Below are 57,671 nucleotides of genomic sequence, written 5' to 3'. Positions count from 1 at the left end.
TGATATCTCTAAAGTTAGAATACGCACTACAAAACCACTTATGGTAGATTCTTACAGAGAAAACAGAATAACAGGAAGTATTATACTTGTAGATGATACTACAAATGAAACTGTTGCCGCTGGTATGATCGTTTAATATGATTTTTTCTAAAACCTTAAGAGATGATAGGTGCTTTCTTTCTGATTGAAATAGCCAAAGTACAATTGGTTATTATGGAAAAACACATCTTCGCCACTTATATACTTTAACTTAGATTTATATTCCTCTATTTGATCAAAAATGTTTGACTGTAATTTTCCTTTTACATGATTAAACTTTGAATCTAGAATAGAATTAAAATAAGTTGATTTGGTTGTCGAATAACTATTATAACTTAGATATGTAGTATTGTAACCAGTAAAGGTTCCATTAACGCTGTTAACAGGAGTCATCATTCCAGATGGAGGCATAACTTGAAAACCTCCTAACGTTAAATAATAATACCCTTTATTTTTAGTAACACTAATTCCTATATTTCCACCATTAATTTTTCTAAGATACTTTTTAGTTAGTTCCATTTCTCTATTGGTTAAAAAGGGTAGAGCTGTTTGGCCTTCTTGTATTATTGGTGAGTTTTTGAATGTAATAGGTCGATCTCTGTAGATATTAAATTCTTTAATAATATTATAATCAAAGTCTTTTATTTGAAATTTTAAAGTTTCTTTTGATGAAGCCATTTGATAGATATGATCTTGATATATAAAAGAATTATAATTTTTAAATTCAGTAGTTTTAGATTTTGGATAGGGATACGTTTTGTAATCTAGAGTTAAATTTTCTAGGTCCATAGTATAGAGTTGAGTTTCTTTCTCGTTGACATCGAATGTAAGTATTATAGATTGGTCCTTTTGATACAGCTTATTTTTATTAGAAGTTTGCTCTATTGAATTTTCAACTCTTGAATCAATTTTGGTAATATTAGGGCTCTCTTTTCCTGCCAAAATAAAAACGCCCATTTGAACCTTAGAACTCATTAAATTAGTGTCATTTTCTATTTCATCCAGATGAAAAGACTTTAATAAATCAAAGCCAAGGTTGTTATTGTAGACGCTAATGTTGAGTGTTAAGCCATTATTAGTTGATAACAGATATAATTTATTATTATAATTAACAACATCTAAAAGAAGATCGTCTTTTAAATCAATATTAATTTCATTTGAAACTCCACTTGAACTATCGAAATCTAAGCTTAAAACTGCAAATTTATTTTTGTTTTCATTGGTATATAAAACCTGATAAATACCATCATTTAAACTATAACCTAGCGCCTTATCGTATTTAGATTTTATATTCTCTGTTTTTAGTTCAGATTTTAAACTAAAATCTGAACTAAATAAATAGGCATAGATATCTTTACGTTCAATTATTACAACCGCTAATTCATTATTATTTACATTAGAAATGGTGTATGAATCTTTTTTAACGCGTTTTGAAACCTCTCCATTTTTAAACGAAAGCGCTTCTTGTTGTGCAAATAGATTATTAGAGATAATAAATAAAAGTAGTGCTAAAGTATATTTCATAAAGATATTACTAATCAAAAATAAATAATCTATATAAACCTGTTTTGTGGTTAAAAGAGCCCCAAACATAGTCATCTTTATAGCGAAATACAGATTGTGCACCTAAGTGTCCAAAGTCTTTTGTGAATGCGTTTATTTTATCGAAACCATTTTCAGTAATTAAGTTGGAGTTGTGGTTGAAGTTTTCATCAAATAAACATCGAATTTGTACAGATTTTGTTTGCTCATAACGACTAAAAGCAGCAAATAAAGCACCGCCAGCCATTCCTCCGAGAACTAAACCAATGGCAGTCAATGTGTCAGAAGTAGGTTTAGTAGAGCCTATTGTAACTATATAATTATTAAAATCTTTATACACTGAAACACCCAAATATTGGTTAGATATTTTTCTTAAATATTGAGAAGTATTATTAAGCACGCGACCAGGATTTTCACTGTCGCCTACTTTTTGAATCATTTTTGTATTCTTAAAATCTATTTTTTCATGCTTATCAACTTTGTAACTTTTAACCATCTCCATTTCTGGATAACTATAAACCGAAAACTGAAGTTTATCGTTTGTAGCATACACATTAAAATAATGATTGTCGAAAATAAAAGAATTAATTCCAGATTTGAGTTCTCCCTTAATAAAGCCTACATTTTCTATAGCATTAAATGTTAATGTTCCGTCTAAAACATTAATGTCTACTATATAAGTGCGCTTTCCAAAGAAGTTATTTGTTAATAATATTTTATCATCTTTATAGAACACTTTAGTTTGAGCAGTTACACTTTCTAATGCTAACGGTTCTCCAACTTCAATCTTCTTGATTTTAGAACCATAAGAAAAAATTAGACTATTAAAATTGACAACTAAATCGGTGTCTGATTTTATTAGGCCTTCCGCTAATAGAATTTCTTTTTTATCAATTTTCGCGTTATTATCTAAAGTATAAAGGTTTAGTTGCGAGGTCCTATAAATAGAGGTTAGAATATAAAATTTATCCTTATCTACAAAACTTTCTATAAATTGTTCCTTTTTAAAATCGATATCTAAATTGTCTACTAAATTAAAAGTCTTTGTTTTAAAATCTACTTTTAGGTAGCTAAATTTTAATCCAGAATTACGTTTAAAATAAAGTAGGTAATTATCGTTTTTTATAGAATGACCAATAATGTTACAGCTTTTTTTAGGAATACCGTCGACAACTACTTTTGAAATTAATTTCTGATTTTCGTTATACAAATAACCTGTTATTTGCTTTTTTTCTCTTAAAAAGAAAGCAATATTGCCAGTGCCTTTATCAACAACTGGCAAGGCGTCTTTGAGGTTAACATATTCATCTTGTAAACCTGTTTCAATTACTATCCAATTTCTTTGTGCTGAAATTGTTGATGTGATTAATAAGAAAAGAATAAACGAGAATAGTCTACTAAGCATTAGTTAATTTATTTGTAATCCATTCCCAACATCAGCAGCATCGGGATTTACAAACACCAGTTTCCCTTCTGCATTTTCGGTCATTAAAATCATGCCTTCACTTTCAACACCACGTAAAGCTCTTGGTGCTAAATTAACCAAAACGGTTACTTTTTTACCAACGACTTCTTCGGCTGTAAAACTTTCTGCAATTCCAGAAACGATGGTTCTAACGTCTATTCCGGTATCTACTTTTAATACTAAAAGCTTTTTGGCTTTCGGCATTTTTTCAGCTTCGATAATTGTCCCAACACGCATATCAAGTTTTGTGAAATCGTCGAAAGCAATGGTATCTTTTTGTGGTTCTATAACTTTATTTGCAGTTTCGTTAGCTTTTTTACTAGCTTCTAATTTTTCTATTTGCGCTTGTATTTCGCTGTCTTCAATTTTAGAGAATAACAATTCACCTTTTTCTATTTGGTGATTAGCAGGAAGTAATGTTTCTTTTGTTGAAATGTCGCTCCAAGAATTCTCTGTAGTGTTTAATATCTTTTTTAATTTAGTTGAAGTAAACGGTAAAAACGGTTCGCACAAAGTTGCTAATGCTGATGCAATTTGTAAGGCAACAAACATGATTGTTTTTGTACGCACTTCGTCTGTTTTTATTAATTTCCAAGGTTCTTCGTCTGCTAAATATTTATTTCCTAAACGCGCTAAATTCATTAATTCTTGAGATGCTTCTCTAAAACGGTAACGTTCTAAAGAGCTTTCAATAACACTAGGGAAAGCTTTTATGGTTGCTAGGGTTTCGTCGTCTACTGTAGAGAAATTGCTTGGAGCAGGAACAACACCTTCGTAATATTTATTGGTTAAAACAACCACACGATTAATAAAATTCCCAAAAATGGCAACCAATTCGTTATTGTTTCTTGCTTGAAAATCTTTCCAAGTAAAATCATTATCCTTAGTTTCTGGTGCATTTGCAGTTAATGCATAACGCAATACATCTTGTTTTTCTGGAAAATCTTGTAAATAGTCTGGCAACCAAACGGCCCAGTTTTTTGAGGTTGATAACTTACTGCCTTCTAAATTTAGAAACTCGTTTGCAGGTACATTATCCGGTAAAATATAAGAGCCTTCTGCTTTTAGCATGGCAGGAAAAATAATACAGTGAAACACAATATTATCTTTACCAATAAAATGAACTAATTTGGTATCTTCATCTTTCCAATACGGTTCCCAATCTTTACCTTCTTTTGCAGCCCATTCTTTGGTTGCAGAAATATAACCTATTGGCGCATCAAACCAAACGTATAATACTTTGCCTTCGCCTCCAGGAACGGGAACAGGAATTCCCCAATCAAGGTCACGTGTTACTGCTCTTGGTCTTAATCCATCATCTAACCAAGATTTACATTGCCCATAAACATTAGCTTTCCAATCTTTTTTATGACCTTCTAGTATCCATTCTTTTAAAAACGCTTCATGTTTATTTAATGGCAAAAACCAGTGTTTTGTTTCTTTTAAACTTGGCACATTTCCTGTGATTGCAGATTTAGGATTGATTAAATCTGTAGCATTATGACTCGTTCCACAATTTTCACATTGGTCGCCATAACTTTCTTCATTTCCACATTTTGGGCAAGTTCCAATAACAAATCTGTCTGCTAAAAACTGATTAGCTTCAGTGTCGTATAATTGTTCCGTTACTTCTTCAATAAATTCATTTTTATCATACAAATTCATGAAAAATTCTGATGCTGTATCATGGTGAATTTGAGCCGATGTACGCGAATAGTTATCGAAAGTAATTCCAAAGTCTTCAAAAGATTGCTTAATTATTGCATGATATCTATCTACAATTTCTTGAGGTGTAACACCTTCTTTTTTTGCTTTAAGAGTAATTGGCACACCATGCTCATCGCTTCCACAAATAAATGCAACATCATTTCCTGTTAGGCGCTTGTATCTCGCGTAAATATCTGCGGGCACATAAACACCAGCTAAATGACCAATATGTATGGGTCCATTAGTGTATGGTAAAGCGGCAGTAATTGTATATCTTTTAGACATTTTGTTTTCTTTTTGAAGCTGTAAAATTAACGATTTTAGATGAAGTAATAACAAGAAAAAGTGAGTCTATTAAATTGTAAACTTATGTTTATTGCTTTATAGAGTACAATTAGGATGTAAAAATGTGGTGTTTTTATATTTGTACTTCATTTTAACTTTGTAAAATATCGTGTACATTTACAATATGATTAAAAAAGTATGCATTATCACCTTGTTATTTTTCTTCGGAAGTATTAGTGCTTCAGCTCAAAATAGCACAACCATTAAAACACCTTCTAAATTGATACAACCACCTTATTTAAAAGCAGGCGATACTGTCGCTATAGTTGCACCATCTGGTGTCTTAAAAAACTGGAATGATGAAGTTGCACGTGCCAAAAAATTATTAGAAAGCTGGCAATTAAATGTTGTTATAGGTAAACATGTTTTTAGCAAAGACAACCATTTTGCTGGTACAGATGCAGAGCGCTGTGAAGATTTTCAAACGGCATTAGATAACCCAAATATTAAAGCGATTTGGAGCGCAAGAGGAGGTTATGGTACTGTTAGAATTTTAGATAAATTAGATTATTCTAAATTTTTAAAACAACCAAAATGGGTTATTGGTTATAGTGATATTACTGCGTTACATAACCAAATCCATACCAAAGGTGTAGAAAGTATTCATGCTATTATGTGTGTAAGTTTACCTGAAGATTTATCAGAAATTAAAGAAAGTATTGACACCTTTAAAGCTGCAATTTTTGGCAAGTCTATTCATTATACTTTAAAAGGCTCAAATTACAATAGAGCAGGCAAAACGTCTGGTCAATTAGTAGGTGGGAATTTAACAATATTACACACGATGTTAGGTTCTAACACAAGTATTGATGTTAGCGGAAAGATATTATTTATTGAAGAAATTGGCGAATATAAATACCATATTGACCGTATGTTGCAGAGTATGAAACGTGCAGGTTATTTCGATAATTGTAAAGGTGTTATCGTTGGGGATATGAGTAGAATGAGAAAAAACACAACGCTTTGGGGAACAAGTGTAGAGCAACTTATTTTAGATGCTTTAGCTGAATATAATTTTCCAATAGCTTTTAATATGCCTGCAGGACATGAAGAGGATAATCGAGCGATGATTCTGGGAAGAATGATACAATTAACAGTGAGTAGAGAGCAGTCTGCAGTCACTTTCTAGAATTAATTTTTAAGTGTTGGAAATGACTGCTAATTGCATATTTATATACTGAAGACTTAACCATGGCACAACACAACGAATTAGGGAAAAAAGGAGAGCAACTTGCTGTAGATTTTCTATTGCATAAAGGCTATTCTATTTTAGAACGAAACTATAGATTCCAAAAAGCCGAAGTTGACATTATCGCGCAAATAAAAGACACTTTAGCCATTGTTGAGGTAAAAACACGCTCGACTGCGGATTTTGGAAATCCTCAAGATTTTTTAAAACCAAAACAGATTCAGAATATTGTAAAAGCAGTGGATGAATATGTAAACGCAAATGGATTAGATGTAGAAGTACGTTTCGATATTATAGCAATTGTAAAGGAGAATAAAAAGTTTAAGATTGAGCATTTAGAGGATGCTTTTTATCATTTTTAACTTGTGATAAAAAAATAGGCTTCGCGTTTTACGAAGCCTATTAATATATTTTGCCTTGTTTTCTAATTAAGCTTTACCTTCTTTAGCACAACATGCTTTTTTACAATCTTTAGCACAAGCCATTTTTTCTGCTGCCGTCTTACTTGCACATTTTTTCTTGCATTCTGCAGTTTTTGATGCGCAATCTTTACAATCCTTTTTAGTGCAATCTGCTTTGCATTTCATTGTGCATTCTTTTTTAGCAGTAGAGAAAGCATCTACAGTATTCATGTCTTTTACTTTATACGTATCTGCAACACTTGTAACTGTACTTTCTAAACTTGCTGGTGTCACTTTAGCTTCATCATATTCAACCATTGCCAATTGTCTGTCAAAATCTACAGTTGCAGATTTTACACCTTCCATTTTAGCCATTTTTTTCTCGATAGTTTTTGCACAACCCATTGCGCAAGTCATACCTTCAATTTTAAACTCAGCTTTAGCATATGTTGCATTTGGATTGAGTTCTGCTTTTGCAATTTCTACTTCAGTTTCAATCGTTTTAACTTCTGGTTGTGTTTCGTTTTTACAACTAAAAGAAGCAAGTGCAATAATAGCTATTGCTAATATGTTTTTTAAATTTTTCATGAGTATCGATTTTTGTTATTATGTTATTGATTACAAAACTAACAATTATATCTGTTTATTGTGTTAAAAATTTCATTTTTGCACATGCTAATCAAAGCGTTACGTGCATGAAAGGATCTAAATGGACTTATCTCATTATACTTTCCATTATTTGGGGAACTAGTTTTATCCTTATTAAAAAGGCGTTAATTGGTTTAAATCCTTATCAGTTAGGCGCTTTACGAACAGTATTAACAGGTTTATTTTTATTTCTTGTTGGGTTTAAAACAATAAAAACCATTAAAAAAGTAGATTGGAAATGGATAGCTATATCTGGTTTTTTAGGCTCATTTATTCCTGCTTTCTTTTTTGCCATTGCCGAAACAGAAATCGATAGCGCAGTAGTTTCTGTTTTAAATTCTTTAGTACCATTAAATACTGTTTTAATGGGATTGGCTATTTTTAAAATCACCTCTACAAAAAGACAAGTTTTAGGTGTAATTATAGGTTTTATTGGTACTGCTTTATTAATATTAAAAGGTGCCGAACTTAATCCACATCAAAACTATTTGTTTGCTGGTTTTATAATTGCTTCTACATTAATGTATGCTGCTAACGTAAATATTATTAAACGCTATTTGCAAAATGTGAAACCACTAACTATTGCTGTTGGAAATTATGTACCAATTGTTATACCCGCACTTGCAGTTTTGTTTTTTACAGATTTCTTTTCTGTAGAACAGTTTAGTAAACCAGAATTTGGAATGTCAGTTCTATATGTTGCTATTTTATCCTTATTTGGTACTGCTATTGCAAAGGTGTTATTTTTTAAACTGGTTCAAATGTCTACTCCTGTTTTTGCGTCTTCAGTAACTTATATTATGCCTATTGTAGCTTTAATTTGGGGTGTTTTAGATGGAGAGTCGTTTAGTACTTTACAAGGTATAGCTACTGCAATTATTTTAATTGGTGTGTATTTGGCTAATAAGAAAAGAGCTTAGTTTTTTTGTCAAAAAAAAATCTGAAGCCTTTCGACTTCAGATTTTAGTATTTTTGTTAAAAAACTTTTAGCTATTCAAAGTCAGCACTCGTTAAAGGCTCATTTACCTTAACGGTACTTACTTTTAATTCTATATTCTGTCCACCCATTGGTAGAGAAGTTACGTGAGCGAATTTAATGCCACTAACCTCTTTATAGTCTCCAAATGTTCTTTCTTGCGTAATTTCTTTTCCTCCTGGTCCTTTAGCAGTAGAAACACTTTTGATTTTTAAGTTTGAAGCTACATCATAATAGTTTTTAGACGATTCTCCTTTTTCATCCTCAATAACTACAACATAAGCATCTTTACCATCTACACTTTCAATAGAATCTAAAGAAACTTTTAATAATGGATTAGTCATTAAGTTTAACTCGTCAAATAATCCTTTTTTAGCTTTAGCTTTAGCTATTGCTTCTTCTGGCATAGGTTGTTTGTTTCCCATTTGAGCCATATAACCACTTTCGCCGTTAAAGGCTTGTTTGAAAACATTTCCCATTCCTATAATACTAACATCTGTAGCAATAAGATTAGGGCTCTTTTGTTTAAGAGTCATTGCCATATTTTGACCTTGAAAAGAAGCGCTCATTTCTTGAACTAACGTTGTTACATTTTGTAAAGCTGCTTTGCCACCAATGGCATTAATATATCCATCTATTACTGTTTGTGCAGTTACTCCTGCTGGAACAGGTTTAGAAAACACTGGTTTTTTAACAGAGTTAGCAAAAGTATCAAAGTATTTAATAGGTATTCCTGTTTTTTCTAGGTTAGCTACAACTTCGCTACCTTTTCCAACAACAATTACTCTAGCGTTCTGTTCTGTGAAATATTTGTTAGCTATACGCTGCACATCGTCTGCAGTAACAGCATTAATTTTTGTTAAATACGTTTTGTAGAAATCTTTAGGCAAATCATTTAACTTGATATTTAAAGCATATCTCGCAATTGTTTCTGGGCGCTCTAAAGCTAATACAAAATCACCAACGTATTTTGCTTTGGCATTTCTTAAATCTTCAGCAGAAACTTTTTCACTTTTAATACGTTTAATTTCTTTTAAAGACTCCACAACAGCGCTATCTGTAACAGCGTTTCTAACTTTTGCTCCAGCGGTAAAACGAGAAGCGCCATAACGATCTGTACGAACGCTAGATCGTGCACCATAAGTATAGCCATTTGCTTCACGTAAATTCATGTTTAAGTAAGATGAAAAACCACCACCAAGAATTTTATTTGCAATTAATACAGTATGATAATCCGTATCACCCATTTTTAATTTAACATTACTTGTAACAGATATATTAGACTGTACCGCATTTGGCATGTCAACAAAATTAATTTCTGTTGCGTTTACATTTAAATAAGGCTCTGGAATAGATTTAGTAACATCGATACCTTTTTCCCATTTTTTGAAATATGTTTTTACTTGTTTTTTTACTGTACTAAAATCTACATCGCCAACAATTACTAAGTATGCATTGTTAGGGTTGAAGTTTTTTTGAAAATAAGAACGAACATTATCTAGTGTAATGTTATTTAAAGATTCTTCTGTAACAAACTCACCATAAGGGTGTTTTTTACCGAAGGATAACGCGTTACCAACACGAGAAGCTACTGCTTCTACACTTTTTGCTTCAGATTTTAAATTTTCAAGTGCTTTATCTTTTTCTTTCTGAAATTCTTCCTCAGTTAATAGTGGATTCATTGCTGCATCGGCCATTAATTCTAAAATTCTTTCAGAATATTTAGTTAGAGAGCTACCAGAAGCGGAACTAGAACCAAAGCTTAATCTTGCTCCAAGAAAATCTATTTCCTCATTAAATTCGTCTTTAGAGATAGAGGTTGTTCCGTTACCCATCATCGATCCCAATAAGCCTAAAACACCTGCTGCTTTGCCTTCAACCATAGGTGGATTGTCTATTCTTAAAGAGTAAGATACTCTTGGTAACTTGTGGTTTTCCACTACAAGGACTTTAAGCCCATTTTTAAGTTCAAATTCTCCTGGAACTTCTAAAGTAATTGTTGGAGCTGGACCTGGTTTTGGTTGCACAGATCTATCAATTTGAGCGGTAGCTGAAACAGATAGTAAAAACAGTGCTATTAGTGCTGTTATTTTTGTTTTCATTTGTCTTGTTTATTATTTAAAAGTTGTCAAATGGTACTTTCTATTTAAACTAATTCTTGTTGAATAAAATTTGAATTATGAAAGGTTCATTTGTTTTTCTAATTTGTTATTTTTCTTCTTTAACTTCTGGTAAATACTCTAATTCTAAACGTTGGTTTGGATTTAAGTATTTTTTAGCAACTGCTTGTATTTCTTCTCTAGTAATAGATCTGTAAATATTAATTTCGTTGTTAATTAAATTCACATCGTCGTATAGCATGTGGTAACGCGCTAAAGAATTAGCAATTCCAGAAATACTAGAGTTAGAATTTACAAAATTGTTTTCAAATTTATTTTGAAGTTTTTGGTAATCTCTTTCAGACATTAATTCAGTTTGAACTTTAACCAATTCTTCATCTATTCCAGCTAATAAATCTGCAAGAGTAGTATCTCCTAATGGTAAGCCATATAAAATGTAAGTACCGTAATCTTCTTGACTCTGGTTAATAGCTCCAACTTGTAAAGCCATTTTCTTATCATCAACAAGTTTCTTATATAATTTTGAAGTTTTACCAGAGCTTAAGTAGCTCGATAACATATCTAAAACATAAGCATCTCTTTCTGTCATAGCAGGTGTTCTGTATGCAGCCATAATTGCAGGAATCTGGATATTAGAATCGTAAGCTTTTGCTTTGATTGTTTTTGTAATAGGATCTTCTTTCGGGAAGTTTCTAACAATATCTTCGCCTCTTGGTATAGATCCAAAATAATCTTCAATCATTTTTTTTGTTGAAGCAATATCTATATCACCAGCAACGACTAAAACAGCATTGTTAGGTACGTAGAATTTTTTGTTAAACGCTTGAAATTCTTCTAAAGAAGCAGCATCTAAATGTGCCATTTTACCAATAGTTGTTCCTTTATAAGGATGTTTTTTGAACATGTTAAGTTTAACATTCTCAATAAATTTACCATAAGGAGAGTTGTCTACACGTAAACGTTTTTCTTCTTTTACAACTTCATTTTGAGTATCTACACCAATTTGGTTGATAATTGGATGCATTAAACGCTCAGATTCCATCCATAATCCTAATTCTAAACTATTAGAAGGAAACACTTCGTAGTAATACGTTCTATCGTCTGTAGTATTGGCATTATTGCTTCCTCCATTAGAACTTACAATTTTAAACCATTCGCCACGTTCGATGTTTTCTGTGCCTTCAAACAATAAGTGCTCGAAAAAGTGAGCCATTCCTGTACGTTCTGGGTTTTCATCTTTTGCACCAACGTGATACATAACTGAAGTTATAACAACAGGAGCTGTTTTGTCTTGATGTAAAATAACGTCCATGCCGTTACTTAATTGGTACTCTTCAAATTTAACTTCTTGTGCACTAGCTACAAATCCAGCCAAAAGCAAAGCAGCTAAGGAGAATAAACTTTTTTTCATTGTTGATATATTTAGTATTAGTTTAATTGTAAGTACGTAACAAGGTTAGGTTGTTACATAATGTTAACAAAAATAGTGAATGATGCTCTTATTTTCAAAGGTTCTGTTAAAATTTTAACAGGGATTTGTTTTTTTTTAATTCAAATTATCCGAAATTTAAAGGAGAAACTAATCTTAAATAAAATTGATATATGAAAAACTTCACCCTTCCAATCCGTTTTGGCCTTGTTATTAGCGCTTCCTTAGTGGCCTACTTTTTGTTTTTGGCATTATTTAATTTACACACTCAACCTATATTTAGCCTAGGTAATGGCCTAATTACAGGCTTTGGTATTTTTGAAGTTATAAAGTATCATAAATTACAAGAAGGAAAAAACTTTAGTTATTCTAGCGGTTTTACTTCAGGAATAATTGCTGGTTTTGTTGCAACACTTATTTTTACTGCATTCTTTGTACTGTATGCAACCGAGCTTAATCCGGGCTTTTTATCTAATTTACTAGCAGTATTTAGTGGAGATTACTATGCTGGTATTGGTATAGTGGCTTTTACGGTTGCTATTATGGGTTTTTCAACTACAGTAGTATTAACCTTAACATGCATGCAGTTATTTAAACGGAGTAGAAACATTCCGGACGCTAATGGGAAGCGAGACGGAGAATTTATAATGAAAAGGACTTTATAAAGATGATTTTTTAAATATTTGATGCTCAACGGGTACATACACAATAAAATAATTCATGTAAGTAGTAAAAACGTTTGCAAATTAATTTAATAGACGTATATTTGCATCCGCTTTCTGAGAAGAAAGCACATTATTTATATAACAAATTAATAAAAACATTACGCTATGTACGCAATTGTAGAGATAGCAGGGCATCAATTTAAAGTTGAAAAAGACCAAAAAGTTTTTGTTAACCGTTTACCATCAGAAGAAGGAAAGACAATGTCTTTCGATAACGTTCTTTTGATTGCAGATGGTGACAATGTTACTTTAGGCGCCCCAGCTATAGACGGAGCACAAGTAAGTGCGAAAGTCTTAAAGCACCTTCAAGGTGATAAAGTTATTGTTTTCAAGAAGAAAAGAAGAAAAGGTTACCGTGTTAAAAACGGTCACAGACAAGCCTTAACTGAAATTATTATTGAGAGCATTGTAGTTTCAGGAGCTAAGCCAGCTAAAAAAGCTGAAAAAGCCGCTCCAAAAAAAGAAACTAAAACAGCTGAACCAGAAGTGGAAGCTCCTCAAGATCTAAGCAAAAATACAGTTGCTGAGTTGAAAGAGATGGCAAAAGCTAAAGGTGTTGAAGGTATTTCTTCAATGAAAAAAGCAGAATTAATTGCAGCATTAAGCTAATTATTAACAATATAAAACCTTAAGACAATGGCTCATAAAAAAGGAGTTGGTAGTTCGAAGAATGGTAGGGAATCAGAATCAAAACGTTTAGGCGTTAAGATATTTGGTGGACAAGCTGCTATTGCTGGAAATATCATATTAAGACAACGTGGTAACACGCATCACCCAGGTGAAAACGTATACCAAGGAAAAGATCATACTTTACATGCATATGTTGATGGTCTAGTAAAATTTACAAAGAAAAGAAACAATAGATCTTATGTTTCTATTGAGCCTTTTGAGGCTTAGAAATAGTTTTCTTTTAGATATTAAAAAACGCCTTTCCTTTTGGAAGGGCGTTTTTTGTTTATATTTAATTTATGAGGAAGAATCGAATTTCAAGTGCTGTTTATTGGTTAGTCCCAATTTTTATAGATGTACTTTTCTTTTATTTATCTCTAATGTTTCTTTTTGATTCTCGTGACAAGGTTTCTATACTGTTTACTCTTTCTATCATTTTTTTATGGATGATATTTCGTTTTACCTTTAGATTTAAGACTGTTTTTGTTGATGAAAATTATCTTTATATTTTTAAATACTTCGGGTATAAAAAAATAGAATTAACTGATATTAAGTCAGTAAAAGAGAAGGAGATGATTTTTCGTAAATTAACTAATACCTATATCGTAGAATACCTTGATGGTAATGTAAACCTTAGCGTATTTCAATTTTATGGTTCTTTCTTAAATAAAAGTTTTTTAGTAGACTTTCTCGAAAAGATGTTGATTCAACATAAATAAAACTATTTCTTCATAATAGCATCAATAATCTTTAAATGATGGTTAGTGTGCATTTCTAAAAAACGATAGACTCTACTCGTATTAATATCACCAAATAAAGGATGTTTAAAAAAAGCATTCTTTTGTAAACTAGTAATTGTTCCAACATTGGCCTTAGCAAATTCTATTTGCGAGATTAAATCTTCTTTTAAAATAATGTCTGGTGGCGTTACATGTTTTGGAGCTTTGGCTTTTCCTCTTGGAAAAAAACCAAGCGCAAAGAACAGCTTACCCAAAAAGCTAAAATTGTTTTTATAAGTTTTAGGATCAGATTTTTGGAGTGCAGTCATGACATTATTATGTACTTTAAGACTGTGGTCTATATGCCAAGCTACATTTCCATTAGATATTTTTGTGTTTGAAACACTATGATTTTCAATATGTGCTTCTAAACTATTAAGTGCGATGTTTAACTTTTTCAAACTCATAAAATTGTTCTTTTAATACTGTGAAGTTAATAATTTATATGTTTTAAAAAACAAAACCCAAACATTCTATGAATGTTTGGGTTTAATAGTATTAAGATTCCTTTTTTAAAAGGAATTTATTAGTACCTGTAATGTTCAGGCTTGTAAGGTCCTTCAACCTTTACACCAATATAATCAGCTTGGTATTCTGCAAGTTCTGTTAACTCAACACCAATTTTTTCTAAGTGTAATTTTGCTACTTTTTCATCTAAGTACTTTGGTAACATGTATACATCATTTTTATATGCTGCACTGTTTTTCCAAAGTTCTATTTGCGCTAAAGTTTGGTTTGTAAACGAGTTACTCATTACAAAGCTAGGGTGTCCAGTTGCACAACCTAAGTTTACTAAACGACCTTCGGCAAGTAAAATAATATCTTTTCCGTCGATGTTGTATTTGTCAACTTGAGGTTTGATAGTATCTTTAGTATGACCATGGTTATCGTTTAACCATCCTACTTGTATTTCGTTGTCAAAATGACCAATGTTACATACTATAACTTTGTCTTTCATGGCTTCAAAATGCTCTGCACGTACAATATCTTTATTTCCTGTAGTCGTAATTACGATATCAGAATTTGCAACAACAGTTTCAAGTTTTTTAACTTCAAAACCGTCCATTGCAGCTTGTAAAGCACAAATTGGATCAATTTCAGTTACTGTTACAATACTTCCTGCGCCTTTAAAAGAAGCAGCAGTACCTTTACCAACATCACCATAACCACAAACTGTTACACGTTTTCCTGCTAACATAGTATCTGTTGCTCGACGTATAGCATCTACAGCAGATTCTTTACAACCGTATTTATTATCGAATTTCGACTTCGTTACAGAATCGTTTACGTTAATTGCTGGCATTGTTAATGTTCCGTTTTTTACACGCTCGTAAAGTCTGTGAACACCAGTTGTAGTTTCTTCAGATAGACCTTTAATACCATCAGATAATTCTGGATAACGGTCTAAAACCATATTTGTTAAATCTCCACCATCATCCAAAATCATGTTTAACGGCTTTCTGTCTTCACCAAAGAATAAAGTTTGTTCTATACACCAATCAAACTCTTCTTCTGTCATGTCTTTCCATGCGTAAACAGCAGTTCCAGCATCTGCAATTGCAGCGGCTGCTTGATCTTGTGTAGAGAATATATTACAAGAACTCCAAGTAACTTCTGCACCTAAAGCTTGTAATGTTTCAATTAAAACGGCAGTTTGAATAGTCATGTGTAAACAACCTGCAATACGCGCACCTTTTAATGGTTGCTCGTTTTTATATTCTTCACGTAAACTCATTAAACCTGGCATTTCTGCTTCGGCTAAATTAATTTCTTTTCTTCCCCAAGCCGCAAGCGACATGTCTTTTACCTTATTAGGTACGTAAGCAACTGTTTTTGTACTCATAGTGTTTATTTCTTTTTAAATTATACTTGTCTTTGGGTTTATGGCTTAAATAACTAAATTAGCTACATCAAAAAATGCCAAATTCGCCTTAGGCGATGCAAAGATAATCAATAACATTTAGAATATTAAATGCCACTTTACAAATCCATTAGTGTAAACTCACAAACTACTGTTAAAATCTGGAAGATTGAAGAGTCTTATGATGCTTTATTTTCGCTATTAGACTTAAAATCAGGAAGTTTAATGCGTGTTAAAAGAATGAAAAGCGAGCTGCATCAACGTGGGTTTTTAAGTGTTCGGCACCTTTTGCGAGAATTTGGCTATACAGATCAAGACTTGTTTTATGATGAGAATGGAAAACCACATTTAAAAGATGGGAAACATATTTCTATAACACATAGTTTTACATTTTCGGGAGTTATTATTAGTGATATCGAAGTTGGTATAGACATAGAAAAACAGCGCGAAAAAATCAGTATTATTGCAACGAAATTTGTCGATTATGAGTTTCAGTATTTAGCCGAAGCACATACCAATTATATTAGAAAATTAACTGTTATTTGGGGAATTAAAGAATCGCTTTATAAGTTATTTGCAACTCGAGGCATGTTGTTTAAGGAACATTTTTTAGTGATTCCGTTTATGTTAAAAGACCTTGAAACTGTCTGTTGGGTGGATTATAAGATGAAAAAATACAGATACAATTCTTGTTTCTTAGAATTTGAAGGATTCACTTGTGCCTATGTTATAGGATAATATGAAGACTATTTTAGAACATATAAAAACGTCAGAAAAACAAAACTTAGCCGTTTTAATAGATCCTGATGTGTTTAATTTAAAAAAGGCATCGCAATTTATAGCTAAAGTTAACAAATCTATTGCTTCACATATATTTATTGGAGGAAGTACAGTAGAAGCGCATGCTACGGAAGCATTAATTTCAGCTATAAAGCCATTAACTAGTTTACCAATTGTTTTGTTTCCTGGAGACGTTACTCAAATCTCTAATCAAGCAGATGCTATTTTGTTTTTGTCATTAGTATCTGGTAGAAATCCTGAATACTTAATTGGGCAGCATGTAAAAGCCGTTTCAAAATTGAGAAATAGCGATTTAGAAATCATTCCAACAGGATATATTTTAATAGATGGTCAAAAAGAAACAGCAACACAAAAGGTTACAAATACGGAGCCTTTAAAAAACACACAAGAAATTGTAGATACAGCAAAAGCAGCACAATTGTTAGGTATGCAGTTAGTTTATTTGGAAGCAGGAAGTGGAGCAAAACATGAGGTTCAAGAAGCAGTAATTAAAGCTGTAAAAGCAGAAATTAATATTCCTTTAATAGTTGGTGGAGGGATTAGAAGTAAATTTGCAATAGACAAAGCATTTAATGCTGGAGCAGATTTAGTTGTTATTGGAACTGCTTTTGAAGAAGATGAAAGCTTTTTTAATAAGATAAAAAGATGATATGAATATTTCAGTAGACCTAACATTATCACCATTGCAAGATGATTATGAAATACACGTTATAGACTTTATAAAAGTACTTCGTGATTCAGAATTCACGGTTTTAGAGAACCCGTTAAGTACTCAAATTTATGGTGATTATAATACATTAATGCCTTTTTTAACCGAAACGATTAAATCATCTTTCGAGAATCAAGATATTTGTGTGCTCACAATTAAAATAGTTAAAACCGATAGAAGTAATTATGAGCCAAGTTTTTGATTTTTTTCTCGATGCTTACAAAAATGTAACAACTACCGATTTAACTCTAGAAGCATTGGCATTTGTCTTCGGTATAGCAAGTGTAATTTTTGCAAAAAGAGAAAACATTTTAGTTTATCCTACTGGACTAGTAGCAACGGTAATTACTGTTTACCTGCTATATAAAGCAGAATATTTTGGTGATATGATGATTAATTTTTACTACTCTGTTATGAGTGTTTATGGCTGGTGGAATTGGTCTAGAAAGCGTGATGATAAATATTTGGTTCCTATTTCTAGGACAAATACCCGAGAAAAATTAATCGGTTTTGTCTTGTTTTTTGTAACCATGTTTGTTACCTATTTAGTTTACAAAGCATATAATTATTCAATACAAATACCAAACTATATTGATATATTTACTTCAGGAATTTTCTTTACCGCTATGTGGTATATGGCAACAAAGAAATTAGAAAACTGGACACTGTGGATTATTGCAAATATAATAACAGTACCATTATACGCTTATAGAGGTTTAGGCATCTTATCGCTTCAATATTTTATATTTACAATTTTAGCTATTCAAGGTTATTTACAATGGAAAAAAAGTATAGACAACAACCTGCAAATTGCCAAAAAGTAGTCTTGTTTGGTCCAGAATCTACAGGAAAAACAACATTAGCTAAACAATTAGCACACTATTATAACTCGGTTTGGGTTGGTGAATATGCTCGTGAATATCTTCAAAACAAATGGAATAACGAACGAAAAACTTGCGAGTTAAAAGATTTACTACCCATTGCGGAAGGGCAAATATCTTTAGAAAATAAATTAGCAAAAAAAACAGATTCAGTATTAATTTGCGATACAGATTTGCTAGAAACAAAGGTCTATTCTGAAACTTATTATTCAGGAAGTTGCGATCCTATTTTGGCAAAATATGCATTAGAAAACACTTATGATTTATATTTTTTAACGTATATTGATACACCTTGGGAAGCAGATGATTTAAGAGACAAGCCTCAAGAAAGAGAGGCCATGTTTAAAGTTTTTGAAACAACCCTAAAAAAGTATAACAGGCCTTATGTTTTGCTAAAAGGTAGTAAAAATGAACGTCTCGAAACTGCTGTAAAACATATAAATAAATTAATAGAAAATAAAAATTGAATTTCACCACAACACAAGTAAAACAGATAAAAGATAAAGGCCTAACAACTAAAAAAGTTTTAAAGCAAATTGAAATTTTCAAACATGGACTGCCTTGTATTAATTTAGAATCTGCTGCCATTTTAGGTCATGGAATATTAAATATTTCTGAAGAAAAAAAGAACGAATATTCAACGTTTTACGATGAGCAAAAAGAGGATCTTAAAGTTTTAAAATTTGTTCCGGCATCTGGTGCCGCAACTAGAATGTTTAAGTTTTTATTCGAGTTTTTAGATACTTATAACCCTAAAAAGGATACCATAAACAGTTATATAAATAAACATAAAGCAAACAATTTATCCATATTTGTAGTAGGTGTTGAAAAGTTTCCTTTTTACGATATAGTTCTTAAAGAAGTTAAGAAACATGTTTTAGAATTTGATGCATTAACCGCAGATTTAAAAGCGATAGAATTTATAAAAATAATGCTTAATGAAGAGCAACTAAACTATAGTTTTTCTCCAAAAGGATTGTTGCCGTTTCATAAATATAAAGATCATATTGCTACTGCTTTCGAAGAGCATTTGTTTGAAGCATCATTGTATGCTACTTCAAATAATCTGGCCGCTATTCATTTTACGATTTCAGAAATTTATAGAAACATATTTGATAACGAATTTATGCGCATCCAATCCATTGTAGAGCATAAAACCAGCACTAAATTTAATATTTCCTATTCATATCAAAAAGAAGAAACAGATACTATTGCTGTAACAACAAAAAATGAACCTTTAGAAGATGTTGATGGTTCTTTACATTTTAGACCATCTGGTCATGGAGCATTATTAGCTAATTTAAACGATTTAGATGCAGATGTTATTTTTATAAAAAACATAGATAATGTTGTAGTTTATAAATATGAATTTGAGGTAGCAAAATATAAAAAAATTTTAGCAGGTATTCTGCTTAAAGTACAACAGCAAGCTTTTTGCTATTTAAAACAATTAGAATCAGAGTTGCTTTCCGAAGATAAACTTATTGAGATAGCACGGTTTTTAAGAAAAAAATTAAATGTTATTATCTCTAACGAGTTCGAGAAATACTCTCAAAAATATCAAGTAGAATATCTCAAAAACAAACTTAATAGACCTATTCGAGTTTGTGGGATGGTTAGAAATGAAGGTGAGCCAGGTGGAGGACCATTTTGGGTTAAAGATGAAAGTGGTAAAATCTCATTGCAAATAGTTGAATCCGCACAAATAGATAAAAAGAATAAAGACCAAAAAAGTATTCTAAAAAATGCTACGCATTTTAATCCTGTAGATTTAGTTTGTGCTATTAAAGATTACAAAGGTGAAAAATTTGATCTTTCTAAGTTTGTAGATTCAAAAACTGGATTTATTACAATGAAAACCAAAACAGGTAAAGATATTAAGGCACTTGAATCTCCTGGACTTTGGAATGGCAGTATGGCAAATTGGAATACCATTTTTGTAGAAGTGCCTCTAGTTACATTCAATCCTGTAAAAGCAGTTACAGATTTATTAAAGGCACCACATCAATTATAATGTTTAAGCAAGAAGCGCTTATTAAAGAATTCAAGTTTAAAGGAATAAGAAGCTCTGGAGCAGGAGGACAACACGTAAATAAAGTGTCTTCTAAAATTGAATTGTCGTTTAATATCCAAGACTCTTTAGTTTTAAATAAAAAACAAAAAGAAGTCATTCTTTATAAATTATCTAGCAGAATAACCAAGTTAGGTTTATTGATACTTCAATGTGGAGAAAGTAGAAGTCAGCATAGAAACAAAAATATAGCTATTGTTAGAACAATCCAATTGCTTAAAACCGCTTTGTACTTAGAAAAAAAGCGAATTCCTACTAAAACTCCCAGGGCTGTAATTTTTAAAAGGCTTAAAAAAAAACGTGTTAATTCTGAACGAAAGGCAAACAGGCGTAAACCAAACTTAGATTAAAAATTAGTTATTAGATTCTAATAATTTAAAAAAAGAGACTTACCTTTGTACTGTTCTCAAAAAAGGGGTGCCATAAAAACGGCTGAGATCATACCCATTGAACCTAGAACAGGTAATGCTGTTTAGGAATTTGAAGAAATACTATCGTCATTGTGAGGGGTTTTATTAAAAACAACTTTGCTATCTCACGGTGTTATTTCAAAAAACTAATTATTATAATAGAATAATTACCTCTTTTTATTCGTGATTTAAATGTATTTCGAATGACAATGATATTAAAAAAAACAACTTTATTTTTAGCTTTTACTGCAATTACGCTAAATGGTTTTGCGCAAGAAATTATCCAAGATTCTACAAAAGTTGAATCACTAGATGAAGTTTTAATCAAATCGCTTAGAGTAGATGCAAATGCTCCAATTACACACTCAAATGTTTCTAAAGAAGAATTAGAAAAACGTAATCTTGGTCAGGATATCCCTATTCTTTTAAACTATTTACCGTCTGTGGTAACTACAAGTGATGCTGGAGCAGGAGTAGGTTACACAGGAATTCGTGTGCGTGGAGTGAGTGCACAATCGACTAATATTACCATTAATGGTATTCCTTATAATGATTCTGAAAGTTTAGGAACGTTTTGGGTAAATTTAGGAGACTTCTCATCTTCGGTAGAAAGTCTACAGTTACAGCGTGGAGTTGGAACATCAACAAACGGTTCGGGAGCTTTTGGAGCTAGTATTAATATACTTACAGATGCTGTGGCAAAGCAGGCTAGTGGAGAAATTTCAAACAGTTTTGGTAGTTTTAATACAAGAAAGCATACTGTAAAATACAGTACAGGGTTAATGAACGATCACTTTGAAATTTCAGGACGTTTATCGCAGATAAATTCTGATGGTTATATAGATAGAGCAACTTCAGATTTAAAATCGTATTTCCTTCAAGGTGCTTATGTAGACGATAACACACAAATTAAAGCGGTTACTTTTGGAGGTCATGAAGTTACTTATCAGGCTTGGAATGGGATTGATGAGACCGTACTTAGAGATGATAGAACTTTTAATCCTTCTGGTGAATACACAGACAACGACGGAAATACACAGTTTTACGACAATGAGGTGGATAATTATAGACAAGACCACTATCAACTGCATTGGAATGAGAAAATTAATAATAACTGGTCGACAAACTTAGGTCTAAACTATACTTATGGTCGCGGCTATTTTGAGCAGTATAAAGAAGATGAAGATTTTTCTACTTATGGTTTTCAAGAAATAAGTATTGGTGGAGAGACAATAAATGAGACAGACGTTATAAGAAGACGCTGGTTAGATAATAATTTCTACGTGCTAAATGCTAACGTTAATTACACAGATCAAAAGTTAAACCTTAGTACTGGTTTATTTTATAGTTCTTATCATGGAGATCATTTTGGGGAAGTAATTTGGTCACAATTTGCAAGTAATAGCGAGATTAGAGATCGTTATTATGAAGGTGATGGTGATAAGTATGATTTTAGTGTTTTTGCTAAAGCAACCTACCAATTAAATGATAAAATGAGTCTATTTGGAGATTTACAATACAGAAGCGTAAATTATGATACCAGTGGTAGAACTTCAGATTTAGTATTGTTTGAAATCGATAAAACCTTTGGTTTTTTTAATCCTAAAGCTGGATTATCGTATAATTTAAATGAAAGAAATAATTTCTATTTCTCTTATGCTAGAGCGAATAGAGAAGCGAGTAGAAGTGATTTTGAAAGTAATCCAGATGTTAAACCAGAACAGCTTAATGATTTCGAATTAGGTTGGAGATATAAAAGTTCAAGCTTGGTTTTTAACGCGAATGCATATTATATGTTATATAATGAGCAATTGGTGTTAACTGGCGCTATTGATGATACTGGTTCTCCAATTCGTAATAATTCTGGTAATAGTTCGCGTTTAGGATTAGAACTAGAGGCTGTTATTAAAATAAACGATAAGTTTTCTCTACAGCCTAATGTAACGCTAAGCTCTAATAAAAACGATGAAACCATTGTGTCTCGTGATGGTGCTCTTGTAAACTTAGGAAAAACAAACATCTCGTTTTCTCCAGAAGTTGTAGCTGCAAATGCATTAATTTTTCAGCCTTTAGAAAACTTACAACTATCGTTTTTAAGCAAATATGTTGGAGAGCAATTTATGGGAAATACAGATTCGAAAACGTCTAAATTAGAAAGCTATTTTGTAAATGATTTTAATGTGACCTACGAGATTAAAACCAATAAAATATTTAAGTCTATTCTATTCTCTGGTTTGGTAAACAATATTTTTGGAGAAGAATATGTCTCTAATGGTTATTACTTTACTTTCGATGATACGTGGTCTAATCCAGGTGCTACAACAACAGTTGAAGGTGCTGGTTACTATCCACAGGCAACTACAAACTTTCTAGTAGGCGCAACATTTAAATTTTAAATAACAATAGATGTTATTTTGAACAAGAAATAGTATCATAACTCAGTATAAAAAAAGCGACGTGATGTCGCTTTTTTTTGCGAAAAGGATAGAAGTGACATCCTTTTTATGACCTTAGGAATAAAAAGATATAACGGATAGCCTGGTTTTTAACGCCATTAAAAGCGTTAAAAATTTGCCCTAATTATTAAAAACACGAATAATGCTGCCGCTTACTTCCACACGGTAAGGTATAAGCGAAAATTGTCCTGTTGTACCTTCTTCGCGTTGTCCACTTAAAATTTCGTAAGAATTACCGTCGTCGCAAGAACACGTAGCAATAGGTGCGCTAATTGTCAAACTCGAACAAGAAGCAAGGGCATGGTTAGGATCGCTTAATTCAAATGCGGTGTAAGCTGCACCAGAGAAATATACAACGACACCATTTACACCATAATTATTATTTAGTGTAATATGGTTTCCGGGGAATTGCATCTGGTTGAATTGTGGTAAACTTGTATTTATTAAGTTCCCTGTGTCGAAAACTGCGTTTGGAATATTTGGGTTGTTATTCTGGTTATTGTCATCATTCTTATTGCAAGAATTAAGCATAAGCCCAATAAGCAAAAAGGATAGTATTATTTTTAATTTCATTTTTTATCTTTTTTAAAGTACTGCAATTTACAACAAAAGTAAATTACGAATTAAATATTTTGTATCTTTGTATTACAATCTCGTGTATGCGAGATTTTTTTATGTTGAACATTTGTTCAGCATCTTTTTGTTTAATAAACGAAGAAATTATGAGTAAAGCATCCTATTATACAGCTGAAGGTCTTAAGAAATTAAGAGCAGAGTTAAAACAATTAAAAGACATTGAGCGTGTAAAGGCTTCCAGAGCTATTGCCGAAGCCCGTGATAAAGGAGATTTAAGTGAGAATGCAGAATATGATGCTGCCAAAGAAGCGCAAGGTATGCTAGAAATGCGAATAGCCAAATTAGAAGATCAAATGGCTGGTGCACGTGTTATTGATGAGTCGCAAATGGACGCCTCAAAAATTTTGGTGCTTTCTATTGTAAAAATTAAAAACCAAACCAATGGTATGGAGATGAATTATACTTTGGTTGCAGATGGTGAAGCCGATTTAGCTGCTGGTAAAATTTCGGTAAACTCTCCTATAGGTAAAGGTTTGTTGGGAAAAACAGTTGGTGATGTTGCCGAAATAACAGTGCCAAGTGGCATTATGAAATTTGATATTATTGAAATAAGTAGATAATTGTATTTTCTACGAATGTAGAAATCCAAATATATAATATTCCTGTTTATTCTGAGAAAATTTTCAGTTTAGCAGGAATCTTTTTTTATCTTTAGTTTTTAAACAGAAACCACTACAAAATGGCATCTATATTCACAAAAATAGTAAACGGAGAAATACCTTGTTATAAAGTTGCAGAAACTGAAGAGTTTCTAGCTTTTTTAGATGTAAATCCAAATGCTAAAGGCCATACATTATGTATCCCTAAAAAGGAAACCAATAAAATTTTCGATTTAGATAAAGAAACGTATTCTCGTTTAATGGAGTTTTCTAGATTGGTTGCTATTGCTTTAGAAAAAACGGTGTCTTGCAAACGTGTTGGTATTTCTGTAATTGGCCTTGAGGTACCTCATGTTCATGTGCATTTAATTCCACTAAATACAATGGAAGATGCGCGATTTGTTAATAAGGTTACTTTAGAAAAAGAAGAGTTTGAAGGATTGGCTAAAGCGATTCAGGTAAATTTATAAACACCAAGATTACTGCTGTTATTGCTAAAGCAGTAATAACTCCTATAACAATCCAAAATAGAGGTTTAAATTTTTTTGATACTTTTTTAGGTGTAAAAGCTTTCATTTGGTAATTGTAAACACGCTCTATATCTTCTGTCCAGTTTACAGGATATATAATAGTATCACAAATATTACAATGCATTTGTGTAGTAATATCTTGAGTTATAGATTTAGAAAATTTGGTTTCAATAAACTGTTGTTTAAAAGTAAGTTCTAAACCTTCTTTGCTAAAACATTCTGGACAATTATTGTTTAGAGAAACCTCTTTTACAGTTATTAGTTTATCGCTCATAATTAAACAGTTTTTAATGCGATTTGCATAATAGTTCCTTTGCCAATTTGAGATTGAGCAACTTTAATTTTTCCGTCATGAAAGTCTTCGATAATTCGTTTTGCAAGAGATAGGCCTAATCCCCAGCCACGTTTTTTTGTAGTATAACCAGGCTCGAAAACATTTTTAAACTGATTTTTAGTTAAACCTTTTCCGGTATCGATAATATTAATTTTCACGTTGTTTTCTAATTGTGTCATTACTATACTAAGATCACCTTTACCTTTCATAGCATCGATAGCATTTTTTACTAGGTTTTCGATTGTCCAACTATATAATTGTGGATTCAAATTTACGTAAATAGGATCTTCCGGAAGCTTTAAAGTAAAGTTAATAAGCCTCGAAGATCTCGTTTTTAAATAATTATAAGTGTCTTGAGTTTCTTTTACAATATCTGTTGTTTTAAGTATAGGTAGCGATCCAATTTTACTAAAACGTTCTGTTATAGTTTGTAATCTGTCGATATCTTTTTCAATTTCTAGTATGTATTCTGGATTTACGTTTTCGGTTTTTAATATTTCAGCCCAACCAATTAAAGACGATAACGGTGTGCCTATTTGATGCGCAGTCTCCTTTGCCATTCCAGACCATAACTTATTCTGAGTTGCAATTTTTGAACTTCGGTAAAAGAAATAAACTACAGAAGCGAATAAGAAAATAATTAATAATAGCGCTAAAGGATAGTATTTAAGTTTGTTGAGTAAAGGTGCATTTCCATAATACAATTTACTAGCAAGCACTTTTTTTTGCGTTTCAGGATCGATATATGATATTTCAATGGGAACGTTTTCAGATTCAAACTTCCTAATTAGTTTTTCTTTATTTCGTTCAACATAATTAGATTCATCTTTTCCATTGTAATCAATATTATCAAAGTTACTTATTGAACCATCTGAATTAACAACTAAAATAGGAGTTGTATTATTACTTTCTAAAATTTTACGCAGAAAATTAAAATTTGGGTTATTTTCATCGTTTGAGAATATTTTTTGAGCATCAGTCCAAATTTCCATTTTTGCACGTTCTTCATCTTTAAACTTCTGGAAGAACGTATAGGTATTCCATAGAATTAATAAAATAATTGCAAATGATGCGGTTATTATTATCCAGCGAACAAGTTGTCTGTTTTTAGTGAAAAACATGTTGAAATTTTAGTGTTAGTATTTAATAAGCTCTAAACTTATTAGTAGTGTAATATACTTAAAAAGTAGATAATGCTCTATTGTTAATAATATTGTGTAAACGTATAAAAATCTTCTTTTAGTTCGTTTGTTAATTAAGTACATTTGTTCAAAATTAATGAGTTAATGACATCTTTCGAGCCTAAAGACTTACCGACAGCAAAATTACATGGTTATTTGTTAAGTGCAGTAGCACCAAGACCAATAGCATTTGCAAGTACTATGGACAAGAATGGGAACCCAAATTTGTCGCCATTTAGCTTTTTTAATGTCTTTAGTGCAAATCCTCCAATTTTGATTTTTTCTCCTGCGCGACGCGTAAGAGACAATACAACAAAACACACTTTAGAAAATGCTGAAAGTACTAAAGAAGTCGTTATAAATGTTGTAAATTATAATATTGTACAACAAATGTCGCTAAGTAGTACGGAATATGCAGAAGGTGTTAACGAGTTTGAAAAAGCGGGTTTAACAATGCTTAAAAGTGATATTGTAAAACCGTTTCGTGTTTTAGAGTCACCAGTGCAATTTGAGTGTAAAATTAATGAGATTGTAAAGTTAGGAACAGAAGGTGGCGCAGGTAATTTAATTATTTGCGAAGTTGTAAAACTCCATATTAATGATGCTGTTTTAAATGAAAGTGGAAGCATAGACCAAGAAAAACTAGATTTAGTTTCTCGTGCAGGCGGAAGTTATTACAGTAGAGCGAAAGCTGGTTTTTTTGAAATTCCAAAACCATTATCAACTTTAGGAATTGGTGTTGGCGCTTTACCAGAAAACATTAGAAATAGTACTATTTTAACAGGAAACGATTTAGGTTTACTAGGTAATGTAGAAGCCTTACCAACAAAAGAAGCTGTAAACGTTTTTATAGCAAAACATGACAATAGTGCACTAACTGAAGATGATAAACATAAAAAGGCACAAAATTTGCTTAGTCATGGTGATGTTAATAGTGCATGGAAAGTATTGTTATCGTAAAATAGCAATAATAAAATAGACGAATATTTAATAATTATATAGACAATGGAAGTACAAGGAAAAGTAAAATTAGTAGGAGAAACACAAACGTTTGGAAGTAACGGATTCAGAAAAAGAGAATTAGTTGTAACAACGGAAGAGCAGTATCCGCAGCACATATTAGTTGAGTTTGTTCAAGACAAATGTGATTTGTTAAACAACTATAAACCAGGTCAAGATGTTAAAGTAAACATCAATTTACGTGGTAGAGAGTGGGTTAATCCTCAAGGAGAAACTAAATATTTTAACTCAATTCAAGGTTGGAGAATTGAAGGAGCACAAGCAGCAGCTCCTGCTGGAATGCCAGAAGTTCCACCAGCAGCAGCTTTCGAGCCAGCAACAGATTTAAAAGAAGAAGATCACGACGATTTACCGTTTTAAAAGAATCTTTTTCATTTCTGCTTAAGTGGAAATCTTATAAAACAACCTCGAGAACATTTATGTTGTCGAGGTTTTTTATTTTAGTAAAATAAAATCATGCACTTACTAGACCAAAACATAATATTTCCAAACGTACAAGAGGCCGACGAAGAAGGTTTGCTGGCCATTGGTGGTGATTTGTCTTTAGAGCGATTAATTCTAGCCTACAAAAGTGGCATTTTTCCATGGTTTAATGAAGACGAAGTTATTTTGTGGTGGTCACCAGATCCTAGGTTTGTACTCTTTCCAAAAGATTTAAAAGTTTCTAAAAGCATGAAGCGATTTCTAAAAAAGTGCGATTATGAAATTACTATAAATAAAAATTTTAGATCTGTAATAACGGCATGTGCAGAAGCCAAAAGAGAAGGACAAGGAGGTACTTGGATTACAAATAATATGATTGATGCTTATTGTAATTTACACGAACAAGGCCATGCTAAATCTGTTGAGGTCTATAAAAAAAACGAACTAGTTGGTGGATTTTATGGTATAGATTTAAACAATGGAGTGTTTTGTGGAGAGAGTATGTTTGCCAAAGAAAGTAATGCAAGCAAAGCAGCATTTATCACTTTTATTCAAAATACAGATTACAAATTAATTGATTGCCAGGTTTATACAAACCATTTGGAGAGTTTAGGAGCAAAGGATATATTAAGAGCGCAATTTTTATCTTACCTAAAAGGATAAAAAGCATTTTTTTAAGTGTTAAATTTTGGTGCCTAGTTAACTAGTTATGCAATATGTTAGTACAAGTCGATTTTCAAAAGAACAAATACTGAAGCTTCTCCATGGATTATTGTTAAAGCAAATAGAAAGAGTACCTCTAGAATTGTAGCTTTTGAAAAAGTCCTAGAGTTAACACCTTATAAAGGGAAATATGTTTTTTTAAAACTAGACCTCACAATATCTAAAACATCCAACTTCATGGTCATTAACCATTCCTGTTGCTTGCATGTGCGCATACATTACCGTAGGACCAACAAATTTAAAGCCTCGTTTTTTTAAGTCTGTACTTAAAGCGTTACTAATTGTTGTATTTGCTAGTGCATCTTTGTGGTTTTTAAGTTTGTTTTTTATTGGTTTACCATCTACAAAAGCCCAAATGTATTTTGAAAAAGATCCAAATTCGTCTTGAATTTTTATAAACGATTGTGCATTAGTAATAGTCGCTTTTATTTTTAATTTATTTCGAATAATGCCTGCATTATCTAAAAGTGCATCTACTTTTTCTTGATTGTATTGTGCTATTTTTTTATAATCAAACTGATCTAAAGCATCGTGAAAGTTTGCTCGTTTTCGCAATATCGTAATCCAGCTTAAACCTGCTTGAAAAGTTTCTAAAATTAAAAATTCAAAAATTGTTTCATCATCATAAACTGGAACTCCCCATTCTTTATCGTGGTATGCTTCGTATAAATCATCACCAACACACCAGCCGCATTTATGTTTTGTCATCTTCTTTGTTTTTAATAAAATTAATCAATGTTGTAATAAATGAGGTTATTATAAATATTAGGTTTAAAGTATCATTGAAGAGTGCTTCATTATTTGAAAGTTCTCCAAAAATATCATACTTATTTATAATAAATGTTACTCACCATCCAATTAAACAAGCAACTTGAATTATAAGGAATGTTAATCTGGTTTTATTCATTTGTAAGGATTGCTAGAATTTACTACTAATGTAATAATTGTTACTCAAAAATAAGATAAGTAGCAGTATTTTTACATTATGGAAACATTACAAAATACAGATTTAAAAAATATTATAAATAATAGTCTACACAAAGCTATTACTTACCAAGATTATAGGGATTTAGTAAAGGATTTGGTAGCAAAAGAATCGACTACTGGAAACGTGAAAACGGAAGCTTTAGTAAATTATACAATGCTTAATGATAGACGGATGAAGCGTTGGGACAAAACGGTGAAAGTTGCTGAAGCTGTACAAGAAAAAGTTTCAAATTTGAAAGTAAATCAAACTTGGTTAGTTTTAACTGAAAGTTGGTGTGGAGACGCAGCACATGTAATGCCAGTAATTAGTAAGATTGCAGATTTGAACGATAATATCGCCTTTAAAGTGGTGCTTAGAGATGAAAACGAAGCTTTAATGAATCAGTTTTTAACCAATGGAGGCCAATCTATTCCTAAGTTAATTATGATTGATAATAACACAAACGAAATTATAAATACTTTTGGTCCAAGACCAACAGAAGCTACTAAACTGGTTAATGCTTATAAAGAAGAACATGGTAAATTAACGCCAGAATTTAAAGAAGATTTACAAGGTTGGTACAATAAAAATAAAGGACAAAATGCAATTGAGGATTTGGTTACGTTAATGAGTTAAATATTAAATTTTTGTCATTCCTGCTTTAGTAGGAATGACAGATTAGTAGCTAAAAATAAAAAAGTACAACACTATGTGTTCAGTATTAGTTTAGCATCAAATTATTCAGCTTTTGGAGGTAAAGATGTTATAAAATCTTCTATTGAAAGCGCATTATTAACATTAAAATCACCAATTTTTGTACGTCTCAAAACGGAAAGGTGTCCTCCGGAATTTAAAGCTTTTCCAAAGTCGTTTGCTAGCGAACGAATATAAGTGCCTTTACTACATATTACTCTAAAATCGACCAAATTTGCTCCAATTTTAGTGATTTCGAAGTCTTTTATAGTGATTTTACGTGATTTTATTTCAACAGATTCTCCGGCTCTTGCATATTCGTACAAGCGTTTTCCGTCTTTTTTTAGTGCTGAAAATATAGGTGGAAACTGGTCTATTTCACCAATAAACTGTTTTGTAGTTTTGTGTATTAAATCTTCAGTAATATGTGCTGTAGGAAACGTTTCGTTTATTTTCGTTTCTAAATCGAAAGAAGGTGTTGTGCCTCCCAAAATAATAGTGCCTGTATATTCTTTTATCTGCCCTTGAAAAGTATCTATCTGCTTGGTCATTTTCCCTGTGCAAATCACTAACAATCCAGTTGCTAATGGGTCTAAAGTGCCAGCATGACCTACTTTTATTTTCTTAATACCAAAAGCTTGTCTAATTTCCCAACGCAGTTTATTAACCACTTGAAAAGAGGTCCAATTTAAGGGTTTATCTACTAGTAATACTTGTCCAGATTGGTAGTCTTCAACGGTCATCATTCTAATTTAAAAGTGAAAAAGCGATGGCAATTACACCAACAATTACGCAGTAAATGGCAAAATATGATAATTTGCTTTTTTTAACCAAAGCAATCATCCAAGTACACGCAAATAATCCGGATATAAATGCAGCTACAAACCCTGCGCCTAAAGCTGTAATGTTTTGGCTTTCGAAAGACAGTTCTCCACCAATAACATCCTTTGCAATTTTACCAAAAATTAAAGGCACAACCATTAAAAATGAAAAACGTGCAGCTTTCGTTTTGTCATTACCTAATAATACTGAAGTTGATATTGTGGCTCCACTTCTAGAAATTCCTGGAATCATAGCTATGGCTTGAGAGATACCAATAATAAGTGCGTCTTTAAAACCGACTTTCTTACGTGTGTTTTTAGCTTTGTCTGCTAAAAACAAAAGTGCAGCAGTAACTAAAAGCATGCAGCCAACGAGCATAATGTTTCCTCCAAAAAGTTTTTCGAGTTCTTCTTCAAAAAATAGACCTACTAAAACGGCAGGAATCATAGATACTATAATTTTTCCAGCAAAACGTTGATCGTCATTAATACCAGGTTTAAATAAACCTTTTATAATATCAATGATATCTTTTCTAAAAATGACAATGGTACTTAATGCTGTTGCAAAATGCAGAATAACTGTAAATAACAAACTTTCTTCTGGAACAGAATTATCGCCAAGAATGGCTTTTCCTAATTCTAAATGTCCACTAGAAGATACAGGAAGAAATTCTGTAAGTCCTTGAATTATGCCTAAAATGATTGAGTCGATAATATCCATTCGGTAAAAATATTAAAATTGAATGACCAAATGGTAGTTTGAAGTTATTTTTTAGAATCGGAATCTTCTTTACGCGTTAAAATTGCATAAATCTGAATGCCAAAACCTAAAAGAACTAAGGCTGGAGCTAATCGAATACGTCTCCAATGAAAGATATCTTCATTAAAAACATTTGGATCATCGCTTCCACCACCAGACATTAAAATAAAGCCAATAACAATACATGCTAAACCAATAAACATAAATTTATAGTTACGCTTACCAAAGATGAATTCACCTTTATTCTCAGAACCGATTTCTTTTCGTTTTTGTTCTCCCACTTTATGTAGATTTAATTAAATGCTGTGAAAATTATGCAGCTATCAATAGCTATTTATGCAATGTGTTCACTAATAATATGACTTCAAATTGCTTTATGTAAATGCAAAGTAACGGTTTTATTTAAAACTTTGGCCTCTAATAAATCTAAATTTAAGCTAAGCCTAAATTCAAATTAAGGTGAAATTAGTAAAAATGATTACTGGTAAATAGTATACCAATAGATATGCTTTCAGAAATTTTTACTTTTTTTTTAGACTAAATTTTGTTGTTCTTTACTTAAGCTTGCCTATTGTAAAGACATAAAAACGTTATAACTCATAAAAATCACACAAGATGTTACTAAAAATGCACCAAAAAGAACTACTACTTTCATTATGTTGAGGGATAAATTCATAATTTTAAATATTTATTGATTCTACATAGTTTTTGTTTGTGTCTACCTTAACAAACCTGTTTTCTGATTTTTTTTGTGATAGCAATACAGTAGATACTATTGCTTTAATACCTTTAAATTCTAGTCGCTTCATAGTGTTTTAGTTTTATAAATGAATAAAAGTATTGATATAGCTAGAATATGTGGTTTTTGATAATATAAAGATAACCAGAATCTTTCCTAAATATTGTTAAGGCTTAAGTTAAAGAATGTTAAACTTGAGGAATAACAAATCGGCATCTAATAATTGAGTTTATCGGTATTCAAATTTAAAAAACGCTGAGTCGCGAAAAAGGTAGAAACCCAAGTAATAAAAATACCAAGAAAAAACACGAAAGCAAAGAGGCCAATAATAAGAATTGGTTGGCTTAATAACTCTAATTCAGGAAATGTTTTATCTACAAAATAGAGTACTAAAGCCATGCCTATAAGTGCTAATATCGCTCCAAAGACACCGAGCTTTACACTACGATAAATAAAAGGCCTTCTAATAAAGCGTTTGGTGGCACCAACCATTTGCATCGTTTTAATAGTAAAGCGCTTAGAATATACAGCCAATCTAATAGAACTGTTAATTAGTAATACAGCAATAAGCGCAAATAAAGCACTTATAAGTAATACCCAAAAACTAATTTTCTTAACATTATCATTCATTAAGTTTACTAAGTCGTTATCATAACTAACCTCTTCAACAAACTTTTTGGTTAATGCTTCATCAGCAATCGTCTGTAGTTTTTCTGAAGTCACAAAATCTGCTTTTAAATTAACATCAATTGAGTTTTTAAGTGGATTGCTCCCTAAAAAGTCCATAAAATCCTCGCCACTTTCGGCTTTCATAAATTCTGCAGCTTGCTCTTTAGAGACAAAGGTTGTCGACTTTACGTAGTCTGCCATTGCTAAGCTTTTTTTAAGTTGTTTAATCTCAACATCTTTAGCTGTGTCTTTTAAGAAAATGGTAACGGTAACTTGCTCTTTAAAATGATCGGCTACTTTCTTTGCGTTTAACACCAAAAGGCCTAATAAACCTAATAAAAACAAGACGAGTCCAATACTTAAAACTACAGAAAAGTATGAAGAAATTAAACGGCGTTTTTGGTATTTATCAAAAGATGAGCTCATAAATAGAGTTTAGTTTATAGCGTAAAAATAATAAAGAAAACAGATTCTATTGTTTTAGAACGCCTAAAGTTTTAACAATCTTATAATAAGTTTAAATTTGCACTACAGAAATGAGATGTTTAATAGAATTTTTACACCTCATTTTAATAAATTAAGACTATTCATTTTTGTCTATTTGAGAGCTGTCGAAAGGTCAAAAAGATAGCGATACACATATTATAAGAAAGTACCACATGCAATACAATTTTAACGACATAGAAGCCAAGTGGCAAAAATATTGGGCAGAAAACCAAACGTTTAAAGCCTCGAATACTAGTGATAAACCTAAATATTATGTTCTCGATATGTTTCCTTATCCATCCGGAGCAGGTTTACACGTTGGACATCCGTTAGGTTATATTGCCAGCGATATTTATGCACGTTACCAACGCCATAAAGGATTTAATGTATTGCATCCTCAAGGTTACGATAGTTTTGGATTGCCTGCAGAACAGTACGCAATACAAACAGGACAGCATCCTGCAATTACTACAGAAACTAATATTAAAACCTATAGAAGACAATTAGATCAAATTGGTTTTTCTTTCGATTGGAGTCGCGAAGTACGAACTTCTAATCCAGAATATTACAAATGGACGCAATGGATATTTATTCAATTATTCGAATCGTATTATTGCAATGATGATAATAAAGCTAAAGATATAAGTGAATTAATATCAATTTTCTCTTCAGAAGGAAATACCAATGTAAACGTAGCTTGCGATGATGATATTGAAACATTTTCTGCTGAAGCATGGAACGGAAAAAATTCAGAAGCACAACAAGAAATATTATTAAAATATAGGTTAACTTATTTAGCTGAAACCGAAGTCAATTGGTGTCCAGCTCTAGGAACTGTTTTAGCAAACGACGAAATAGTAAACGGTGTGTCAGAACGCGGTGGACATCCTGTAGTTCGTAAAAAAATGACACAATGGAGTATGCGTATTTCTGCTTATGCAGAACGCTTATTACAAGGTCTAGAAAACATAGATTGGACAGATTCACTTAAAGAAACACAACGTAACTGGATTGGGAAATCGGTTGGAGCTACTGTCTCATTCAATGTAAAAGAACATGATGAAAACATTGAAGTTTTCACAACGCGTCCAGATACAATATTCGGTGTAAGTTTCATGACTTTAGCACCAGAACACGAATTAGTATCTAAACTAACAACAGTTGCACAAAAAGAAGCTGTTAATGCCTACATAGAAAAATCAGCCAAACGTAGCGAACGCGATCGTATGGCAGATGTAAAAACCATTTCTGGTGTATTTACAGGAGCTTATGCAGAACATCCTTTTACTAAAGAACCTATTCAAATATGGATTGGCGATTACGTATTAGCAAGTTATGGAACAGGAGCAGTAATGGCTGTGCCTTGTGGAGACCAACGTGATTACGATTTTGCAACCCATTTTGAAATAGAGATTCCAAATATTTTCGAAGGTGTAGATATTAGTAACGAAGCGTTTACTGGAAAAGACAATGTAAAGATTGCAAATAGCGATTTCTTAAACGGAATGAACTACAAAAAAGCCAGCAAACGTGCTATTTACGATTTAGAGCAATTAGGGCAAGGCGAAGGCAAAACAAACTACAGATTACGAGATGCTGTATTTTCAAGACAGCGTTATTGGGGAGAACCATTTCCTGTGTATTATGTTAATGGAATGCCACAAATGATCGCTGCGCAACATTTACCTATTAAATTGCCAGAAGTAGAAAAGTATTTACCAACCGAAGAAGGCGAACCACCTTTAGGTCGTGCAGATGTTTGGGCTTGGGATACAGAAAGCAACACTGTTGTTAGTAACGATAAAATAAACAATACAACCATTCACCAATTAGAGTTAAACACAATGCCAGGTTGGGCAGGAAGTTCATGGTACTTTTTCCATTATATGGAAGAAGCGAATAGAGATGGTGTTTTTGCAAGCGAAGACGCCTTAAAGTATTGGGAAAATGTAGATTTATACATTGGTGGTGCAGAGCATGCAACAGGTCACCTATTGTATTCTCGTTTTTGGGTAAAATTACTTAAAGATAGAGGTTTTGTAAATGTGGAAGAGCCTTTTAAAAAGTTGATAAACCAAGGAATGATTTTGGGAACTAGTGCTTTTGTTGTTGAAGCATTATATGAAGGGAAAAGTCTGAATGTTTATGAATCATATAATTTAATAGAAGGCCCAAATTATATAACTTCTGAAAGTCCTAAATGGAATGAGTTAAGAGAGATATATAGAAGTAAAGGATTAGAGGAAGAAGATTTTTCAAAGGTTACAAATAGATTAATCCATTGTGATGTGTCTTTTGTAAATGCGTCTGATGAATTAGATATTGATGCATTTAAAAACTGGAGAGCAGAGTTTAAAGATGCTATATTTTTAAGAGATCAAGATGGTGTCTTTAAAGTAAAACGTGAAGTCGAAAAAATGTCCAAATCCAAATACAACGTGGTCAATCCAGACCAAATTGTAGCAGATTATGGAGCAGACAGCTTGCGTCTATACGAAATGTTCCTCGGTCCATTAGAACAATACAAGCCATGGAATACTGCAGGTATTTCAGGTGTTCATAGTTTTCTAAAGAAACTATGGAAATTGTATGTAGACGATACTGGTTTAAAAGTAAATGACGCAGAACCAACAAAAGACAACCTTAAAACATTACATAAAACCATAAAGAAAGTACAAGAAGATATCGAGAATTTCTCTTTTAATACTTCGGTTTCTACGTTTATGATTGCCGTTAATGAACTTGGAGCGCAAAAATGTACAAGCAAAGACATTCTAGAACCTTTATTGGTTTTAATTTCTCCTTATGCACCACATATTGCAGAAGAACTATATAGTAAATTAGGGAATACCGTGTCAATTTCAACGACTGCTTTTCCAACTTTTGATGCAAGTCATCTAGTAGAGAGTAGCAAGAATTATCCAATTTCATTTAATGGTAAAATGCGTTTTACGCTAGAATTACCTATGGATATGAGTAAAGAAGATATTGAGAAAACGGTATTGGCTCACGAAAAAACAATAGCACAACTTGAGGGTCGTACACCTAAAAAAGTAATTGTAGTACCTGGGAAAATTGTAAATATTGTAGGGTAAGTTACAATTCGCTGTGCCAGTTCGAGTGATTCGACGTAGGAGAATTGTATCGAGAACTATATATTAGAACTTCTCTATACAGTTTGTTCATGCTTCTCAAAGCACTCGAAGTGACGCCTATTTTGTATTGTTCGGAAGAGAAAAAACAGTATTAGCTCATGAAAAAAACAATAGCACAGCTTGAGGGTCGTACACCTAAAAAAGTAATTGTAGTACCTGGGAAAATTGTAAATATTGTAGGGTAAGTTAAAATTCGCTGTGTCAGTTCGAGTGATTCGACGTAGGAGAATTGTATCGAGAACTATCTATTAAAACATCTCGATACAATTTGTTCATACTTCTCAAAGCACTCGAAGTGACGCCTATTTTGCCTTTTTGGAAAAGAAAAAAACAGCAATCTCATAATGATAAAAAAACTTAAAATAATAATTGGAGTTTTTCTGTTGGCAAGCGTCATAAGCTATTTTATTCTGGAGGCTAACGAAAAACAATTCGATAGAACGCAATGGAATACTAGTCCGTTAACACGTTTTAAAATGGCCAAGTCTCTTATGGAAAGCGATATTTTATATGGCAAAACCAAAGAGGAAGTCATTTCCTTATTGGGTAACGCGATTCCTTCTACTTTAAAAGGTAAAGACCATTTGGTTTATGCTATAGGAACACCACCAAGTTTTTTTGAAGCTAAGGAAGAAAAGATTGTTGTTGTTTTTGAGGATGGTAAAGTTATTAATGTAATTCATTTGCTTCAGTAAAACGCATCTATTAGTCAATTCGAGTGAAATGCGCTTTCAGCATTTTGTATCGAGAACTTGTTGTACATTTATAACAAAACTTATGAAATTAATTTTCACTCTTTTAATAGTAGCTATTAGTTTTTCCGCGCAAGCGCAAGATGGAACATTAGCATTTCCAGAAGATTATTTTGGTATTTATAAAGGCGACCTAGAAATAACCAATGCAAAAGGCAAGCAAAGTATTGGAATGGAATTTCATTTAGCAGTAACAGATTCTATTGGAATTTACACTTATAAGATTGTCTATATTTTTGATGGCAAACGTAACGATAGAAATTACACCTTAAAAACCATTGATAAAGAAAAAGGAGAATACGTTATCGATGAAAATAATGGTATTATTTTAGACGCCAAACTAGTCGATAATGTACTCTATAATGTTTTTGAAGTAAGTGGTAATTTGTTAATGACTACCGAAGCTTTTTTTCTTGATTACATGACTTTTGAAATTGTATTCTCTGGAAAAAAAGAAAAAACGGTTACTAAAGCTACTGAGGATGGTACTGAAGTGATTAGTTACCCAGTAACAGTAACCCAAAAAGCGAAACTTTTAAAACAATAAACTGACAAAATTTCTTGTCCTAAAAGTGGCTCACTTTTTGTTACCTTTAAAGGAGTATTAAAACCTTAAAATTATGATGGGATTTGGTTATATGGGTTACTATGTTATTATTGGAATAGTATCTTTAGTAAGCTGGTTGGTAAGCAGTCAATTAAAAAGAAAATTTGCTAAATACTCCAAAGTACATTTACGCAATGGAATGAGTGGTGCAGAGATTGCAACTAAAATGTTGGCAGATCATGGTATTAGAGATGTTGAGGTTATTTCCATTCCAGGTCAATTAACAGATCATTACAATCCAACAAACAAAACGGTTAACTTAAGTGAAGTTGTTTATAACGAACGAAATGCTTCTTCAGCAGCGGTAGCAGCTCACGAAGTTGGACATGCCGTGCAACATGCAACAGCATATAAATATTTAACTATGCGTTCTAAATTAGTGCCTGTAGTACAAATGACATCGCGTATGTCTCAATGGGTTATTTTTGGTGGTATTGCTTTAATGGCTACTGAAGCAATGGGAGTCGCAGGACAATATGTTGCTATAGCAGGTTTAGTAATGATGAGTTTTGCAACGCTGTTTAGTGTAATAACTTTACCTGTAGAATACGATGCTAGTAATCGCGCATTAGCGTGGTTAAAAAACAAAAACATGCTAACTCCAGAAGAGTATAAAGGTTCTGAAGATGCTCTTAAATGGGCTGCAAGAACCTACTTAGTAGCTGCGCTTGGTGCAATTGCTTCCTTGTTATATTTTGCTTTAAGAATATTTGGAAACAGAAATTAATCTACTATATTTAAACTCTTAATTTTTAACTTATTTAAACGATTATATGAACAATTCATTTGAAAACCCTATGCCACAACAACGCATTGCGGTTAGTGCTTTAGCGCAAGAAGAACGTGTAGCATTTTATAAAAAAACCTATGGACATGTTGCTGGTGGTGTATTACTATTTATATTTTTTGAATACCTTTTATTGCAAAGTGATACTATCGTAAATTTTGCATTATCAATGACCGAGGGTTTTAAATGGCTATTAATGTTAGGTGGTTTTATGTTTATTACTAATTATGCAGAAAGAATGGCCCTAAAAACGCCGGATAAAAACAAACAATACTTAGCTTTTGGATTATATATTTTAGCCGAAGCATTTATTTTTGTTCCAATGATATATGTTGCTGCGTTCTATATGGAACAAGGCACCGAAATTTTGCAACAAGCAGGAATTGTTACATTGTCTCTATTTTCAGGTTTAACAGCGGTAGTGTTTGTAACAAAAAAGGATTTTTCATTCCTAAAAACAGGTCTAACAATTGGTTTCTTTATTGCGCTTGGATTAATTATAGCAGGTACTCTTTTTGGATTTAATATGGGATTATGGTTTTCGGTTGGAATGTGTTTATTGGCTGGAGGTTCAATTTTGTATCAAACGTCTAATCTGGTAAATAAATATACAGTAAACGATTATATTCCTGCAGCATTGGGCTTGTTCGCTTCGTTAATGTTATTATTCTGGTATATTTTAAGCATTTTTATGTCAAGGGATTAAGTTCTTTTTAAAATTATATAACTAAAAAAGTCCCAGATTAGAGTAGGTTTTTTTTAACTTGCTAACAATCAGATTATAGTAAGTAACTAATTTTTAGTTTTTCGATTTGTTTAATGTTATTTATTATATGTATTTTTATTAAAGCTTTAAACACAAATTATGAAAACAAAACTACTTTTTTTACTATTTTCTTTGTCCATAGTACTCATTACTAATAACCTAAATGCACAAACGACACTTGTAGCTGGTGATATTGCTGTTATACATGTTAAAACAGACGATCCTGATGCTTTTGCTTTTGTCACTTTTGTTGACCTTTTGGCAGGTACAGTTATTTATTTTACAAATTGTGGAGCCGATGCTGATGGTTTCAATCCTCTTGGTTGTATTGAAGGTGCTAGAAAATATACAGTACCTTCTGGAGGCATTGGTTTAGGAACGATTATTAAATCTATAGATCCAAATATAACCACGTATACAGATGCAGGGATTATAGGAGCAATGTCTTTTTCAACATTTGGTGATCAAGTTCTTGTGTTTCAGGATGCAGATCTAGGGGATGCTATAGATCCATCACAAGACCCTACTTTTATTTTTGCACTTAATACGGCATCTACAGAATTTACCGGTTCTAAAGCAAATACAAAACAAACAGGTTTGCCATTTGGTTTGCAAGACACATCTAGTCCTGTAACAGCTTTAGGTTTAGGAAGTGGCATAGGAAATCAAGATGATTTTGATAATGTAGTTTATAATAGTGCGTATGATTTTTCTGGATTTCCAGATTTAGGGTCTAGCATTGCGGCTGCAAAATTAGCACTTACAGATACTGCAAATTATCTTCAAGAAGATGATCATACAGCTATGGCATATACAACAGCTGTTGGTAATATAGCACCTGCTTTAATGTTTTTCACACTTTCAACAGAGAGTTTTAGTATCGATAATGCTTTAAAATTATACCCTAATCCTTCTCATGGTCTTGTAACGATTCGCAATTCTGGAATTGCTTTAGAACAAGTAAACTTAACAGATATTAATGGTCGTGTAGTAGCTAGCTTTAGCCTAAACGGTATTACAGATAGCAAACAGCTAAACCTTAGTGATCTAACGTCTGGATTGTATTTGTTAACCATAACTTCAAAAGAAGCTTCAACAGTTAAAAGATTAATTATTAGATAAATATTTAAAACAAACAGGAAAATAAAAACCGCTTTCATTATAAAAATTGAAAGCGGTTTTTTTAGGTATTATAATAACAATGAAAATGCGTAAATCTACATAATACTTCATAAATAGCCGATTTTCTTTTTTAGATAACAATTGGATTTTTAAATATTATTCAGCGTTAATTTGTGTCTTTTTAACGAACACCTTAACAATTTCATTAACTTGACGACGAAAACACCCAAAGAAATCTCATTACAATTAGCTTGTTCTAAATATTTTTTAGGGAATTGGATAAAAAATTTTAACTACAACTATCACTAAATTAGCTATTATGAAGAAAATTACTTTTTTTACTTGCTCTTGCATTATTCACACTTTTTTCTTATCAATCTTTTGCACAATGTTCACTAGGAGCTCAATTCTTTCAAACTTATGATGCGTCAGGGCTTGGTTTAGGACAATCTACTTCGGTTGCTGTTGTTGTATGGGCAAGTGAGTATGTTCCTATATCTAATATGGTTGCAGGTGCTACATATACTATAGATACTTGTGGGTCTCCTACCGATACTAATTTAACAATTTATGACCCTAGCAACGTTCAAGTCGGTTTTAATGAAACAGGAACCTGTGGAGATGATGCAAGTGTAACATTCGTTGCAGCAACTTCAGGGACGTACAAAGCTCAGTTGGGTTGGAACGGAGGATGTACTGCTAATAATCAGAACCATCACGTTAATATTACATTAGTTTCGTCTCCAGCACCAGCCTTCTCAGGAAGAATTGCAACCGCAGGAGAAAGAGAAGGAAGAGCATACGAATCTAATGCAATGTGGTCTACCAGATTATCCGATGATAAAGTTTTACTCTTTTATAAAGACGATAATGATTTTAATACAAATAATTTAAGAGCAGTAATAGGAACAACAAGTGGAAGCAACATAACGTTTGGCACTGAAGTAATTATAGCAACAACTGATATTAATAATTATGTTAAAGTAGAAGCATTAAGCCCTACTAAAGCAGTTGCTATTTGGGAAGTTGATGACCCAAGTAATTTAAACGCTTTAACATATTCTGTAATAGATATAGATGGAACAACCATTACTGCAAACCCAAGTGCCCAAATAAGTAATACTAAATATGAAAGAAGTTGGAATGAAGGTTTCGAACTAACTGCAATCAATGATTCTCAAGTTGTTTTAGCATGGGATGATCAAATCACTTATAATGGAGCAGCGGTTATTGCAGGTAATGTAAGCGGTAGTACAATTACATGGGGAGCCCCAATTAACCCATCAGCAGCAGCATCTACTCTTATCGATATCACTAGAGTAAGTGACTCTAAATTTGCTATGGTTTATGGGGATGGTCATCCAGCAGAGGATGGCTATGTAGTAGCTGGTACCATAGATGCTAGTGCTAGTATTTTTATAGGTACACCAGAGCTTTTTGAGTTTGTTGCAGATGATGTAGATGATATTAGAATTGTAGCATTAAGTGAAACAGAAGTAGCCATAGCTTATGAACAAGCACCAACAGATCAAGGTCATTTAATTTATGCAACATTAAGTGGTACAGATTTTACATTTCCAGGATCTATTGCTAATTTTTATACAGGTGGTGGTATTTCTACATTTTCAATGAGTGCATTATCTGCAACAGAGGTTATTATTGCAGTAGATAGTGGTAGTGGAATAATAAGCTCTGAATATTTTACAGCTTTATTAGCTTCTAATGATTTTACAGTAAGTTCCGGTTCAGATATCGTTACAGGAGGTCAAGCTGAAGATGTAAGCATTAATGCTTTAACATCAGATGTTGCAATAGTTGCTTACATAGATGATCGTGATTTAACTTCACCACCAAATGCAAATACAGATGAAATAGAGGTTTTGGTGTTAACACTTCCCTCTGGATCTAATCCAGAAATTAATGTGCAAGGAAACGCAACAAATATTATTTTAGGTAATGTGTCACCAGGTTCAGGAGATCATACAGATTTTGGAACTGGAGCAAGTTTATCGAGAACATTTACAATACAAAACTTAGGTGCTGGAACATTAAATTTAGGAAGTAATGCTGTTTCCATAAGTGGTATTGATGCAGCAGATTTTAGTGTTAACACTCAGCCATCTGCAACTGTTGCAGGTATGAGTAGTGTTACATTTATTATAGATTTTTCATCAGCTGTTGCTTCAACCAGACAAGCAGAAATTCATATCAATAGCAATGATGTACATGAACCAGATTATTTTTTCTCAATTGCAGCAGTAGGTGAATCTTCATGTACAGATCCAGATATCCCAACCGTTTTAACTGCAACACCAAGTACAACATGCTCAGGTTCAACATCAACGTTAACATGGACAGGCGCATTAAATGATGCTATACAATGGCATATATATACAGGCTCTTGCGGTGGTACTCAAGTAGGAACTTCGGCAACAAACTCATTTACAACAGCTGCTTTAACAGCAAATACAACGTTTTATATACGAGGAGAAGATGGAGCGGGTTGTGTAGATGAAGCTTCAGGATTATGTGGTGAAATTATAGTAAATGTTAATGCTTTACCAATAGTAACCTTTACAGCGCTTGCAGATTTATGTATTGATTCCGGAGTTCAAACCGGATTAGGAAGTGGAACTGCTACAGGTGGTACGTATTCAGGAACTGGAGTTACAGACGATGCAAACGGAATGACATATAGTTTCGATCCTGCAGCAGCAGGTGTAGGAACACATACTATTACCTATACAGCTATAACAACCGGTTGTACAGATTCAGCAAATGATGATGTAGAAGTATTTGCATTACCAATGGTAACCTTTACAGCCCTTGCAGATTTATGTCTTGATTCTGGAGTTCAAACCGGATTAGGTGGCGGTGCTCCAACAGGTGGTATTTTTTATTCAGGACCGGGAGTTACAGATAATGGCAATGGTATGACATACGATTTTGATCCAGCATCAGCTGGAGTTGGAGTTCACACACTTACATATACTTTCGCTGCGGGAATTGGATGTTCAAATTCAGCTACTGATGACGTAGAAGTCTTCGCTTTACCAGCTGCTACATTTACAGTTTCAAATATTGATGGATGTACTGGAAGCGATGTTACTATAACACCTGTTGGTGCCTCTGGTGGTGCTACCCAATTTTGGGCAGAAACATTTGATCAAGATGGAGCTGGTGTTATAGGAGTTTGTTCTGGTGCAGACCCAACAACATGCGCAACTAATATTGCGCCTACAAATGGACAATGGAGTGTATCTGGTACTACTTCTGGAATAACTGCTACAACTGATTCTTTTAATGTTAATGGAGGACAATTAGTAGGGCGAGATGTGGATGGAGAAGTGTGCTTCCTTTCTGAAAGTATTGATATTTCTACTTATACAAGTGTTGATTTTTCGGCTTTAATTGAAGAACAAGGTGATCTTGAAACAGCTGATTATGCCGATGTTACCTTAATTATAGATGGTATGCCAACTCTAATTACAGATTGGATGAGTATGGGAAGTGCAACACATACATTAACAGGAGATCTTCCAGATGATAGTGATTGGGTTTCAACTACAGTTACTCAAACAGGAATTACAGGCACAACACTACAAATTCAAATTTGTGTTTATAATGGTGCTTCAACAGAATATATTTCGATGGATAATATTACACTTACAGGAACATCTACAACTGCATTTAATTTTTATGATGCAGATCCTGCTAGTGGAACTGCTAATTTATTAGCTGGTTCGGTTGCATCTTATAATCCAATGACAACAACAGTAACAAGTCCACAGACCGTATACGTTGCAGAAGACAGTAGCCCATGCGATTCACAAGCACTTCCAGTAATTATTACAGTAAATGCTTTACCAACTGCGTCGATAATTACTTCAGGAACAGCTCTTGAATATTGTGCAGGAACTCCTAATGTTACTTTAACAGCTACAAATGCTGGAGCAACGGCTTCTTATCTATGGTCTAATGGCGATACAGGTATTTCAACGTCTTCGGTTTTAACTACTCTAGGAAATCCATATTCCGTAACAGTTACAGATAATGGTTGTTCTGCTACTTCGGGAACTGTTAATCTTATTGAAAATGCTGTACCAACTGCGTCGATAATTACTTCAGGAACAGCTCTTGAATATTGTGCAGGAACTCCTAATGTTACTTTAACAGCTACAAATGCTGGAGCAACGGCTTCTTATCTATGGTCTAATGGCGATACAGGTATTTCAACGTCTTCGGTTTTAACTACTCTAGGAAATCCATATTCCGTAACAGTTACAGATAATGGCTGTTCTGCTACTTCGGGAACTGTTAATCTTATTGAAAATGCTGTACCAGCTGCCTCGATAATTACTTCAGGAACAGCTCTTGAATATTGTGCAGGAACTCCTAATGTTACTTTAACAGCTACAAATGCTGGAGCAACGGCTTCTTATCTATGGTCTAATGGCGATACAGGTATTTCAACGTCTTCGGTTTTAACTACTCTAGGAAATCCATATTCCGTAACAGTTACAGATAATGGCTGTTCTGCTACTTCGGGAACTGTTAATCTTATCGAAAATGCTTTACCAACAGTAACATTTACAGCGCTTGCAGATGTTTGTATAGATTCAGGAGTTCAAAATAATGTTGGTGGAGGCTTAGCAACAGGAGGTGTGTATTAGGACCCGGTGTTACAGATGATGCCAATGGAATGACCTACCATTTCGATCCAGCAGCAGCTGGAGTTGGAGTCCATACTATAACCTATAACTTTACAGATGCAAACGGATGTTCAGGTTCAGCAAATGACAATGTAGAAGTCTTCGCTATAGACGATGCTTCCTTTAATTATGACGCGGCTACTTATTGTGCAGCAGATACGGATCCTACTCCAAGCATTACAGGTTTAGCAGGAGGAATGTTTACAGCATTACCTTCAGGACTTTCTATAAACGCAGGAACAGGAATAATTGATATTGCGTTATCAACAAATGGAGCATACACTGTGACTTATGCAACTTCTGGATCATGTTCTAACAGTTCAAGTGTTAGTGTTGTAATAGATGAATGTGCACCTAATAACGATTTATGCTCAAGTGCAACACCGCTTAGTTTAGGTGTCACTTTATCAGGAGAAACAACAGCAGGAGCAACAGATGATTCTACAGGCGCATCAGACGATACAAGTTGTGAACCTTCTACCTTTAAATCAGATGTTTGGTACACTTTCCAAGCACCGCTTACAGGATTAGCAACGGTAACAACAGTTATTTCAGGCACTTCAGATCAGGCAAATGTAGCCGTGTATTCTTCAACAAATTGTAGTCAGTTAGATGTTGACCTTATCGCGTGTTCTGTTGGTAATGCGGGAGAATCTATTAACTTAACTGGTTTAACGCCAAATGCAACTTATTATATTAGAGTTTGGAGTGATGGTGTTGCTGTTATTAGAAACACTCAACTTGTTGAAGGGGCTTTTAATATCACGGTAAGTGAAACAACATTATCTACAACAGTCTTTGAGGATTACGGGTTTACTTATTTCCCAAATCCAGTAGATACTATTTTAACGCTTAAATCTGAGGCTACTATTACTCAAGTAAGCGTATTAAATATGTTAGGACAAGTTGTATTAACAGAAATACCAAATGCAACGACTAAGCAATTAGACTTGTCTAATTTACAATCTGGCGCTTATTTTATTGAAGTTTCAATGGAAGGTGCAAATGGTATTAGAACAAAAACAATACGTGTTTTAAAAGAATAAAACTACGTATTAAATAAACTTAAAAAGGGCTTCTATAATTATAGAAGCCCTTTTTTTATTAATGTATATTTTGTAACCAGTACTTTAAATTTATAGCTGTACTTCTGTATTAAAAGGAATTGTTGTCTAGCGAAACAAGTTTGTTTTTGAGAGCATAAATTACCAATCCAGCAACATTTTTGGCATCCGTTTTTAAAAGCAAATTATTACGATGACCCTCTACTGTTCTTGGACTTATAAAAAGTTTGTCGCCGATATCGTTAGTCGTGTATTGTTTGCAAATGAGTTCTAAAACTTCAACTTCACGCTTAGTAAAATAATTGGCGTCAAATGTTGATTTTATATTTTTGTCTTTTGGGTTTGTAATGCTTTCATGCACATATTGCATCACTTGTTCATCATAATAGAACCCTTTTTCAGCCACTTCTTCAATGGTTTTTATCATAAGTACTGGAGTACTATTCTTTGCTAAATAGGCGACAGCACCAATAGAAATCATATTTAAAATAAAAGGTTTACTAAAATAACTCGTGAGTGCAATAACTTTAATCTTAGGAAACTCTTTTCTTATATGCTTAGTAACTTCAACACCATTTTTCTCAGGCATTTTAAGATCTGTAATCACTATTTCAGGAAGTTGTTTAGCATTTCTTAATAATTGTATTAAATGTTCTCCATTTTCTGCATCAAAAAGCACGTCTATAGAATCGTGGCTTTGAAGAATCGCTTTAAGACCTTGTCTAAACAATAGCTCGTCATCTGCTAATACAATTTTTATTTTATTCTTCATAATCGCAACGTATAATAAATTGGCTTCCGCTATTTTTAGTGCTATCTATTTTTAATTTCCCTTTTAATATTTTGACTCTACTTTTTATATTCTGTAAACCAATACCCGGTTTATCTGTAACCTCTTTATAAGTAAAACCTTTACCATTATCTTGGTATCTTAATAAGAATCCGGTTTTGGTTTGTTCCATATATATAACTAGTTCATTAGCTTCACCATGTCTTATAGAATTATTAATGAGTTCTTGTATTATTCTAAAAAGATGTAATTGGTTCGCTTTAGATAATTCAGAAGGCTCTTCTATATTACTTTCAATATCGATATTTGTATTAGCAATGTATTCTTCAAATAATTCTTCTAATGCAGATTTAAGTCCAAATTCATCTAAAATAGGAGGTAATAAATTGTGCGCTATTCTGCGAGAACTTTCTAATGTTCCTGTTGTTATTTCTAGAATTTGTTCTAATGTTTTATGTTGTTTTTTAGTGATAGTTTTATCTAATAATAAGACATTAGTAGATAGGCTTACGATATTTAATTTAGAACTAATAGCATCATGCAAATCTTGTGCAATACGCTTACGTTCTCTCTCTTGAATAGTTATAGAAGTTTCTAATATTTTTTGTTGATTTTCTAATTTCAGGGCTGCTTTTTCCAACTCTTTTGCAACTATTTTACGCCTTGAATAATGAAAAAACAAAATTAAGCCCGTAGTTACAAGCACCAAAAAGATGATGCCATAAACTAAGGCTTGAATAATTAATCTTTCGTTTTCAATAAGCTCTTTTTCCATTCTATTAAAATTAAAACCAAATAGCCAACATAAAACACCCGGTTTAAAAACCAGACGTCTGCGGTTATCTCTCTATCAACATTGATTAAGTAATCGCCTAGAATAAATATTAATGTACTTGTCGCTAAATAAATTAAAACACCAGCATTTATATACATAAATTTTCCAGCTTTACTTAAGGAATTATATAAATGAAAAATAGAATATATAACTAATGGAAAAGAGGTAATAAATATTTCTAATAAATTAAATTTTTCAAACAAACTTGGGTTTAGAGCGTATTGTATTGTTAAAATAAAAAACACTAAACCAGTTGTAATTTTTTGACATTTTATTTGCTTTTTAGTAAATAACTGACTGTAAAACAGTGACAGAAAAATAAACTGAAAAATAAAATAAAAGTGAGATAAATATAAGTTGTTTTCTGTAAAATTAAATTCCCTCTGTATATCAATTATTAATTGACTTCCTAGTAAAACACAAAAAATAAGAATCAAATAAATCGCAAAATATTTAATGGCTTTATTTTTCGCTTTTTTTAAATAACTATATGTATATAATATAGCATTTATAGAAAGTAATATGTACTCAAGGTAATTTAAAATAACTTTAATAAATACAACCTCCATTTAATGTTTTAAGGATTTAATGGACTATTAATATCACAAAGATTTGGGCACGGTTTTGTAAAATCATAAACACCACTTCCTGCTAAAGCTTTAACGGCATTATCTACCGCTTTATCCTCACATCCAGAAGGTTTTTCGCCTTGAACAAGATCTCTAGGGATTCCTTCGCAATCTAATTTTGTACCTACTAATAAAAGTTTTTCAGTTTGTGGGCTTGGCGCTTCTCCTTCAGGTCTATTTATACCCATATAAGCACGAACACCTGCTCCTGCCGCAACATTAAGTGTGTACTTTCCTTCTCCATCACTTACTAAAACACCCATTTCTTCTAGACATGCTATAAGATCTTCATTAGGAATTAAATGCGCTTTTGCATGTTTTGGGTTTTCATTTTGCCATTTTGTAGCATAAGCTATAGCGTCATTAATGTCAATTGGTCTTGCACTCATAATTTTTAAGTTTTTAAGATTAGTATGTAAGATTAATAGTTTTTAAAGTTACTGAATAAAATGCCACCGCTACAAATAAATTTAATAAACAGGTGTTTCTACCTGATTTTATAAATACGTAAATGCACGTTAAAAAAATGTATAGTTCTAGATTAATTTTGGAGAACTATTAACTAAAAAAACTATTTATTATGGATCCATTTTTAGGTCAAATTTCAATGTTTGGAGGCAATTTTGCTCCAAGAGCTTGGGCGTTATGTGACGGTCAACTACTATCAATTTCTCAATACAGTGCTTTATTCTCTATATTGGGTACAACTTACGGCGGAGATGGAAGAACAACTTTTGCTTTACCCGATTTAAGAGGTCGTACTCCAATTCATGCCGGAACTGGTCCAGGTCTTTCAAATCGAAGAATAGGACAAAGAGGAGGTACAGAATCCAATATATTAAATGTTACACAAATGCCATCTCACTCTCATGCAGCAGCTGGACATTTAAAGACTTCTGCTACACCAGCAGGAAATACACCAGTAAATTCTTATCCAGCTCCAATAGCAGGACGAACTAGTGGTGGTGATAGTGTAAGTATTAGTGGCTGGGGAACTGCAGCAAATGGAACAGCCGCTGCAAATGACGGAGTTGCAGTAACTGTTGGTAATTCTGGAGGAAACCAATCTGTAAATAACATGCAACCTTGGGAATGTGTAAATTACATTATTTGTTTACAAGGTGTTTTCCCTTCTAGAAATTAATATTAACTAAAAACTTAAAATTATGAATCCATTTATAGGAGAAATTATGGCGTTTGGAGGTAACTTTGCACCAAGATCATGGGCATTTTGCAACGGACAGTTATTAGCTATTTCACAAAATACAGCATTGTTTTCCATATTAGGTACAACCTATGGCGGAGACGGTAGAACTACTTTTGCACTACCAGATTTAAGAGGTCGCGCACCAATTCATGCAGGTACTGGTCCAGGTCTTACAACGCGTAGTTTAGGTCAAAGGTCTGGTACAGAAACTAACACTTTAAATACTACTCAACTGCCATCGCACAACCATGCTGCAACAGGACATTTAAATACTTCTGCTACACCAGCAGGAAATACACCAGTAAATTCTTATCCAGCTCCAATGGCAGGACGAACTAGTGGTGGTGACAATGTAAGTATTAGTGGTTGGGGAGTAGCAGGAAATGGAACAGCTGCTGCAACTGATGGTGTTTCTGTAACTGTAGGTAACAGTGGAGGAAACCAACATGTAAACAACATGCAACCTTGGGAATGTATAAACTATATTATTTGTTTATTTGGAGTGTATCCTTCAAGAAACTAATATTAAATAACATATGTAAAAAGGAGCCGATAACGGCTCCTTTTTTTATCTTAATTGTAGTAAAAGTGTTTATTTAACCTCAAAGAACTGCAGTGGTCCATTATTATTAGAAACAAGAATTAAGCTGTCTGCTATTTCAAGAATGTTTCTAGAATCAAGTCCTTTTGTAGTGAAACCACTTTCTAAAACTGTTTGAGGCTTGAAACCTTCTTTAGTATTAATAAGAACAAGTCCATTACTGGCGTCACTTTTGCCAATTTCAATATCAACACCAAAATTGTTTCCAACAAGAATTATATCTTTACTACCATCAGCATTTAAATCTTTTGCTAGAATGCCTTGAACATAAGAGAACTGCGCATTTACTGGAAGTGGGCTTACTTTCATTTTTCCGTTTCCTAAATTCTCTACATAAACTGATTTAAACATGTGAACTTTCTTGCTATTATCTCGATTTGGAATAATTTCTTCTAAAGATGCGTTTGAATAGGATGCATAATCAGAAAAAGTGCGTCTAACACCTTTCATTTGCATAAATAATTGATCTAACCCATGTTTTGGGTAGTGCCCTTTGCTTGCAAAATTGTAATAGGTAGGAATGGCATCTAAATCGTTATTGTTGTCAAAATCTCCCCAATAAATAGATGCTGGATATTCTGCTGTAGCTTTATACATAGAGTTTTCTCCACGATTTCCAACAACAAAATCGAGATCACCATCATTATCGAAATCTGCAGTTTCTATACAGTTCCACCAACCTCCAGTATTATTTAGTCCGTTTTCTTTAGAAATTTCAAATATTCCATTTTTGTTTTTTTTAAGAATGCTAATGTTAATCCATTCTCCAACGACAATTAATTTATTATTTGATAATGCTGCTGCATCTGATATTATACCTAATTCTCCATTATTTGGAAGTAAAGATGAAGCATCTGTAAATTGTCCATTAGTATTTTTTAATAACCAACTTTGGTGACCAAGTGGATATTCATTTTTCTTTGCAAAACCTCCAACAAACAAATCTAAATCGCCATCGTTATCGAAATCTATTGGCACAACGGCAGAAGTTGAGGAATGAATTTCAGGAAGCAAATCACGGTTACGCGTTAAATTTCCTAAACCATCATTTATATATAAGCGGTCTTGATAAATTTCACCAATATTAAATTCATTACTTCCACTAGAAACATATAAATCTATATTCCCATCGTTATTTACATCAATAAAAGCGCAACCACCATCTTCATGGTTTTTATCGTTAATAAAATCTGGAATATTTTTCATTTTAAAAGTTCCATTGAATTGCTGTAGCAATAGTTGTCCAGCTTCATTTGCACTACCTCCAATATAAACATCCATTAAACCATCGTTATTAATATCTCCTTTTTCAAGGATAGGACCTTTGTTAGATAACATATGCTCTAATAATGGCTCTTGTTTAAAATCGATATAAGGATTTTCTTTATGAGTATAATTATAGTTTCCTTTTTCAATACTGAATTGTTTTGAATTCGACTTCTTAATTTTAGAATTGTTTTTTATTCCGTTTTTAATATCTACAGTGATACGCTGATTCGATTTAATATTTTTTAAAGTTTGAGTTTCACCTGTAGGCCAAGTAATTTCAATTTGATTAATTGTTTCTTCTTTTCCTAATCCAAAATGTAACGCAGGATCTACAGAAGATAAGAAACCTCTATAAGGTGTGCATTCTCTAATCTGTTTGCCAGAATTTGTTTCAATACTAACTTTAGCTCCAAAACCTAAGGTGTTACCTTTTCCTCCAGATAACGCAACAGAAAGATAGTTTCCTTTATCCATTTGTCTAGAGTTGTTACGATATAAGAAGGCTTCTTGATTGAAATTGTTTATTATTAAATCTAGATCTCCATCCAAATCTAAATCAGCATAAACAGTTCCGTTCGAGTGCGATTTAGTATCTAATCCCCAGTTTTTTGATTGCTCTTCAAACTTAAGATCTTTTGTGTTTTTATAAGCGTAATTTTGAATTTTAGTACTCGACATTAAATTAATCAAGTCTAGCGAATTTACTTTGCTCATTCCTCCAGCTTTGTCAACAACTTCAACGGATTTGTATTTTAAATAATCTAGATCTGTTATGTCTTTGTAGTGTCCATTTGAAATAAATAAATCTTGATAACCATCATTATCTAAATCTGCAAATAAAGAAGACCAACTCCAATCTGTATAAGCAACACCGGCCAATTGTCCTATTTCACTAAAAGTACCATCTCCATTATTTAACTGAAGCATGTTTCTGCTTATTTGATGATAAAAACCAAAGTCTAATGCAAGATGATATTTATCATATGGACTAGCACCTTTAAGCTGTTTTTGCCTATAATTACTTTCAGGTGTCATATCAACATTAATCAAGTCTAGAAACCCATCGTTATTATAATCTGCAATATCTGTTCCCATTGCGCTTTTAGGAATGTGTGAAAACATAGTTTCAATTTCATCTTTAAAAGTACCATTACCTTGATTAATATAGGCGTGATCTTTAGAGACAAAATCGTTTGAAACATATAAATCTACATAGCCATCGTTGTTAATATCTGAAGCTACTGCACTTAAACTAAAATCATTATTTAGTATCCCAGAAGTAGCAGTAACATTAGAAAAACTATTGTTGCCATTGTTTCTATATAGCCTATCTGCATAGTTATTATCCCAAAATTGGTGTGAAGGAATAATGTTTCCTAGGTCATTTTTAGTGTCATAGATTGTTTGAGCGTTTTCAAAATCAGAACGATGATTCATAACATATAAATCTAAATCTCCATCATTGTCGTAATCGAGAAATACAGATTGATTTGAATACCCATTATCAGCAATTCCATATTCCTCAGCTTTATTAGTAAAAGTATTATCCTTATTATTTAATAAAAGTACATTTTTACGCTGTTCTCCACTTAAAGATAATGATTTAGACAAATAAATATCTTGATAACCATCGCCATTAACATCTACAAAAGCGGCATCGGTTGTAAAACCATTACTATAAACATTTGCTTTATCAGATATTTGCTCAAACTGCATATTGCCTTTGTTTAAATATAAACGACCACCAAACAAATTACCAGTCATAAAGATATCTAGAAGCCCATCATTATTAATATCTCCTACAGCAACTCCGCCTCCATTAAAATAATTTTCATAAGTAAGTACATTAACTTCGTTTGTAGAATTTACTTCGTTTATAAAATAGAAACCACTTTCTTTTTCTGTAAGCAATGTAAATAGTTTTTCTGTCTGTACTTTGGAAGTCTCAATTATTTCTTTAGTATTTTCTTTATCTGGTTTACAACTAAATAATATAAATATAATAAGGATTGAAATTAGAAAGGGATTTTTCATTTTTTTAATGTTCGGATTTTACTAACAACTAATGCGCCTATTCTTTTACCTTGTTCTACTCCAACTTCTATTGCAGGTTTATAATGTATACCTCCATAAAACCTACTAATTGCTGCTTCATCTGAAGCGTGATAAAAAGAAGTAAAAGTCCTTGGAGGCATTCCATAAGGCACTTCGGTTTCATCGGTAAACCCATAATTATCACCAAAATAATACGTAAGAATTGTAGATGCACTTCGCGATACCACACTATGTCCGCTAGTATATTCAGGGAAATTTGGTGTGGTTAGAATTGGCATCCAAGTTGGGTCTATTTCATTTTGTATTATAGTTACCGGACGAATATAATTCGTTTTATATTTAACGTCCCAACAACTAATAAAAGCATCGAACATACCAACAGTTATTGAGGCATACACCAATGCAGTGTTATTAAGGTTATATTTTTCATTTTCTGTTGCTGCACGACAGATATTCATCCAGTGGCCTCCAGGAGTCAGTTTTTTCTCGGCATAGGTAATATGCCCTTTATGTTTTGGAACAATAGGATTACAGTCCCAAAATTTAGCAATTTCAATAGTAGAACCATCGTTGTTCTTAACGGCATCGTAAACCTCTAGTAATTCCGTATGGAATTTACTCCCAGGAGTCATATTATAGGTTGTAGGAGCTGGTGGTGTAAATTGGTTTGAAGAATCAAGAATTACAGGGCGTATTTTGTCCCAATGTGGTTCTAGCGCATCCATATAATCTGGTGGTGTTGGGCTCCAAGAACCGGGTGTTTTTAAAAGTGTATAATCTCCCATGTTACGGGTTTCATTATAAAAATCTTTATTAAACCACGCTATCATTATTTTTGAAAATTCTTGGCAGTATTTTTCAACAGCAGTAAACTCTTTATGATTGCTATACAAATCTTTTAATTCACTAATTTTTAAATCAATATGCTTTGGTGTATATACTAGTTCACGAGCTACTAGATAAAAACTATAAATTGAAGCCAATTTATTTAATTCTGAACCTTCATAAATAGGTGTTTCTGGAAAATTAGGAATTATTGTTTTTAACGAATGCATTTCTGCAGCATGCTTACTTAATATTTCATACGCAGTGAGATTTGGATACAAATAAATTCTCCCTGCTACTGGTGGTGAGAAAAAATCGTGAACAATATCTTGTTCTAACGTAACATTAGCTTGGTGCAAAGCACTTGAAGTTAAAACAGGTAGTTCTAAAGTTTTTTTATCTTTGCAACCCATTAAAAACAATATTAAACCAAGTGTTATTATACAAAAGCGATTTATTTTTAAATACATAATATTAAAATGTTAAAGGGCAAATGTAATCGTTTTGTGTTAATATTTTTAAATACAAATGCATTCTCATAGTTTTTGAAAGCCCTAAATATAGAATAATATAGGCCTTATAGAATACAATAATCTCGTTTTATTAAAAACAGGTATAAATACCTGTTTTTAGAATAATAATATGACTTAAGTTTTAAAGTGATTTTTTATCATTATCTTTAACTTTATTAATTTTTTCTATTAACTATAAACACTAAGCTATTAATTAATCTAATTTATTATGAAGAAAATTACTATTTTCCTAACTTTTTTATTGCTTACCCTTTTTTCTTATCAATCTTTTGCACAATGTCCCAATAATAACACCCCAACTGGTGGTGTTAATTTTAACGCAACATCCCTAACAGTAGGTGTAAGCACTGAAGTTTCTCAGGTCTCTTGGGGCGGTGAATATGCTTCAATAAACAGCTTAACTGTTGGCGCTACCTATACAGTTGATACCTGTGGTTCTAATGATGATACGTATTTAACGATTTATAATAGCGCTGGAACACAACTAGGTTTTAACGATAATACCTGCGGCGATGATGCTAGTGTTACTTTTACCGCACCTACTACCGATGCGAGAGCCTTGGTTGATATTGGTGCTGCTTGTGGTTCTAATGCTGCTAATCATTTTGTGAACATTACATTAGTATCATTACCTGTACCAACTTGCACAGAACCTACTGTTCCAACAGTAGCAGCAACATCAAATCCTATTTGCACAGGAAGTTCCACTACATTAAATATATCTGGTACATTAAACGATGCAACAGCATGGCATGTTTATACGGGTTCTTGTGGTGGTACTTCAGTAGGAAATACTGCAGGATCTACCCTATCGGTATCTCCAACTTCAACAACTACTTATTTTATAAGAGGAGAAGGCGGTTGTGCTACACCTGGTTCATGTGGTCAAGTTACAGTAACTGTTAACACTTTAGATAATGCATCATTTAATTATGGATCTTCAACTTTTTGTGTTGACGATTCAGATCCTACTCCAACTATTACTGGTTTAGGAGGCGGTGCTTTTTCAAGTACAGCTGGACTAACTCTTAATGGAGCTTCAGGTGGCATAGATGTTTCTACTTCGAATCCAGGTACTTATGCAGTAACTTATACTACAATAGGAATTTGCCCTAACACTTCAAACGTTTCAGTCACTATTAATGCATTAGATAATGCTTCCTATAGTTATGATGCACCTGCTTATTGTCAAGATGATACAGATCCTACTCCAAGTATTACTGGTTTAGCAGGTGGAACATTTACAAGTTCTGCAGGTTTAACTCTTAATCCTGGTACAGGTGCAATTGATGTTTCAACTTCAGCACCAGGAGCGTATACAGTAACGTATACAACTGCTGGAGCTTGTCCAAACAGTTCAAATGTTCCTGTAACCGTTAATGCTTTAGACGATGCTTCATTTAATTATAGTGCAGGATCTTATTGTTCAGCAGATACAGATCCTACTCCAACCGTTGCTGGTTTACTAGGCGGTTCTTTTTCATCTGCACCAGGAGGATTATCTATTACTTCAGGTACTGGAGCCATAGATGTTTCAACTTCAGCACCAGGAGCGTATACAGTAACGTATACAACTGTTGGATCTTGTCCAAACAGTTCAAGTGTTCCTGTAACCGTTAATGCTTTAGACGATGCTTCATTTAATTATAGTACAGCTGCTTATTGTTCAGCAGATACAGATCCAACACCAACCATTACTGGTTTAGCTGGTGGAACGTTTACTTCTGGCGCAGGACTTTCTATTAATGCTTCAACTGGTGTTATTGATGTTTCGGTATCAACTCCAGGAACTTATACTGTAACGTATACTACTGCAGGAGTTTGTGTAAATTCATCTGACCAAATTGTAACAATAAACGCAACAGATGATGCTTCGTTTAATTATGATGCACCAGCGTATTGTCAAGATGCTACAGATTCTACTCCAACCATTTACTGGTTTAGCTGGTGGAACGTTTACTTCTGGCGCAGGACTTTCTATTAATGCTTCAACTGGTGTTATTGATGTTTCGGTATCAACTCCAGGAACTTATACTGTGACTTATACTACTGCAGGAGTTTGTGTCAATTCATCTGACCAAATTGTAACAATAAACGCTACAGATGATGCTTCATTTCTTTATAGCGCACCAACATATTGCACAGATATTATTGTTGC

At 32.7% G+C, this 57,671-nt stretch carries 57 protein-coding genes (1 of these 57 running past the window's edge); 34 read left to right on the top strand and 23 right to left on the bottom strand.

The features are described 5' to 3' along the window. Positions 1-136 carry the end of a sulfate adenylyltransferase subunit 1 gene (locus RH82_RS17335; protein WP_034062715.1) on the top strand. The gene continues 1,118 nt to the left of window position 1, outside the view, so only the last 136 of its 1,254 coding nucleotides appear in the window; its start codon lies beyond the left edge, outside the window; it ends in the stop codon at positions 134-136. 11 nt (positions 137-147) lie between these two features. On the opposite strand, the gene RH82_RS17330 is transcribed toward RH82_RS17335, so the two are convergent. Genes RH82_RS17330 through metG form a run of 3 tightly spaced genes read right to left on the bottom strand, consistent with a single transcriptional unit; the run spans position 148 to position 5,038 of the window. Then, on the bottom strand, positions 148-1,563 hold the full coding sequence (locus RH82_RS17330; protein WP_156112527.1) for a hypothetical protein: 1,416 nt from the start codon (positions 1,561-1,563) through the stop codon (positions 148-150). Between the two features lie 10 nt (positions 1,564-1,573). After that, the gene (locus tag RH82_RS17325; protein WP_034062710.1) at positions 1,574-2,986 is read right to left on the bottom strand and encodes a hypothetical protein; all 1,413 of its coding nucleotides are present in this window, start codon (positions 2,984-2,986) and stop codon (positions 1,574-1,576) included. Positions 2,987-2,989: 3 nt separating this feature from the next. Next, positions 2,990-5,038: a methionine--tRNA ligase gene (gene metG, locus RH82_RS17320; RefSeq protein ID WP_034062708.1), complete on the bottom strand. Its 2,049-nt coding sequence runs from the start codon at positions 5,036-5,038 to the stop codon at positions 2,990-2,992. A 184-nt stretch (positions 5,039-5,222) separates the two neighbouring features. Between metG and RH82_RS17315 the strand changes: the two genes are divergently transcribed. Then, a complete protein-coding gene (locus RH82_RS17315; RefSeq protein ID WP_034062706.1) occupies positions 5,223-6,227 on the top strand; it encodes a S66 peptidase family protein in 1,005 nt (334 codons plus the stop codon). Positions 6,228-6,289: 62 nt separating this feature from the next. Further along, positions 6,290-6,649, top strand: coding sequence for a YraN family protein (locus RH82_RS17310; protein ID WP_034062704.1), 360 nt, complete (start codon positions 6,290-6,292; stop codon positions 6,647-6,649). A gap of 66 nt (positions 6,650-6,715) precedes the next feature. Here RH82_RS17310 and RH82_RS17305 read toward each other — a convergent pair whose 3' ends face one another. After that, a complete protein-coding gene (locus RH82_RS17305; protein WP_034062703.1) occupies positions 6,716-7,276 on the bottom strand; it encodes a cation transporter in 561 nt (186 codons plus the stop codon). Between the two features lie 107 nt (positions 7,277-7,383). Between RH82_RS17305 and RH82_RS17300 the strand changes: the two genes are divergently transcribed. Beyond that, positions 7,384-8,256, top strand: a complete 873-nt coding sequence (locus RH82_RS17300) for a DMT family transporter (protein WP_034062701.1) — start codon at positions 7,384-7,386, stop codon at positions 8,254-8,256. 70 nt (positions 8,257-8,326) lie between these two features. Here the strand turns inward: RH82_RS17300 and RH82_RS17295 are convergent, their stop codons facing one another. Both RH82_RS17295 and RH82_RS17290 read right to left on the bottom strand, forming a co-directional pair. Then, on the bottom strand, positions 8,327-10,414 hold the full coding sequence (locus RH82_RS17295) for a M16 family metallopeptidase (protein ID WP_034062699.1): 2,088 nt from the start codon (positions 10,412-10,414) through the stop codon (positions 8,327-8,329). A gap of 106 nt (positions 10,415-10,520) precedes the next feature. Further along, complete coding sequence (locus RH82_RS17290; RefSeq protein ID WP_034062698.1) at positions 10,521-11,843, bottom strand: M16 family metallopeptidase; 1,323 nt, start codon at positions 11,841-11,843, stop codon at positions 10,521-10,523. Between the two features lie 191 nt (positions 11,844-12,034). Between RH82_RS17290 and RH82_RS17285 the strand changes: the two genes are divergently transcribed. The 3 genes from RH82_RS17285 (at position 12,035) to rpmA (ending at position 13,483) form a co-directional block, all read left to right on the top strand. After that, a complete protein-coding gene (locus RH82_RS17285; protein WP_034062697.1) occupies positions 12,035-12,526 on the top strand; it encodes a DUF4199 domain-containing protein in 492 nt (163 codons plus the stop codon). 165 nt (positions 12,527-12,691) lie between these two features. Then, the gene (rplU, locus tag RH82_RS17280; protein ID WP_034062696.1) at positions 12,692-13,195 is read left to right on the top strand and encodes a 50S ribosomal protein L21; all 504 of its coding nucleotides are present in this window, start codon (positions 12,692-12,694) and stop codon (positions 13,193-13,195) included. A gap of 27 nt (positions 13,196-13,222) precedes the next feature. Continuing rightward, the gene (gene rpmA / locus RH82_RS17275; protein WP_034062695.1) at positions 13,223-13,483 is read left to right on the top strand and encodes a 50S ribosomal protein L27; all 261 of its coding nucleotides are present in this window, start codon (positions 13,223-13,225) and stop codon (positions 13,481-13,483) included. Positions 13,484-13,976: 493 nt separating this feature from the next. On the opposite strand, the gene RH82_RS17265 is transcribed toward rpmA, so the two are convergent. Together RH82_RS17265 and ahcY are read right to left on the bottom strand one after the other, a co-directional pair. Further along, positions 13,977-14,441: a DUF1569 domain-containing protein gene (locus RH82_RS17265; protein WP_034062692.1), complete on the bottom strand. Its 465-nt coding sequence runs from the start codon at positions 14,439-14,441 to the stop codon at positions 13,977-13,979. 119 nt (positions 14,442-14,560) lie between these two features. Further along, on the bottom strand, positions 14,561-15,877 hold the full coding sequence (gene ahcY / locus RH82_RS17260) for an adenosylhomocysteinase (RefSeq protein ID WP_034062691.1): 1,317 nt from the start codon (positions 15,875-15,877) through the stop codon (positions 14,561-14,563). Positions 15,878-16,006: 129 nt separating this feature from the next. Here ahcY and RH82_RS17255 point away from each other — a divergent pair, with 129 nt between their 5' ends. The 8 genes from RH82_RS17255 (at position 16,007) to RH82_RS17220 (ending at position 23,163) form a co-directional block, all read left to right on the top strand. Next, a complete protein-coding gene (locus RH82_RS17255) occupies positions 16,007-16,633 on the top strand; it encodes a 4'-phosphopantetheinyl transferase family protein (protein ID WP_034062690.1) in 627 nt (208 codons plus the stop codon). A 1-nt stretch (position 16,634) separates the two neighbouring features. Further along, positions 16,635-17,345: a geranylgeranylglyceryl/heptaprenylglyceryl phosphate synthase gene (locus RH82_RS17250; protein WP_034062688.1), complete on the top strand. Its 711-nt coding sequence runs from the start codon at positions 16,635-16,637 to the stop codon at positions 17,343-17,345. 1 nt (position 17,346) lies between these two features. Beyond that, positions 17,347-17,607, top strand: coding sequence for a hypothetical protein (locus RH82_RS17245; protein ID WP_034062687.1), 261 nt, complete (start codon positions 17,347-17,349; stop codon positions 17,605-17,607). After that, on the top strand, positions 17,591-18,229 hold the full coding sequence (pnuC, locus tag RH82_RS17240) for a nicotinamide riboside transporter PnuC (protein WP_034062686.1): 639 nt from the start codon (positions 17,591-17,593) through the stop codon (positions 18,227-18,229). Before RH82_RS17245 ends, pnuC begins: the two co-directional genes overlap by 17 nt. Continuing rightward, a complete protein-coding gene (locus tag RH82_RS17235; RefSeq protein WP_034062685.1) occupies positions 18,184-18,753 on the top strand; it encodes an AAA family ATPase in 570 nt (189 codons plus the stop codon). Before pnuC ends, RH82_RS17235 begins: the two co-directional genes overlap by 46 nt. Beyond that, complete coding sequence (locus RH82_RS17230) at positions 18,750-20,300, top strand: DUF4301 family protein (protein ID WP_034062684.1); 1,551 nt, start codon at positions 18,750-18,752, stop codon at positions 20,298-20,300. Before RH82_RS17235 ends, RH82_RS17230 begins: the two co-directional genes overlap by 4 nt. Next, positions 20,300-20,707 carry an alternative ribosome rescue aminoacyl-tRNA hydrolase ArfB gene (gene arfB, locus RH82_RS17225; RefSeq protein WP_034062683.1) on the top strand — a complete coding sequence of 136 codons (408 nt, stop codon included), beginning with the start codon at positions 20,300-20,302 and terminating at the stop codon, positions 20,705-20,707. The genes RH82_RS17230 and arfB overlap by 1 nt, the downstream gene beginning before the upstream one ends. Positions 20,708-20,976: 269 nt before the next feature. Further along, the gene (locus RH82_RS17220; protein ID WP_156112533.1) at positions 20,977-23,163 is read left to right on the top strand and encodes a TonB-dependent receptor; all 2,187 of its coding nucleotides are present in this window, start codon (positions 20,977-20,979) and stop codon (positions 23,161-23,163) included. Between the two features lie 180 nt (positions 23,164-23,343). On the opposite strand, the gene RH82_RS17215 is transcribed toward RH82_RS17220, so the two are convergent. Beyond that, positions 23,344-23,796: a hypothetical protein gene (locus RH82_RS17215; RefSeq protein WP_034062681.1), complete on the bottom strand. Its 453-nt coding sequence runs from the start codon at positions 23,794-23,796 to the stop codon at positions 23,344-23,346. Positions 23,797-23,945: 149 nt separating this feature from the next. Here RH82_RS17215 and greA point away from each other — a divergent pair, with 149 nt between their 5' ends. Beyond that, positions 23,946-24,419: a transcription elongation factor GreA gene (gene greA / locus RH82_RS17210; protein WP_034062765.1), complete on the top strand. Its 474-nt coding sequence runs from the start codon at positions 23,946-23,948 to the stop codon at positions 24,417-24,419. A gap of 119 nt (positions 24,420-24,538) precedes the next feature. Then, positions 24,539-24,928: an HIT family protein gene (locus tag RH82_RS17205; RefSeq protein WP_034062679.1), complete on the top strand. Its 390-nt coding sequence runs from the start codon at positions 24,539-24,541 to the stop codon at positions 24,926-24,928. On the opposite strand, the gene RH82_RS17200 is transcribed toward RH82_RS17205, so the two are convergent. Both RH82_RS17200 and RH82_RS17195 read right to left on the bottom strand, forming a co-directional pair. Then, entirely contained in the window at positions 24,903-25,262 is a 360-nt protein-coding gene (locus RH82_RS17200; RefSeq protein ID WP_034062676.1) for a hypothetical protein, read from the bottom strand. The two genes, RH82_RS17205 and RH82_RS17200, sit on opposite strands and share 26 nt — an antisense overlap. A 2-nt stretch (positions 25,263-25,264) precedes the next feature. Beyond that, the gene (locus tag RH82_RS17195) at positions 25,265-26,443 is read right to left on the bottom strand and encodes a sensor histidine kinase (protein ID WP_034062672.1); all 1,179 of its coding nucleotides are present in this window, start codon (positions 26,441-26,443) and stop codon (positions 25,265-25,267) included. A 165-nt stretch (positions 26,444-26,608) separates the two neighbouring features. On the opposite strand from RH82_RS17195, the gene RH82_RS17190 reads away from it, so the two are divergent. The 4 genes from RH82_RS17190 (at position 26,609) to RH82_RS19305 (ending at position 28,927) form a co-directional block, all read left to right on the top strand. Beyond that, positions 26,609-27,463, top strand: coding sequence for a flavin reductase family protein (locus RH82_RS17190; RefSeq protein ID WP_034062670.1), 855 nt, complete (start codon positions 26,609-26,611; stop codon positions 27,461-27,463). Between the two features lie 45 nt (positions 27,464-27,508). Beyond that, on the top strand, positions 27,509-27,883 hold the full coding sequence (locus RH82_RS17185) for a DUF3127 domain-containing protein (RefSeq protein WP_034062668.1): 375 nt from the start codon (positions 27,509-27,511) through the stop codon (positions 27,881-27,883). A 96-nt stretch (positions 27,884-27,979) separates the two neighbouring features. Next, positions 27,980-28,609, top strand: a complete 630-nt coding sequence (gene aat / locus RH82_RS17180; protein WP_034062667.1) for a leucyl/phenylalanyl-tRNA--protein transferase — start codon at positions 27,980-27,982, stop codon at positions 28,607-28,609. Positions 28,610-28,678: 69 nt separating this feature from the next. Further along, positions 28,679-28,927, top strand: coding sequence for a hypothetical protein (locus RH82_RS19305; protein WP_156112532.1), 249 nt, complete (start codon positions 28,679-28,681; stop codon positions 28,925-28,927). On the opposite strand, the gene RH82_RS17175 is transcribed toward RH82_RS19305, so the two are convergent. Continuing rightward, entirely contained in the window at positions 28,814-29,377 is a 564-nt protein-coding gene (locus RH82_RS17175) for a DNA-3-methyladenine glycosylase I (protein ID WP_034062664.1), read from the bottom strand. The two genes, RH82_RS19305 and RH82_RS17175, sit on opposite strands and share 114 nt — an antisense overlap. 277 nt (positions 29,378-29,654) lie before the next feature. On the opposite strand from RH82_RS17175, the gene RH82_RS17170 reads away from it, so the two are divergent. Continuing rightward, the gene (locus RH82_RS17170) at positions 29,655-30,272 is read left to right on the top strand and encodes a thioredoxin family protein (RefSeq protein ID WP_034062662.1); all 618 of its coding nucleotides are present in this window, start codon (positions 29,655-29,657) and stop codon (positions 30,270-30,272) included. Between the two features lie 101 nt (positions 30,273-30,373). Here the strand turns inward: RH82_RS17170 and truB are convergent, their stop codons facing one another. The 5 genes from truB to RH82_RS17150 form a co-directional block, all read right to left on the bottom strand. Next, positions 30,374-31,072, bottom strand: a complete 699-nt coding sequence (gene truB / locus RH82_RS17165) for a tRNA pseudouridine(55) synthase TruB (RefSeq protein WP_034062764.1) — start codon at positions 31,070-31,072, stop codon at positions 30,374-30,376. Positions 31,073-31,076: 4 nt separating this feature from the next. Then, positions 31,077-31,871 carry an undecaprenyl-diphosphate phosphatase gene (locus RH82_RS17160; protein WP_034062661.1) on the bottom strand — a complete coding sequence of 265 codons (795 nt, stop codon included), beginning with the start codon at positions 31,869-31,871 and terminating at the stop codon, positions 31,077-31,079. Positions 31,872-31,915: 44 nt separating this feature from the next. Continuing rightward, positions 31,916-32,191, bottom strand: a complete 276-nt coding sequence (locus RH82_RS17155; RefSeq protein ID WP_034062660.1) for a DUF3098 domain-containing protein — start codon at positions 32,189-32,191, stop codon at positions 31,916-31,918. Between the two features lie 399 nt (positions 32,192-32,590). Next, positions 32,591-32,719: a hypothetical protein gene (locus RH82_RS19045; protein WP_262494891.1), complete on the bottom strand. Its 129-nt coding sequence runs from the start codon at positions 32,717-32,719 to the stop codon at positions 32,591-32,593. Positions 32,720-32,865: 146 nt separating this feature from the next. Next, positions 32,866-33,744: a cell division protein FtsX gene (locus tag RH82_RS17150; protein WP_034062658.1), complete on the bottom strand. Its 879-nt coding sequence runs from the start codon at positions 33,742-33,744 to the stop codon at positions 32,866-32,868. A 233-nt stretch (positions 33,745-33,977) separates the two neighbouring features. Between RH82_RS17150 and RH82_RS17145 the strand changes: the two genes are divergently transcribed. From RH82_RS17145 to RH82_RS17110, 8 genes are all read left to right on the top strand, one after another. Further along, positions 33,978-36,899 carry a leucine--tRNA ligase gene (locus RH82_RS17145; protein WP_034062657.1) on the top strand — a complete coding sequence of 974 codons (2,922 nt, stop codon included), beginning with the start codon at positions 33,978-33,980 and terminating at the stop codon, positions 36,897-36,899. A gap of 404 nt (positions 36,900-37,303) precedes the next feature. After that, the gene (locus RH82_RS17140) at positions 37,304-37,654 is read left to right on the top strand and encodes a hypothetical protein (protein WP_034062655.1); all 351 of its coding nucleotides are present in this window, start codon (positions 37,304-37,306) and stop codon (positions 37,652-37,654) included. Between the two features lie 82 nt (positions 37,655-37,736). After that, a complete protein-coding gene (locus RH82_RS17135) occupies positions 37,737-38,258 on the top strand; it encodes a hypothetical protein (protein WP_052158411.1) in 522 nt (173 codons plus the stop codon). A gap of 73 nt (positions 38,259-38,331) precedes the next feature. Beyond that, on the top strand, positions 38,332-39,045 hold the full coding sequence (locus RH82_RS17130; protein ID WP_081979291.1) for a zinc metallopeptidase: 714 nt from the start codon (positions 38,332-38,334) through the stop codon (positions 39,043-39,045). A gap of 46 nt (positions 39,046-39,091) precedes the next feature. Further along, a complete protein-coding gene (locus RH82_RS17125; protein WP_034062653.1) occupies positions 39,092-39,811 on the top strand; it encodes a Bax inhibitor-1/YccA family protein in 720 nt (239 codons plus the stop codon). Positions 39,812-39,970: 159 nt separating this feature from the next. Beyond that, positions 39,971-40,993 (top strand): T9SS type A sorting domain-containing protein, encoded by a 1,023-nt coding sequence (locus tag RH82_RS17120; RefSeq protein WP_034062651.1) that lies wholly within the window; start codon positions 39,971-39,973, stop codon positions 40,991-40,993. Positions 40,994-41,496: 503 nt separating this feature from the next. Beyond that, positions 41,497-45,666: a beta strand repeat-containing protein gene (locus RH82_RS17115; RefSeq protein ID WP_034062648.1), complete on the top strand. Its 4,170-nt coding sequence runs from the start codon at positions 41,497-41,499 to the stop codon at positions 45,664-45,666. A 29-nt stretch (positions 45,667-45,695) separates the two neighbouring features. Next, positions 45,696-46,751 carry a T9SS type A sorting domain-containing protein gene (locus tag RH82_RS17110; protein WP_034062646.1) on the top strand — a complete coding sequence of 352 codons (1,056 nt, stop codon included), beginning with the start codon at positions 45,696-45,698 and terminating at the stop codon, positions 46,749-46,751. A 109-nt stretch (positions 46,752-46,860) separates the two neighbouring features. Here RH82_RS17110 and RH82_RS17105 read toward each other — a convergent pair whose 3' ends face one another. The 4 genes from RH82_RS17105 to RH82_RS17090 all read right to left on the bottom strand — a co-directional run bounded on the left by RH82_RS17105 (position 46,861) and on the right by RH82_RS17090 (position 49,412). Continuing rightward, positions 46,861-47,541: a response regulator transcription factor gene (locus tag RH82_RS17105; protein ID WP_034062645.1), complete on the bottom strand. Its 681-nt coding sequence runs from the start codon at positions 47,539-47,541 to the stop codon at positions 46,861-46,863. Beyond that, complete coding sequence (locus RH82_RS17100) at positions 47,531-48,334, bottom strand: sensor histidine kinase (protein ID WP_034062644.1); 804 nt, start codon at positions 48,332-48,334, stop codon at positions 47,531-47,533. The genes RH82_RS17105 and RH82_RS17100 overlap by 11 nt, the downstream gene beginning before the upstream one ends. Next, positions 48,301-48,639 (bottom strand): hypothetical protein, encoded by a 339-nt coding sequence (locus RH82_RS18525; protein ID WP_156112526.1) that lies wholly within the window; start codon positions 48,637-48,639, stop codon positions 48,301-48,303. Before RH82_RS18525 ends, RH82_RS17100 begins: the two co-directional genes overlap by 34 nt. A 332-nt stretch (positions 48,640-48,971) precedes the next feature. After that, positions 48,972-49,412, bottom strand: a complete 441-nt coding sequence (locus tag RH82_RS17090; RefSeq protein ID WP_034062639.1) for a hypothetical protein — start codon at positions 49,410-49,412, stop codon at positions 48,972-48,974. A gap of 191 nt (positions 49,413-49,603) precedes the next feature. On the opposite strand from RH82_RS17090, the gene RH82_RS17085 reads away from it, so the two are divergent. Both RH82_RS17085 and RH82_RS17080 read left to right on the top strand, forming a co-directional pair. After that, positions 49,604-50,167: a phage tail protein gene (locus RH82_RS17085; RefSeq protein WP_034062638.1), complete on the top strand. Its 564-nt coding sequence runs from the start codon at positions 49,604-49,606 to the stop codon at positions 50,165-50,167. 22 nt (positions 50,168-50,189) lie between these two features. Beyond that, positions 50,190-50,753 carry a phage tail protein gene (locus RH82_RS17080; RefSeq protein ID WP_034062637.1) on the top strand — a complete coding sequence of 188 codons (564 nt, stop codon included), beginning with the start codon at positions 50,190-50,192 and terminating at the stop codon, positions 50,751-50,753. Positions 50,754-50,822: 69 nt separating this feature from the next. Here the strand turns inward: RH82_RS17080 and RH82_RS17075 are convergent, their stop codons facing one another. Together RH82_RS17075 and RH82_RS17070 are read right to left on the bottom strand one after the other, a co-directional pair. Further along, positions 50,823-54,134 carry a VCBS repeat-containing protein gene (locus RH82_RS17075; RefSeq protein ID WP_034062635.1) on the bottom strand — a complete coding sequence of 1,104 codons (3,312 nt, stop codon included), beginning with the start codon at positions 54,132-54,134 and terminating at the stop codon, positions 50,823-50,825. Continuing rightward, on the bottom strand, positions 54,131-55,450 hold the full coding sequence (locus RH82_RS17070) for a vanadium-dependent haloperoxidase (RefSeq protein WP_034062633.1): 1,320 nt from the start codon (positions 55,448-55,450) through the stop codon (positions 54,131-54,133). Before RH82_RS17070 ends, RH82_RS17075 begins: the two co-directional genes overlap by 4 nt. Positions 55,451-55,721: 271 nt before the next feature. Here RH82_RS17070 and RH82_RS17065 point away from each other — a divergent pair, with 271 nt between their 5' ends. Both RH82_RS17065 and RH82_RS18520 read left to right on the top strand, forming a co-directional pair. Continuing rightward, the gene (locus tag RH82_RS17065; RefSeq protein ID WP_034062632.1) at positions 55,722-57,497 is read left to right on the top strand and encodes an Ig-like domain-containing protein; all 1,776 of its coding nucleotides are present in this window, start codon (positions 55,722-55,724) and stop codon (positions 57,495-57,497) included. After that, a partial coding sequence (locus RH82_RS18520) for a hypothetical protein (protein WP_156112525.1) occupies positions 57,421-57,671 on the top strand: 251 nt, incomplete at its 3' end. The genes RH82_RS17065 and RH82_RS18520, both read left to right, overlap by 77 nt.

Source organism: Lacinutrix jangbogonensis, assembly GCF_000797445.1.
GTDB lineage: Bacteria > Bacteroidota > Bacteroidia > Flavobacteriales > Flavobacteriaceae > Lacinutrix > Lacinutrix jangbogonensis.
The sequence above is the reverse complement of the archived record's forward strand: the minus strand, read 5'-3'. Positions and strand labels throughout refer to the sequence as shown.

What these genes read in the sequence shown, in the direction of transcription:
- RH82_RS17330 (WP_156112527.1), bottom strand. Translation starts at nt 1,563, where the DNA reads ATGAAATATACTTTAGCACTACTTTTATTTATTATCTCTAATAATCTA.
- RH82_RS17325 (WP_034062710.1), bottom strand. Translation starts at nt 2,986, where the DNA reads ATGCTTAGTAGACTATTCTCGTTTATTCTTTTCTTATTAATCACATCA.
- metG (WP_034062708.1), bottom strand. Translation starts at nt 5,038, where the DNA reads ATGTCTAAAAGATATACAATTACTGCCGCTTTACCATACACTAATGGA.
- RH82_RS17315 (WP_034062706.1), top strand. Translation starts at nt 5,223, where the DNA reads ATGATTAAAAAAGTATGCATTATCACCTTGTTATTTTTCTTCGGAAGT.
- RH82_RS17310 (WP_034062704.1), top strand. Translation starts at nt 6,290, where the DNA reads ATGGCACAACACAACGAATTAGGGAAAAAAGGAGAGCAACTTGCTGTA.
- RH82_RS17305 (WP_034062703.1), bottom strand. Translation starts at nt 7,276, where the DNA reads ATGAAAAATTTAAAAAACATATTAGCAATAGCTATTATTGCACTTGCT.
- RH82_RS17300 (WP_034062701.1), top strand. Translation starts at nt 7,384, where the DNA reads ATGAAAGGATCTAAATGGACTTATCTCATTATACTTTCCATTATTTGG.
- RH82_RS17295 (WP_034062699.1), bottom strand. Translation starts at nt 10,414, where the DNA reads ATGAAAACAAAAATAACAGCACTAATAGCACTGTTTTTACTATCTGTT.
- RH82_RS17290 (WP_034062698.1), bottom strand. Translation starts at nt 11,843, where the DNA reads ATGAAAAAAAGTTTATTCTCCTTAGCTGCTTTGCTTTTGGCTGGATTT.
- RH82_RS17285 (WP_034062697.1), top strand. Translation starts at nt 12,035, where the DNA reads ATGAAAAACTTCACCCTTCCAATCCGTTTTGGCCTTGTTATTAGCGCT.
- rplU (WP_034062696.1), top strand. Translation starts at nt 12,692, where the DNA reads ATGTACGCAATTGTAGAGATAGCAGGGCATCAATTTAAAGTTGAAAAA.
- rpmA (WP_034062695.1), top strand. Translation starts at nt 13,223, where the DNA reads ATGGCTCATAAAAAAGGAGTTGGTAGTTCGAAGAATGGTAGGGAATCA.
- RH82_RS17265 (WP_034062692.1), bottom strand. Translation starts at nt 14,441, where the DNA reads ATGAGTTTGAAAAAGTTAAACATCGCACTTAATAGTTTAGAAGCACAT.
- ahcY (WP_034062691.1), bottom strand. Translation starts at nt 15,877, where the DNA reads ATGAGTACAAAAACAGTTGCTTACGTACCTAATAAGGTAAAAGACATG.
- RH82_RS17255 (WP_034062690.1), top strand. Translation starts at nt 16,007, where the DNA reads ATGCCACTTTACAAATCCATTAGTGTAAACTCACAAACTACTGTTAAA.
- RH82_RS17250 (WP_034062688.1), top strand. Translation starts at nt 16,635, where the DNA reads ATGAAGACTATTTTAGAACATATAAAAACGTCAGAAAAACAAAACTTA.
- RH82_RS17245 (WP_034062687.1), top strand. Translation starts at nt 17,347, where the DNA reads ATGAATATTTCAGTAGACCTAACATTATCACCATTGCAAGATGATTAT.
- pnuC (WP_034062686.1), top strand. Translation starts at nt 17,591, where the DNA reads ATGAGCCAAGTTTTTGATTTTTTTCTCGATGCTTACAAAAATGTAACA.
- RH82_RS17235 (WP_034062685.1), top strand. Translation starts at nt 18,184, where the DNA reads ATGGAAAAAAAGTATAGACAACAACCTGCAAATTGCCAAAAAGTAGTC.
- arfB (WP_034062683.1), top strand. Translation starts at nt 20,300, where the DNA reads ATGTTTAAGCAAGAAGCGCTTATTAAAGAATTCAAGTTTAAAGGAATA.
- RH82_RS17220 (WP_156112533.1), top strand. Translation starts at nt 20,977, where the DNA reads ATGATATTAAAAAAAACAACTTTATTTTTAGCTTTTACTGCAATTACG.
- RH82_RS17215 (WP_034062681.1), bottom strand. Translation starts at nt 23,796, where the DNA reads ATGAAATTAAAAATAATACTATCCTTTTTGCTTATTGGGCTTATGCTT.
- greA (WP_034062765.1), top strand. Translation starts at nt 23,946, where the DNA reads ATGAGTAAAGCATCCTATTATACAGCTGAAGGTCTTAAGAAATTAAGA.
- RH82_RS17205 (WP_034062679.1), top strand. Translation starts at nt 24,539, where the DNA reads ATGGCATCTATATTCACAAAAATAGTAAACGGAGAAATACCTTGTTAT.
- RH82_RS17200 (WP_034062676.1), bottom strand. Translation starts at nt 25,262, where the DNA reads ATGAGCGATAAACTAATAACTGTAAAAGAGGTTTCTCTAAACAATAAT.
- RH82_RS17195 (WP_034062672.1), bottom strand. Translation starts at nt 26,443, where the DNA reads ATGTTTTTCACTAAAAACAGACAACTTGTTCGCTGGATAATAATAACC.
- RH82_RS17190 (WP_034062670.1), top strand. Translation starts at nt 26,609, where the DNA reads ATGACATCTTTCGAGCCTAAAGACTTACCGACAGCAAAATTACATGGT.
- RH82_RS17185 (WP_034062668.1), top strand. Translation starts at nt 27,509, where the DNA reads ATGGAAGTACAAGGAAAAGTAAAATTAGTAGGAGAAACACAAACGTTT.
- aat (WP_034062667.1), top strand. Translation starts at nt 27,980, where the DNA reads ATGCACTTACTAGACCAAAACATAATATTTCCAAACGTACAAGAGGCC.
- RH82_RS17175 (WP_034062664.1), bottom strand. Translation starts at nt 29,377, where the DNA reads ATGACAAAACATAAATGCGGCTGGTGTGTTGGTGATGATTTATACGAA.
- RH82_RS17170 (WP_034062662.1), top strand. Translation starts at nt 29,655, where the DNA reads ATGGAAACATTACAAAATACAGATTTAAAAAATATTATAAATAATAGT.
- truB (WP_034062764.1), bottom strand. Translation starts at nt 31,072, where the DNA reads ATGACCGTTGAAGACTACCAATCTGGACAAGTATTACTAGTAGATAAA.
- RH82_RS17160 (WP_034062661.1), bottom strand. Translation starts at nt 31,871, where the DNA reads ATGGATATTATCGACTCAATCATTTTAGGCATAATTCAAGGACTTACA.
- RH82_RS19045 (WP_262494891.1), bottom strand. Translation starts at nt 32,719, where the DNA reads ATGAAGCGACTAGAATTTAAAGGTATTAAAGCAATAGTATCTACTGTA.
- RH82_RS17150 (WP_034062658.1), bottom strand. Translation starts at nt 33,744, where the DNA reads ATGAGCTCATCTTTTGATAAATACCAAAAACGCCGTTTAATTTCTTCA.
- RH82_RS17145 (WP_034062657.1), top strand. Translation starts at nt 33,978, where the DNA reads ATGCAATACAATTTTAACGACATAGAAGCCAAGTGGCAAAAATATTGG.
- RH82_RS17140 (WP_034062655.1), top strand. Translation starts at nt 37,304, where the DNA reads ATGATAAAAAAACTTAAAATAATAATTGGAGTTTTTCTGTTGGCAAGC.
- RH82_RS17135 (WP_052158411.1), top strand. Translation starts at nt 37,737, where the DNA reads ATGAAATTAATTTTCACTCTTTTAATAGTAGCTATTAGTTTTTCCGCG.
- RH82_RS17130 (WP_081979291.1), top strand. Translation starts at nt 38,332, where the DNA reads ATGATGGGATTTGGTTATATGGGTTACTATGTTATTATTGGAATAGTA.
- RH82_RS17125 (WP_034062653.1), top strand. Translation starts at nt 39,092, where the DNA reads ATGAACAATTCATTTGAAAACCCTATGCCACAACAACGCATTGCGGTT.
- RH82_RS17120 (WP_034062651.1), top strand. Translation starts at nt 39,971, where the DNA reads ATGAAAACAAAACTACTTTTTTTACTATTTTCTTTGTCCATAGTACTC.
- RH82_RS17115 (WP_034062648.1), top strand. Translation starts at nt 41,497, where the DNA reads ATGGTTGCAGGTGCTACATATACTATAGATACTTGTGGGTCTCCTACC.
- RH82_RS17110 (WP_034062646.1), top strand. Translation starts at nt 45,696, where the DNA reads ATGACCTACCATTTCGATCCAGCAGCAGCTGGAGTTGGAGTCCATACT.
- RH82_RS17105 (WP_034062645.1), bottom strand. Translation starts at nt 47,541, where the DNA reads ATGAAGAATAAAATAAAAATTGTATTAGCAGATGACGAGCTATTGTTT.
- RH82_RS17100 (WP_034062644.1), bottom strand. Translation starts at nt 48,334, where the DNA reads ATGGAAAAAGAGCTTATTGAAAACGAAAGATTAATTATTCAAGCCTTA.
- RH82_RS17090 (WP_034062639.1), bottom strand. Translation starts at nt 49,412, where the DNA reads ATGAGTGCAAGACCAATTGACATTAATGACGCTATAGCTTATGCTACA.
- RH82_RS17085 (WP_034062638.1), top strand. Translation starts at nt 49,604, where the DNA reads ATGGATCCATTTTTAGGTCAAATTTCAATGTTTGGAGGCAATTTTGCT.
- RH82_RS17080 (WP_034062637.1), top strand. Translation starts at nt 50,190, where the DNA reads ATGAATCCATTTATAGGAGAAATTATGGCGTTTGGAGGTAACTTTGCA.
- RH82_RS17075 (WP_034062635.1), bottom strand. Translation starts at nt 54,134, where the DNA reads ATGAAAAATCCCTTTCTAATTTCAATCCTTATTATATTTATATTATTT.
- RH82_RS17070 (WP_034062633.1), bottom strand. Translation starts at nt 55,450, where the DNA reads ATGTATTTAAAAATAAATCGCTTTTGTATAATAACACTTGGTTTAATA.
- RH82_RS17065 (WP_034062632.1), top strand. Translation starts at nt 55,722, where the DNA reads ATGAAGAAAATTACTATTTTCCTAACTTTTTTATTGCTTACCCTTTTT.